The sequence below is a fragment of the Ruegeria sp. CDSC025 genome (assembly GCF_059610805.1).
In genome coordinates this window covers 1-56,570 of sequence record NZ_JBXWOJ010000015.1, presented here as the reverse complement: position 1 = coordinate 56,570, position 56,570 = coordinate 1, and the positions used below count along the sequence as shown (strand labels likewise).

Annotated in this window: 57 protein-coding genes, 1 tRNA gene and 1 riboswitch (1 of these 59 running past the window's edge); of the genes, 33 read left to right on the top strand and 25 right to left on the bottom strand. The window is 56.8% G+C overall.

Translation table 11 applies throughout. The annotated features are described in order from the left end of the window. Together AC2FH8_RS17675 and AC2FH8_RS17670 are read left to right on the top strand one after the other, a co-directional pair. Positions 1–390: the final stretch of an NAD(P)/FAD-dependent oxidoreductase gene (locus tag AC2FH8_RS17675; RefSeq protein ID WP_496690372.1), read on the top strand. The gene continues 915 nt to the left of window position 1, outside the view; the window shows 390 of its 1,305 coding nt (coding positions 916–1,305); its start codon lies off the left edge, out of view; the stop codon is at positions 388–390. Positions 391–445: 55 nt separating this feature from the next. Then, complete coding sequence (locus AC2FH8_RS17670) at positions 446–1,168, top strand: hypothetical protein (protein ID WP_142639393.1); 723 nt, start codon at positions 446–448, stop codon at positions 1,166–1,168. A 20-nt stretch (positions 1,169–1,188) separates the two neighbouring features. Here the strand turns inward: AC2FH8_RS17670 and AC2FH8_RS17665 are convergent, their stop codons facing one another. Continuing rightward, on the bottom strand, positions 1,189–1,578 hold the full coding sequence (locus AC2FH8_RS17665; RefSeq protein ID WP_416383939.1) for a DUF3307 domain-containing protein: 390 nt from the start codon (positions 1,576–1,578) through the stop codon (positions 1,189–1,191). 214 nt (positions 1,579–1,792) lie between these two features. On the opposite strand from AC2FH8_RS17665, the gene AC2FH8_RS17660 reads away from it, so the two are divergent. Further along, positions 1,793–4,789: an ABC transporter transmembrane domain-containing protein gene (locus AC2FH8_RS17660; RefSeq protein WP_496690394.1), complete on the top strand. Its 2,997-nt coding sequence runs from the start codon at positions 1,793–1,795 to the stop codon at positions 4,787–4,789. On the opposite strand, the gene AC2FH8_RS17655 is transcribed toward AC2FH8_RS17660, so the two are convergent. From AC2FH8_RS17655 to AC2FH8_RS17615, 9 genes are all read right to left on the bottom strand, one after another. Continuing rightward, positions 4,786–5,079: an ArsR/SmtB family transcription factor gene (locus AC2FH8_RS17655; protein WP_142639497.1), complete on the bottom strand. Its 294-nt coding sequence runs from the start codon at positions 5,077–5,079 to the stop codon at positions 4,786–4,788. The genes AC2FH8_RS17660 and AC2FH8_RS17655 overlap by 4 nt on opposite strands. 109 nt (positions 5,080–5,188) lie before the next feature. Beyond that, positions 5,189–6,421, bottom strand: coding sequence for a mandelate racemase/muconate lactonizing enzyme family protein (locus tag AC2FH8_RS17650; protein ID WP_496690371.1), 1,233 nt, complete (start codon positions 6,419–6,421; stop codon positions 5,189–5,191). Positions 6,422–6,445: 24 nt separating this feature from the next. Next, positions 6,446–7,540 carry a zinc-binding dehydrogenase gene (locus tag AC2FH8_RS17645; RefSeq protein ID WP_496690393.1) on the bottom strand — a complete coding sequence of 365 codons (1,095 nt, stop codon included), beginning with the start codon at positions 7,538–7,540 and terminating at the stop codon, positions 6,446–6,448. 82 nt (positions 7,541–7,622) lie between these two features. Beyond that, positions 7,623–8,822 (bottom strand): TCR/Tet family MFS transporter, encoded by a 1,200-nt coding sequence (locus AC2FH8_RS17640; RefSeq protein WP_496690370.1) that lies wholly within the window; start codon positions 8,820–8,822, stop codon positions 7,623–7,625. Between the two features lie 73 nt (positions 8,823–8,895). Continuing rightward, the gene (locus AC2FH8_RS17635; RefSeq protein WP_496690369.1) at positions 8,896–9,621 is read right to left on the bottom strand and encodes an alpha/beta fold hydrolase; all 726 of its coding nucleotides are present in this window, start codon (positions 9,619–9,621) and stop codon (positions 8,896–8,898) included. Between the two features lie 12 nt (positions 9,622–9,633). Next, positions 9,634–10,422: a 3-oxoadipate enol-lactonase gene (gene pcaD / locus AC2FH8_RS17630; RefSeq protein WP_281973454.1), complete on the bottom strand. Its 789-nt coding sequence runs from the start codon at positions 10,420–10,422 to the stop codon at positions 9,634–9,636. Positions 10,423–10,479: 57 nt separating this feature from the next. Beyond that, positions 10,480–11,454, bottom strand: a complete 975-nt coding sequence (locus AC2FH8_RS17625) for a threonine ammonia-lyase (protein ID WP_281995901.1) — start codon at positions 11,452–11,454, stop codon at positions 10,480–10,482. Continuing rightward, positions 11,451–12,278, bottom strand: coding sequence for an alpha/beta fold hydrolase (locus AC2FH8_RS17620; protein WP_496690368.1), 828 nt, complete (start codon positions 12,276–12,278; stop codon positions 11,451–11,453). Before AC2FH8_RS17620 ends, AC2FH8_RS17625 begins: the two co-directional genes overlap by 4 nt. Next, complete coding sequence (locus AC2FH8_RS17615; protein WP_496690367.1) at positions 12,278–12,964, bottom strand: haloacid dehalogenase type II; 687 nt, start codon at positions 12,962–12,964, stop codon at positions 12,278–12,280. Before AC2FH8_RS17615 ends, AC2FH8_RS17620 begins: the two co-directional genes overlap by 1 nt. Before the next feature lie 109 nt (positions 12,965–13,073). On the opposite strand from AC2FH8_RS17615, the gene AC2FH8_RS17610 reads away from it, so the two are divergent. Beyond that, entirely contained in the window at positions 13,074–13,502 is a 429-nt protein-coding gene (locus tag AC2FH8_RS17610) for an FKBP-type peptidyl-prolyl cis-trans isomerase (protein WP_142639411.1), read from the top strand. 15 nt (positions 13,503–13,517) lie between these two features. Here the strand turns inward: AC2FH8_RS17610 and AC2FH8_RS17605 are convergent, their stop codons facing one another. Genes AC2FH8_RS17605 through fabA form a run of 4 tightly spaced genes read right to left on the bottom strand, consistent with a single transcriptional unit; the run spans position 13,518 to position 16,330 of the window. Next, positions 13,518–13,703, bottom strand: coding sequence for a hypothetical protein (locus AC2FH8_RS17605; protein ID WP_142639413.1), 186 nt, complete (start codon positions 13,701–13,703; stop codon positions 13,518–13,520). 59 nt (positions 13,704–13,762) lie between these two features. Next, on the bottom strand, positions 13,763–14,554 hold the full coding sequence (locus AC2FH8_RS17600) for an enoyl-ACP reductase FabI (RefSeq protein WP_271951566.1): 792 nt from the start codon (positions 14,552–14,554) through the stop codon (positions 13,763–13,765). A 5-nt stretch (positions 14,555–14,559) separates the two neighbouring features. After that, positions 14,560–15,789 carry a beta-ketoacyl-ACP synthase I gene (fabB, locus tag AC2FH8_RS17595; protein WP_281973459.1) on the bottom strand — a complete coding sequence of 410 codons (1,230 nt, stop codon included), beginning with the start codon at positions 15,787–15,789 and terminating at the stop codon, positions 14,560–14,562. 31 nt (positions 15,790–15,820) lie between these two features. After that, positions 15,821–16,330 carry a bifunctional 3-hydroxydecanoyl-ACP dehydratase/trans-2-decenoyl-ACP isomerase gene (fabA, locus tag AC2FH8_RS17590; RefSeq protein ID WP_142639419.1) on the bottom strand — a complete coding sequence of 170 codons (510 nt, stop codon included), beginning with the start codon at positions 16,328–16,330 and terminating at the stop codon, positions 15,821–15,823. Between the two features lie 187 nt (positions 16,331–16,517). Here fabA and irrA point away from each other — a divergent pair, with 187 nt between their 5' ends. After that, the gene (gene irrA / locus AC2FH8_RS17585; protein ID WP_142639421.1) at positions 16,518–16,934 is read left to right on the top strand and encodes an iron response transcriptional regulator IrrA; all 417 of its coding nucleotides are present in this window, start codon (positions 16,518–16,520) and stop codon (positions 16,932–16,934) included. Between the two features lie 2 nt (positions 16,935–16,936). On the opposite strand, the gene AC2FH8_RS17580 is transcribed toward irrA, so the two are convergent. Then, positions 16,937–17,827, bottom strand: coding sequence for a LysR family transcriptional regulator (locus tag AC2FH8_RS17580; protein ID WP_281995897.1), 891 nt, complete (start codon positions 17,825–17,827; stop codon positions 16,937–16,939). Positions 17,828–17,913: 86 nt separating this feature from the next. Here AC2FH8_RS17580 and AC2FH8_RS17575 point away from each other — a divergent pair, with 86 nt between their 5' ends. Beyond that, positions 17,914–18,711: a phytanoyl-CoA dioxygenase family protein gene (locus AC2FH8_RS17575; RefSeq protein WP_271951572.1), complete on the top strand. Its 798-nt coding sequence runs from the start codon at positions 17,914–17,916 to the stop codon at positions 18,709–18,711. 5 nt (positions 18,712–18,716) lie between these two features. Here AC2FH8_RS17575 and AC2FH8_RS17570 read toward each other — a convergent pair whose 3' ends face one another. Continuing rightward, positions 18,717–19,580, bottom strand: coding sequence for a glycosyltransferase family protein (locus tag AC2FH8_RS17570; RefSeq protein ID WP_271951621.1), 864 nt, complete (start codon positions 19,578–19,580; stop codon positions 18,717–18,719). A gap of 121 nt (positions 19,581–19,701) precedes the next feature. On the opposite strand from AC2FH8_RS17570, the gene miaB reads away from it, so the two are divergent. The 19 genes from miaB (at position 19,702) to AC2FH8_RS17475 (ending at position 39,679) form a co-directional block, all read left to right on the top strand. Beyond that, a complete protein-coding gene (gene miaB, locus AC2FH8_RS17565; RefSeq protein ID WP_496690366.1) occupies positions 19,702–21,021 on the top strand; it encodes a tRNA (N6-isopentenyl adenosine(37)-C2)-methylthiotransferase MiaB in 1,320 nt (439 codons plus the stop codon). A gap of 182 nt (positions 21,022–21,203) precedes the next feature. Further along, entirely contained in the window at positions 21,204–21,968 is a 765-nt protein-coding gene (locus tag AC2FH8_RS17560; protein ID WP_496690365.1) for an outer membrane protein, read from the top strand. 142 nt (positions 21,969–22,110) lie between these two features. Further along, on the top strand, positions 22,111–23,133 hold the full coding sequence (locus AC2FH8_RS17555) for a PhoH family protein (protein ID WP_142639428.1): 1,023 nt from the start codon (positions 22,111–22,113) through the stop codon (positions 23,131–23,133). A 39-nt stretch (positions 23,134–23,172) separates the two neighbouring features. After that, positions 23,173–23,667, top strand: a complete 495-nt coding sequence (ybeY, locus tag AC2FH8_RS17550) for an rRNA maturation RNase YbeY (RefSeq protein WP_281973463.1) — start codon at positions 23,173–23,175, stop codon at positions 23,665–23,667. 36 nt (positions 23,668–23,703) lie between these two features. Then, a complete protein-coding gene (locus tag AC2FH8_RS17545) occupies positions 23,704–24,591 on the top strand; it encodes a hemolysin family protein (protein ID WP_142639432.1) in 888 nt (295 codons plus the stop codon). Next, a complete protein-coding gene (lnt, locus tag AC2FH8_RS17540; RefSeq protein ID WP_496690364.1) occupies positions 24,588–26,084 on the top strand; it encodes an apolipoprotein N-acyltransferase in 1,497 nt (498 codons plus the stop codon). Before AC2FH8_RS17545 ends, lnt begins: the two co-directional genes overlap by 4 nt. Positions 26,085–26,126: 42 nt before the next feature. After that, positions 26,127–26,175, top strand: a riboswitch (SAM-SAH riboswitch). 5 nt (positions 26,176–26,180) lie between these two features. Further along, on the top strand, positions 26,181–27,362 hold the full coding sequence (gene metK, locus AC2FH8_RS17535; protein ID WP_142639436.1) for a methionine adenosyltransferase: 1,182 nt from the start codon (positions 26,181–26,183) through the stop codon (positions 27,360–27,362). A gap of 129 nt (positions 27,363–27,491) precedes the next feature. Further along, on the top strand, positions 27,492–28,202 hold the full coding sequence (gene trmB, locus AC2FH8_RS17530; protein ID WP_496690363.1) for a tRNA (guanine(46)-N(7))-methyltransferase TrmB: 711 nt from the start codon (positions 27,492–27,494) through the stop codon (positions 28,200–28,202). A 69-nt stretch (positions 28,203–28,271) separates the two neighbouring features. After that, on the top strand, positions 28,272–29,624 hold the full coding sequence (gene aroA / locus AC2FH8_RS17525) for a 3-phosphoshikimate 1-carboxyvinyltransferase (protein WP_496690362.1): 1,353 nt from the start codon (positions 28,272–28,274) through the stop codon (positions 29,622–29,624). Positions 29,625–29,629: 5 nt separating this feature from the next. Then, positions 29,630–30,247: a (d)CMP kinase gene (locus AC2FH8_RS17520; protein WP_142639443.1), complete on the top strand. Its 618-nt coding sequence runs from the start codon at positions 29,630–29,632 to the stop codon at positions 30,245–30,247. A 101-nt stretch (positions 30,248–30,348) separates the two neighbouring features. Beyond that, positions 30,349–30,864 carry a hypothetical protein gene (locus AC2FH8_RS17515; protein WP_271951586.1) on the top strand — a complete coding sequence of 172 codons (516 nt, stop codon included), beginning with the start codon at positions 30,349–30,351 and terminating at the stop codon, positions 30,862–30,864. Between the two features lie 254 nt (positions 30,865–31,118). After that, positions 31,119–32,804, top strand: a complete 1,686-nt coding sequence (locus AC2FH8_RS17510) for a tryptophan halogenase family protein (protein WP_142639447.1) — start codon at positions 31,119–31,121, stop codon at positions 32,802–32,804. A 299-nt stretch (positions 32,805–33,103) separates the two neighbouring features. Further along, a complete protein-coding gene (rpsA, locus tag AC2FH8_RS17505; protein ID WP_142639449.1) occupies positions 33,104–34,780 on the top strand; it encodes a 30S ribosomal protein S1 in 1,677 nt (558 codons plus the stop codon). A gap of 270 nt (positions 34,781–35,050) precedes the next feature. Next, on the top strand, positions 35,051–35,335 hold the full coding sequence (ihfB, locus tag AC2FH8_RS17500) for an integration host factor subunit beta (protein ID WP_271951590.1): 285 nt from the start codon (positions 35,051–35,053) through the stop codon (positions 35,333–35,335). Between the two features lie 6 nt (positions 35,336–35,341). Next, positions 35,342–35,692: a lipopolysaccharide assembly protein LapA domain-containing protein gene (locus AC2FH8_RS17495; RefSeq protein ID WP_496690392.1), complete on the top strand. Its 351-nt coding sequence runs from the start codon at positions 35,342–35,344 to the stop codon at positions 35,690–35,692. Positions 35,693–35,700: 8 nt separating this feature from the next. Continuing rightward, on the top strand, positions 35,701–36,351 hold the full coding sequence (locus tag AC2FH8_RS17490) for a phosphoribosylanthranilate isomerase (protein WP_496690361.1): 651 nt from the start codon (positions 35,701–35,703) through the stop codon (positions 36,349–36,351). A 92-nt stretch (positions 36,352–36,443) separates the two neighbouring features. Further along, entirely contained in the window at positions 36,444–37,691 is a 1,248-nt protein-coding gene (gene trpB / locus AC2FH8_RS17485; RefSeq protein WP_281973469.1) for a tryptophan synthase subunit beta, read from the top strand. 366 nt (positions 37,692–38,057) lie between these two features. Beyond that, positions 38,058–38,132 (top strand) — tRNA-Asn (locus AC2FH8_RS17480). A gap of 401 nt (positions 38,133–38,533) precedes the next feature. Further along, entirely contained in the window at positions 38,534–39,679 is a 1,146-nt protein-coding gene (locus AC2FH8_RS17475) for a slipin family protein (RefSeq protein WP_496690360.1), read from the top strand. 42 nt (positions 39,680–39,721) lie between these two features. On the opposite strand, the gene AC2FH8_RS17470 is transcribed toward AC2FH8_RS17475, so the two are convergent. The 7 genes from AC2FH8_RS17470 to AC2FH8_RS17440 all read right to left on the bottom strand — a co-directional run bounded on the left by AC2FH8_RS17470 (position 39,722) and on the right by AC2FH8_RS17440 (position 45,741). Then, a complete protein-coding gene (locus tag AC2FH8_RS17470; protein WP_142639459.1) occupies positions 39,722–40,096 on the bottom strand; it encodes a DUF2237 family protein in 375 nt (124 codons plus the stop codon). Positions 40,097–40,105: 9 nt separating this feature from the next. After that, a complete protein-coding gene (locus AC2FH8_RS17465; protein WP_142639460.1) occupies positions 40,106–41,269 on the bottom strand; it encodes a serine hydrolase domain-containing protein in 1,164 nt (387 codons plus the stop codon). An 82-nt stretch (positions 41,270–41,351) separates the two neighbouring features. After that, on the bottom strand, positions 41,352–42,032 hold the full coding sequence (gene pth, locus AC2FH8_RS17460; protein WP_271951624.1) for an aminoacyl-tRNA hydrolase: 681 nt from the start codon (positions 42,030–42,032) through the stop codon (positions 41,352–41,354). Positions 42,033–42,169: 137 nt separating this feature from the next. Then, on the bottom strand, positions 42,170–42,823 hold the full coding sequence (locus AC2FH8_RS17455) for a 50S ribosomal protein L25/general stress protein Ctc (protein WP_142639464.1): 654 nt from the start codon (positions 42,821–42,823) through the stop codon (positions 42,170–42,172). Between the two features lie 243 nt (positions 42,824–43,066). After that, entirely contained in the window at positions 43,067–44,233 is a 1,167-nt protein-coding gene (locus tag AC2FH8_RS17450; RefSeq protein WP_496690359.1) for an alpha-hydroxy acid oxidase, read from the bottom strand. Between the two features lie 152 nt (positions 44,234–44,385). Then, positions 44,386–45,177: a tryptophan synthase subunit alpha gene (gene trpA, locus AC2FH8_RS17445; protein ID WP_496678956.1), complete on the bottom strand. Its 792-nt coding sequence runs from the start codon at positions 45,175–45,177 to the stop codon at positions 44,386–44,388. 78 nt (positions 45,178–45,255) lie between these two features. Then, entirely contained in the window at positions 45,256–45,741 is a 486-nt protein-coding gene (locus tag AC2FH8_RS17440) for an acyloxyacyl hydrolase (protein ID WP_496690358.1), read from the bottom strand. A 194-nt stretch (positions 45,742–45,935) separates the two neighbouring features. Between AC2FH8_RS17440 and ychF the strand changes: the two genes are divergently transcribed. Both ychF and AC2FH8_RS17430 read left to right on the top strand, forming a co-directional pair. Continuing rightward, a complete protein-coding gene (gene ychF, locus AC2FH8_RS17435; RefSeq protein WP_281995894.1) occupies positions 45,936–47,033 on the top strand; it encodes a redox-regulated ATPase YchF in 1,098 nt (365 codons plus the stop codon). Positions 47,034–47,044: 11 nt separating this feature from the next. Then, complete coding sequence (locus tag AC2FH8_RS17430; protein WP_345742133.1) at positions 47,045–47,548, top strand: GNAT family N-acetyltransferase; 504 nt, start codon at positions 47,045–47,047, stop codon at positions 47,546–47,548. A gap of 62 nt (positions 47,549–47,610) precedes the next feature. On the opposite strand, the gene AC2FH8_RS17425 is transcribed toward AC2FH8_RS17430, so the two are convergent. Continuing rightward, entirely contained in the window at positions 47,611–49,236 is a 1,626-nt protein-coding gene (locus tag AC2FH8_RS17425; RefSeq protein ID WP_281995924.1) for a GMC family oxidoreductase, read from the bottom strand. Positions 49,237–49,339: 103 nt separating this feature from the next. On the opposite strand from AC2FH8_RS17425, the gene AC2FH8_RS17420 reads away from it, so the two are divergent. Further along, positions 49,340–50,218, top strand: coding sequence for a LysR family transcriptional regulator (locus AC2FH8_RS17420; protein WP_281995892.1), 879 nt, complete (start codon positions 49,340–49,342; stop codon positions 50,216–50,218). A gap of 4 nt (positions 50,219–50,222) precedes the next feature. Here AC2FH8_RS17420 and AC2FH8_RS17415 read toward each other — a convergent pair whose 3' ends face one another. Continuing rightward, positions 50,223–50,792 carry a helix-turn-helix domain-containing protein gene (locus AC2FH8_RS17415; RefSeq protein ID WP_185956736.1) on the bottom strand — a complete coding sequence of 190 codons (570 nt, stop codon included), beginning with the start codon at positions 50,790–50,792 and terminating at the stop codon, positions 50,223–50,225. Between the two features lie 180 nt (positions 50,793–50,972). On the opposite strand from AC2FH8_RS17415, the gene glyA reads away from it, so the two are divergent. The 5 genes from glyA (at position 50,973) to AC2FH8_RS17390 (ending at position 56,477) form a co-directional block, all read left to right on the top strand. After that, positions 50,973–52,226, top strand: coding sequence for a serine hydroxymethyltransferase (glyA, locus tag AC2FH8_RS17410; RefSeq protein ID WP_271951608.1), 1,254 nt, complete (start codon positions 50,973–50,975; stop codon positions 52,224–52,226). Positions 52,227–52,235: 9 nt separating this feature from the next. After that, positions 52,236–53,618 carry a dihydrolipoyl dehydrogenase gene (gene lpdA, locus AC2FH8_RS17405; protein ID WP_496690357.1) on the top strand — a complete coding sequence of 461 codons (1,383 nt, stop codon included), beginning with the start codon at positions 52,236–52,238 and terminating at the stop codon, positions 53,616–53,618. A 14-nt stretch (positions 53,619–53,632) separates the two neighbouring features. Further along, positions 53,633–54,577 carry a lipoyl synthase gene (gene lipA / locus AC2FH8_RS17400; RefSeq protein ID WP_496690356.1) on the top strand — a complete coding sequence of 315 codons (945 nt, stop codon included), beginning with the start codon at positions 53,633–53,635 and terminating at the stop codon, positions 54,575–54,577. 25 nt (positions 54,578–54,602) lie between these two features. Next, positions 54,603–55,976, top strand: coding sequence for an alanine/glycine:cation symporter family protein (locus tag AC2FH8_RS17395; RefSeq protein ID WP_496690355.1), 1,374 nt, complete (start codon positions 54,603–54,605; stop codon positions 55,974–55,976). Between the two features lie 78 nt (positions 55,977–56,054). Next, positions 56,055–56,477: a universal stress protein gene (locus AC2FH8_RS17390; protein WP_142639489.1), complete on the top strand. Its 423-nt coding sequence runs from the start codon at positions 56,055–56,057 to the stop codon at positions 56,475–56,477. The last annotated feature ends 93 nt before the right edge of the window (positions 56,478–56,570 follow it).

The window sequence follows — 56,570 nt, the reverse complement described above, 5'->3', positions numbered from 1 at the left end:
GATGACGTAACCTATAATCGTGACTTTACCGACCAGTGGACGACGCAAGCGATGCGCTATGCCCAGAGAGTGCCCAGTCTTGGCATTCCTTCCAAGACCCGCGGTGTGGTGGACCTGTATGATGCGTCTACGGATTGGATTCCGATCTATGACAAATCCAGCCTTCCCGGTTTTTATATGGCCTGCGGATCCAGTGGAAATCAGTACAAGAACGCGCCGATTGCAGGCAAGATGATGACGGCGCTGATCGGGTATTGCGAAGACGGCGCGGATCATGACAGTGCGCCGCTACAATTTGAACTGCCCTATATTGGACGCACAATCGATGTCGGTTTCTATTCCCGCAAGCGCCCGATCAACAAAGAAAGCAGTTTTTCCGTTTTGGGCTAGCCGACGCGTCCTGATGCACTAGCATTCACGGGATCGAGTTGAGCCCGGACGCATAATGACCAAATCGAAGAACAAGGTTCTGATCCTCGGCAGCGCCCCCACCGCGCTGCGTGCGCGGGACTGGGCGCGTACGCCGTTCACGCATATCGTCGCTATCAACAATGCCTGGCGGGTCCGCGCAGACTGGGATTTTCTGATCCACCCCGAGGATTTCCCGACCAAGAACATGCCCACATCTGTCAGTGACATCCAGCGTATAGTCACTGCAAATGAATACGTTCCGATACAGAATGGTTTCGGTGGGTTTGTCTATGCCGGGGGAACGATGGCCTTTACCGCCGGATACTGGGCTTTGTCTGCATTACAGCCCTCGGTTCTGGCTTATTGCGGTTGCGATATGATCTATTCCGGACAGGGTCGGACGCATTTCTACGGCAACGGAGCCGCAGATCCGTTGCGATCCGATGTGACCTTGCGACTGCTTGAGGCGAAGTCGGCGCGACTAGGATTGTTTGCTGCGGCGCAGGGCTGTCGCACAGTGCGATTGTTCGAAGGGCCAAGCCGACTGGTTTACCCCTCGGTCGACAGCGAAGATTTGTCTTCGGTCGAGATGCCTTCTACATCGGGGATGGCTGAGATCATACGGTCGGAGTCGGATCTTGGATATTTCGTGGAGTCTGGCCGGTACTGGGAAGTTGAGACCGAGTTCGACCCGCAGAAGATCGATGCCATAGACCAGAGGTGGCTATCGCTCTATCCATCGGCCACTCAGCTCTGAATTGCTGTGGTAATTCTGGTTCAGGCCGCGAATGTCGCCCAGGCCCAGACCATTGCCACATAGGTCAGATTATGCATGCACTGATCCAGCCCGGCTGCCCGCCAAAAGGCTGCCTGGGTTGGCATAAGCTGTTTTTTGTCGGAATAGCTGGCTTTGGCAAAGTCGATGTTGAAATGAACGATCCACTCTAGCCCGGCAATGATTACGATAAACGGCAGCGGGGTGCCGAATACCAAGAAAACCAACACCGACCCAATAACATGTACAGCGGCATGTTGGGCGCGTCCCCAGTGAAAATATTCGCCTCGGCCGGACAGCATCTTAGGCGTCTGGAGGTAAAAATCTGCAAACATATGTTTGATCTGCAATAAGCAGAGCATCAATAACACAGTGCCTAGAGTGGCAGGCAAATGAATCCTCCCGATATCGTCCTGAAGCAAACAGTAGGGGCTAATGTGAGGTTGCGCAAATGAACTTGTTCACATTCGGCAAATATCTGTTCAATTCGGAAACTATTTGCGTCTGCAGGCTTGATTGCGGTAAATTCAGACTGTTGAATTTACGAGAATTTCGTAAAGACCGGGTCAGTGATCCGCAGCAGGGGCAGGTTCCATAGAACGCACGATTTTCCGTTTTATCTGGAAATATTCAAAGCGCGACCAGCTGATTTTGCTGGCCGTAACCACGTCTTTGTTTCCGCTGCTATACCTGACGCTGGAACTGCCCAAGCGCATCATCAATGACGCGATCGGGGCTGCGACCCCTGTTGTTGATGTGCTGGGCTACAGCCTGTCGCAAACGAATTTTCTGATCATATTATGCATTGGGTTTCTGCTCGCCGTTCTGGCGCATGGTTTGATGAAAATGCGCATCAACACCATGAAAGGCATCCTGAGCGAACGGATGCTGCGCCGATTCCGGTATCAGATGATCAGCCGCGCCTTGAGATTTCCGCAACCCTATTTCGAACGGGTCAGCCAAGGCGAAATGGTGTCGATGATCACCGCTGAAAGCGAGCCGATGGGTGGGCTGATGGGCGATGCGATCAGCCAGCCGGTATTGCAGGCGGGACAGATGATCACGATACTGTCCTTCCTGTTCCTACAGAGCTTTTGGTTCGGGCTTGCTGCCGTTTCCCTGATCCCGTTACAGGCCTGGTTGATCCCAAAGCTGCAGCGCCAGATCAATCTGTTGAACAAAAGCCGCATCCAGGAAGTGCGCGTGCTGGCTGCACAGATTGGTGAAAACGCAGCAGGTGCGTCAACGCTGCGGGCAAATGGCGGCTGGCGGTATCGCCGGGCCATGATCTCGGATCAGCTGGGCCGGTTGTTTGAAATCCGCTTCGATATCTACCAGAAAAAGTTCTTTATGAAGTTCATCAACAACTTCATTTCGCAGCTTACCCCATTCCTGTTCTATCTGGTTGGCGGCATTCTGGTCTTGCAGGGCTCGGTCTCGTTGGGGGCGTTGGTTGCGGCTTTGGCGGCTTACAAGGACCTCAGTTCGCCTTGGAAAGAGTTGCTCACATATTACAACCAGACACAGGATATGTCCCTGCGCTGGGATGTTGTGATCGAACGCTTTGCACCCTCTGGAATGCAGGACGAAAGCCTGTTCGAAGGCGAGCCCGACAAACATCCCAGGCTGGACGGGGATATTGTTCTGAAACATGCATCTGTTCGTGACATGGACGGGAATCTGGTTCTGGACGACCTCGATCTGACATTCCCAGGCGGTAAAACCATCGGAATCGCTGCGCCCAGCGAAGAAGACCGGCGTGCGGTTTCGGAATTGCTGACCCGAGAGATCCTGCCCAGTTCCGGCAGGGTAACGGTCGGGCAGGAAGATTTGTCAAAGCTGCATCAGGGGGTCATTGCTGCGCGGATCGGTTTTGCCTCATCGCGACCGGTTATGTTTCAGGGAACTTTGGGCGACAATGTGATGATGCCGATGCGTCTTCGTCCTCTGTCGACAGAATCAGACGACCCCGGCTTTGCTGAAACAAGACGAGCGGGCAACAGTACCGACCCGTTTAGAGTTGATTGGCTGGACCCGTCGCTGGCTGGTTTGAACACCGTGGAAGACCTGCGCGACTGGTGGTTACAACTGATCGACGGTCTAGGTTCGGGCGCTGCCCTGTTTCAGCGCGGTGCTGAACAGACATTCGAAGCCAACGAGCACCCCGAGTTGGTCAGAAAACTGGTTGAACTACGGCCCAAAGTTCAGGAGGCGGTAGTCAAGGCTGGGCTGCAACAGCAGGCTCTGATCTTTGACCGCAATGCATATAATGCGGCCTTGCCGGTCGCGGAAAACCTGCTTTTCGCGACGCCCTGCGTTCCGGTCACTCAGGAAATACTGACCCGTCAGGGCGTGTTTTTGGGGCAGCTGCGCGAGCTGGGCTTGGACGAAACCCTGGTCAGCCTGACGCGCGATGTCATTGATATGTTGCGCCAGATATTTGGGTTGGACGGCACGGACCACCCGTTGTTCCGCAAGCTTGGCCTGCAGGCCGAAGTCTACGAAGCTGCAGTCGAACTGGTAGAGCGCACCCGAAACGAAGGTGTCAGCGGTCTGGATGATGGGCAACTGGCCAACCTTCTGGCGGTTCCGTTTGTCATCTCGGCAGAACAGATTGGCCCCGCGTTTACGGATGAATTGAAAAACCGCATACTTGAATTGCGGCAAAGCCACTCCGAAAAACTGCTGCAACATCTGAATGATGTCTTCGTGCCGCTGAAGGAAACCGAGTTTGCCCCCGGTCTGACCGTGATGGAGAACGCTTTGTTCGGTAAGGTCAGCCAGATCGGCGGCGCGCGATCAGATGAGGTCCGTAAGCTGATCGTTGATGTCCTTTCTGAAAACGGAGCCCGACCTTTGGTGGTCGAGCTGATTTACGATGTACCGGTCTCGCTGGGCGGGCAGAACCTGCCTGCGGTTTTCGCCGAACCTTTGGCCTTTACGCGGGCTACGATCAAGAAACCCGACATTCTGATCCTGGATAATGCTTTGGCAAGCTATGACATGGAAACTCAGATTGCGGTCTATAAAAACCTGCGCGCCCTGTTGCCAAATGCGACGGTGATTTATCTGAACGATCAGTACGAAAACCCTGACGTATTCGACATGTTCATAGAAATAAGGCAAGGTCGTGTGGTTTCAGACGAAGGACCCGCCGACGTGGAAGAAGATAGCGCAGCATCAGCCGATTTGGCGCGCAAGCTTCGTGCGCTGGAACAGACGCCGCTGTTTTCCGGTCTTGACCGCAGGCAGCTGCGCCTTCTGGCATTTGGTGCGCGCTGGTTCCAGGCTCAACCGGGAGAGGTGGTGTTCCTGAAAGACGACCAGCCCACCGATGGGGCCTATGTCGTTTTGGAAGGCGAGGCAGGCCTGTATTTGCCGCAACCAGAAGGTCCCGATCAACTGATCGCAACGGTTGGCTCCGGCGCATTGGTCGGAGAGTTGGGGTTGATCCGAAAGGAACCCCGCGCCCTGAGCATGATTGCGGAAACCGACCTGTCTTGTCTGCGTATCGGTGAGGAAGAATTCCTGGCCGTGGTCGAAAACGATGCCGCAACCGCTTTCAAGCTGATGCAGGTGATCGCCGGCTATGTTTCGAACTAGGGGTTGGCTTCAGGTTTGCAGAACAGGTCGTATAGCAGCTGGATGACTTTCGCTGTATTTCCGTCCTGCAGGGAATAGTAGATGGTTTTGCCATCGCGCCGTGTCGACACCAGCTGTTCTTCTCGTAGGCGTGCCAACATCTGACTGACTGCGGCCTGCCGGATTTGCAGCAGTTTTTCCAGCTCACCAACCGATTTCTCGCCATCACCCAGATGGCACAAAATCATCAGGCGGCCTTCATGCGCCAGCGTCTTAAGGTACGCGGCGGCACGTGCTGCACTTTCCTGCATGCCGGGCGGAGTTTCGTCCGAATTCAGTGTTTCGTGGTCTTGAACTGTCACGTGCGTATTGGTTCCAAACTTGGCTTTGGCGCAATATGACTCAGAATTTCAGTACTTGTCACCCCTTTGCAGCAGGGGCACCGCCCTGAAAGGCGTTGCCGTTGGCATAGTCGCAAGGTTCTTCCTGCATCTGAAGGTGCAACCCATCGCCGGTATAGGGGTGTGAGCGGGCCAGATCTTCGTCCACTTCGATCCCCAACCCTGGCGCATTCGGTGCCACGACAAAGCCATTTTCAACGCGCAGTGAACCTTTGATCAAAGCGTCGTGATACGGCGTATCAATGGATTCCAGCAGCAGCAGATTTGGGATTGAGGCTGCCAGATGGATGTTGGCGGCCCATTCAACTGGACCAGCATAGAGATGCGGAGCCATTTGGGCGTTGAATATCTCGGCCATGGCTGCGACTTTCTTCATCTCCCATATCCCACCTGCACGCCCAAGGGCGGGTTGCAGGATTTCTGCTGCACCTGCGCGCAAAACTGCACCGAATTCGGCTTTGGTGGTCATGCGTTCCCCGGTTGCCACGGGTATTCGCACGTTGCGAGCGACGCGGGCCATGTCTTCGATCATGTCAGGTGGGGTAGGTTCTTCGAACCAAAGCGGTGAATAGGGTTCCAGCGCCTGACCCAGCCGGATTGCGCCTGCGGTGTTGAACTGACCGTGGGTGCCAAACAACAGGTCGGCCCTGTCGCCGACCGCTTCACGGATCGCTTTGCAAAAGGCAACTGACATCGAGATGTCGGACATAGCAGGCATATGCCCGCCACGGATCGTGTAGGGACCAGCGGGATCAAATTTTACTGCCGTGAAGCCGCGGCTCACCATTTCAGCTGCACATTCCGCGGCCTGGTCGGGCGAAGTCCAAAAGTCGGCCAGGTCATGCCGGGGCAGGGGGTAAAGGTAGGTGTAGGCCCGGATGCGTTGATTAACCAGCCCACCCAAAAGCGCATAAACCGGACGGTCGCGATCTTTACCCAGAATGTCCCAACACGCGATTTCTAGCCCTGAAAACGCACCCATTACGGTCAGGTCGGGGCGCTGGGTAAAACCGCTGGAATAGACGCGGCGGAACATAAGCTCGATGTTCTCGGGGTTCTCGCCGAGCATATGCCGTTCAAAGACATCCCGGATTACATGACACATAGCTTCAGGTCCAATGGATGAAGCATAGCATTCGCCCCAACCGGTGACGCCTGTGTCGGTGGTAACCTTTACCAGTATCCAGTACCGGCCACCCCAACCCGGAGCAGGGGGGGCCGTGACAATGATATCGAGATCCTGCAGTTTCATAGGATATACTCCAGCCGGGGCTGCTTAGGCCCTGTCAAACATGATGACGTTTCGTTTGGCCGATCCGGTTTTGGTATCCGCAATCGCCTCGTTGATTTGCGACAAGGACCAGCGGCCCGAGATCAGTTCATCCAGCCTCAGCCGCCCCTGTTCATACAGGTCGATCATCCAGGGAATATCACGTTGGATCACCACATCCCCCATCTTTGACCCGATCAGCCCCTGACCAAGTGCGGCCAGGACAACAGGTTCATAGCTTGCCATGTCGCCGGAATGGGGCATCCCGATCATGATGGCCTTACCGCCTCGGCCAAGATAGCGAACGGCCTGGTCATAGGCCGGGATTGCACCGACTGTGATCAGCACGGCATCGGCCCCTCGACCGCCAAGTGCGCGGTAAGCTGCCTTCCATGGTGCGTCCAAAGTGGCCAGAACGCCGTGGGTTGCACCAAATTCCTTTGCAATGGCCAGTTTGTCCTCGGTCATGTCGACCGCAACGATACGCCGGGCACCCGCAATCCGTGCGCCTTGTATGGCGTTCAGGCCAACGCCTCCGGCCCCGATCACGACGACATCCTGACCCGGGCGCAGACCGGCGGCATTCACGGCAGCGCCCACACCGGTGATTACCCCGCAAGACAGCAGACTGGCCACATCCTTTGGCAGGGCCTCGGGAATTCTCACGATCTGCCGGTGGCTGACCACGACTTTTTCGGCAAAAGCCCCGCACGCCATTGCTTGCTCCAGCGGGCCCCCGTCAGCGGTGCGCAACGGACCTTTTACAGTGTCGTGGGGTGTTTCACATAAGGTTGGCTTGCCACCCGCGCAGGAGGGGCAGGAACCGCATGCACGGATAAGCGTCACCACGACGGAATCGCCAACCTCGAACCCTTCGGTCATGCCGCCCGTTGCGGTGATCACACCCGCTGCCTCATGGCCATAAACAGCGGGCAGGAATCCACTCCAGGCGCCGCTGGCGAAAGAAATGTCGGAATGGCAGATCGCAACTGCATCCAGGGTGACCTCGACTTCGCCGGCGGCGGGCGGGGCGATCAGCACGTCTTCTATGACCAGGGGTTTGTCGAATGCCCGACATACGGCCGCCTTGATGGATTGCATGTTGTCCTCGTATTCGGTTTGAATCACGGTGGCGCGGTTCGGAATGTCCTGCAAGGCCGAAACCGTCATCGTCATGTCGTTGTTATGCAGAAATGGGGCGAGATCTGTAAAAGAGGATAAGGCCGACAATCATAAGGCACATGGCCAGAAGAAACGGCGCGCCGGGAAAATAGATGGCGGTGCCGGGCTTTGCGAACCAGGCAAATACGCTGCTCATGACCAGAGGGGAAATCACCATGGAAAGCGCGTGCAGTGAAGTAAGCACGCCCTGAAGCTCTCCTTGTTGCGAATCTGGTGTTGCGCGCGAGGCCAGAGCCTGGATTGCCGGGGTTGCGACTGCGCCGATAGCCGTGATCGGGATCAGCATCAGCGCGATTATTCCATTAGTCAGAAAAGCCAGAAGCAGAAAGCTGACAATCTCGAACACCATCCCGAGAAGGATTGTTACGCGTTCGCCGAGATAACGTGTGGCGGGGCGTATCAATCCGCCTTGAACCGCGGCCATTCCAATTCCGTAAAGACCCAGCGACACACCAATCATCTGGGGTGACCATCCAAAACGCTCGGCGGTGAAATAGGCCCAAATGGCTGGATAGACATAGATTGAGACTGAATAGAGGAAATAGACCCACAACATCGGACGGATCCCCGGCAGCGCCGCGATGGCACGCAATGAATTCACGGGGTTAGCGCGGCGCAGGCTGAACGGGCGCCGGTTCTTATCGGTCACCGTTTCAGGCATCACCATCAAACCGACGCCGAATGTTATGGCCGAAAGCGCTGCGGCAGCCCAGAAGGGCGCACGGGTTCCATATTCGCTCAGCAATCCGCCGATGACCGGACCCAGGACAAAGCCAACCCCGAATGCCGCCCCTAACAGGCCGAAATTCGCAGCTTTTTCGTGGGGTTTCGACACATCCGCCATGAACGCCGCGGCGGTGGAATGAGTTGCGGCTGTGATCCCGCCGACGATCCGGCCGGCAAGTAATAGCCAGATACTGCCAGCAAGCGCCATGACCACATAGTCCAGCGACATGACAAACAGCGATACCAACAATACACCCCTGCGCCCGAAAGCGTCAGACAGGTTGCCTAGGATCGGTCCGAAGATAAATTGCATCGCTGCAAAAGCGGTGCTTAGGACGCCGCCCCAGATCGCCGCGCTGGCCAGCGTACCACCCTGAACATCAATAATGAGCTCGGGCATAATGGGCAGCACAAGGCCAATCCCCATTGCATCAATCATGACAGTGGCAAGAACAAACAGGAAAGGTAAGCGCATGGGTACCGACAAAGAAAGTTTCGGGCACCCTATCGGGGGTCAGGTTCAGAGGAAAGCCGCAAGATTTCGCAGATCAGTCAAGAGTATCAAAGCCCTGCGCGATGTCGTCCAATAGATCGGCCAGTTTTTCAGGGTGCGAAAAGAATGGCGAATGAGAGCTTTGGATGGAATGGCGCATTCCCTCGGGCATGCTGAGGCTCATGATGTGCTGGTATTCAGGCGGGATGGTATAGTCGTCGAGTGTTCGGATATATGCTTTGGGCATATCCTGAAAATGTGCTGTCAGGGTAAGCCGTGCCTCCTGAGGTGCAATGGCCTGCGGGCAAAGCCGAGCCAGCGCATAAAGCAGGACCTCTTCCGGGCAGTCGTGGTAAAACAAGGCCTTCACGCTATCGGGTTTGACCGTATAGGACAGCCCGTCAGTCGATTTTTCGACGGCATCAACTATTGTTTGCCGCGGTGATTTCCGGCGCATCTCGACCATCGACAATCCGTTCTCGGGGACGTAGGCGGACAGGAAAACAAGTCCGCGCATCGCATCCGGTCTCAATTCGGCGGCGGCACTAATGGGGTATCCCCCCCAAGAATGGCCGACGATGATCGTATCCGATCTGCTCGCAGCCAGAACGGCGTTCCGGCAACTGTCCAGGGTCACCTGGTCGATCGACGTCGGGTCAGATCCGTGGCTGGGCATATCAATTGCGCGGACCGAATGGCCGCGTGTTTCAAGTGCTGGGATCAAGTCTCTCCAACACCAGGCACCATGGCATGAGCCATGGACCAACAGAAAATCCGCCAAAGCAATGCTCCTTCAGATATGACCGATGCCAGTCAAAAAGTCTTTTAGTAGGGCCGCGTATTCAATGGGTTGTTCGACGCAGGGCAGATGGCCCGCTTTGCGTATCAATTCGAAACGGGCACCGGGAATAAGATCAATGGTTTCTTTTACTAGATCCGGCGGGGTAGAGCCATCCTCACTGCCCGCAATGCCCAAAGTCGGCAAACGCAGGCCACTTGTTGGCGTGTAAAAATCGGTTCCGGAAATGGCGGCGCAACATCCCAGATAGCCTTCAACAGGTTGCCGCACCATCATGTTGCGCCATAGCAGGTGCTGGGGCGACGCGTGGAATGCCCGCGAGAACCAGCGCTCCATAGTTGCGTCGGCTAGCATTTCGATGCCGCCGATCCGGACGGCTTCCATACGGTCCGCCCAAATCGCCGGGGTGGCTATTTTGGCCGCTGTATTTGATAGAACCAGCCCGCGAATCAAATCCAGGCGTTTGACGGCCAGACCCTGCGCGATCATCCCGCCGATGGACAGACCGACAAAAACGCAATCTCGGACCTTTAGGTGATCCAGAAGGCCTTCGGCATCGCGGATCAGCGCCCCCATCGAATAGGGCGCCTGAGGCGCCGAGGACAGGCCATGCCCGCGTTTGTCGTATCGAATGACTCGCAGCCCATCAGGCAGGTATGGCAGCATCGCATCCCACAGGCGCAGATCGGTGCCCAGCGAGTTCGCGAATACGATCGGCGCGCCTTGTGGGGCGCCGTCGATCCGGTAATGAAGCTGTACATCCCCAAGGTCAGCTATCTGCATAAAAATCCTTTGTCTTTGCATGCTGAACTGACACGCTGCCGGAACCGACGGCGGTTGTCAGGTCAGGAACTCCATAGCTTTGGCAAAGACGTCCGGGTCCGCATTGCCACCCGATGCGACAATGATAACGGCGTCTCCTTGAATTTCGGACCTGCGAAACAACGCTGCGGCCAGGGAAACCGCACCGCCCGGTTCCAGCACGATCTTCAGGCGCAGAAAGGCCAAAGCCATGGCGCGCATCGACTCTTCTTCGGTCACAGACAGGCCGGGACCGCACAGCCGTTGCAGGATCGGAAAGGTGATGTCGCCGGGTTGCGGGGTCAGAATGGCGTCGCAGATATTGCCAGATGTGGCCGCGTTGTTCTTTATTCGTCCCAGTGCCAACGAGCGTTTGACGTCGTCAAACCCTTCGGGCTCGCAGGGGCGGGCGCGCAGACCGGGTGCGTGCCCCTCGAGCGCAAGCGCAATACCCGAGGTCAACCCCCCGCCGCCGCAACAGACCAGCACATCAGCCTGTTCGACGCCCAGCACAGCCGCCTGGCGCGCGATTTCCAACCCGGTTGTGCCTTGCCCGGCTATCACAAGCGGTTCATCATAGGGGCGGATCAGGGTCAGGCCACGCTTGGCCGCCACGGCCTCCCCGATTTCTTCGCGGCTTTCATTGGAGCGGTCGTACAGAACCACCTCGGCCCCCAGAGCGCGCGTGTTGTCGATTTTGAGCTTTGGGGCATCCGAGGGCATGATGATAACAGCCGAAATACCATGCCGTGCGGCGGCATAAGCCACGCCCTGAGCATGATTGCCCGAGGAATAGGCGATCACACCTTTCTTTCGGTCTGCTTCACTGAGGCCCGAAATGGCCGACCACGCCCCGCGAAACTTGAAACTGCCGGTGTGCTGCAGGCATTCCGGTTTTACCAACACGCGGCGACCCGCGATTTCATCCAAAAACGGAGAGGTCAGGATTGGTGTTTCTCTGACGTGCCCTTGCAGACGCAGGGCTGCGGCTTCGATCATTTCAAGTGTGCTCATGCCGCGTCCAGTACTTCGCGAATAACGCCCAATGATTGAGGTTCGTCCAGAAACGGCACGTGTCCGCGATCGGGCACGGTAGCCGAGATCAACCCCGGATGCCGGTTCTGCATCTCGGCCAATGTCTGCGCGCTCAGAAGATCGGAATTTTCACCGCGAATGACACCCGTTGGGATGTCGTGCAGGGCCTCGAAGAATATCCACATATCCGGGATTGCCCCGGCTGCGGCCTGTTCCAGCAGCGCTGTGCGCAGGGCCGGATCATAGCGCAGGGTCAAACCCTCTGTCGTTTCCTGATTTTGAAATTCAGCCATCTGCCGCCATCTTTCCAGCGAAATCCCTGGAAACTGCGGGCCCATCATGTGCTGAAGCGCGTGCGCGGCCTCGTCATAGGTTTTCGAGACCGGTTGTTTGCCGACATATTCCATTATTTTGGCGATGCCCGATGGGTTAAAGACCGGACCAACATCATTGAGCACAACAGCCGCCAGCCGCTTTGGGTGGGTGGTGGCCAAGGTCATCGCGATCAGGCCTCCACGTGAGGTCCCAATCACGGTCACCTGATCCAGGTCAAGATGATCCAGCAGATCGATCACGTCTTGAGATTCGCGTAACAGGCTATAGTTCCCGTGATCCGAGTCATGCTCGGATTGCCCGCGCCCGCGATAATCCATCGCGATCATCCGCCAATCGGTCATGTGCGGGGCAAGAAATGAGAAATCCCGGCTGTTTCGGGTAAGGCCAGCCAAACACAGGACCGGCCTGCCGCTGCCGGTGTCTTCGAAATAGAGGCGTTTGCCGTCGTTGGTCGAAAAAAAGGGCATCAGAATCCTGCAAGTTCCGGAATGGATGTCAGGTCGGACAGTACATGCGTTGGCTGCCATGGCAACCGATCCATTGGTTCGTTCGCACGGTTGACCCAGGCAGTGACGAAACCATAGCCACTGGCCCCCGCCGCGTCCCAGCCATTTGAGCTGACGAACAAGACTTCGTCGCGCTCGCAGCCGAACCTCTGTGCGACCAGATCATAAACCTTGGCATGCGGTTTGAAGACGCCGACGCTTTCGACCGACAGAACATCATCGAGAACGCCGCTTATCCCTGCGGATTGAACCGCACCATCCAGCATCGGCGGTGATCCGTTCGACAAGATCGCAGTCTGCATCCCGCCGGCCTTAAGGGTGGCCAGCATTTCGGGAACCTCGGGATATGCCTGCAATTCCCAGTAGAGATCAAGCAGGCGCTGGCGTAGGGCCGGGTGCTGGTCCAGCCCCGTTGCCTCTAGTGCCCAATCCAGACCGTCTTGGGTGACGTCCCAGAAATCTGCATGTGCATCGGTCACCGCACGCAGCCAGGTGTATTGCAACTGTTTCAGGCGCCAGTGATTGGCCAGATCCGGCCATTTCTGCTGTAACGCCTCAAAGCCGGGTTCTGATGCAGCTTGCCTTGCGGCTGCGGCCACATCGAACAACGTGCCGTATGCATCAAAAATGCAGGTTGTGATCGGCATCAATTCCCCTCCGTTCATTCGGTGCAGGTTTGCAAAAGTGCTAAGGGTTTACAATGTTGCTTCATTGCCTAGGTTTGACCGCTCAATTTTTTATCGGCCGGAGGCCAAAATGACAGCGATAAAACAGGGCGACACAGTTCGCATCCACTATACCGGTACGTTGCAGGACGGGAATGTCTTTGACAGTTCACAAGGGCGCGATCCACTGGAATTCGAGGTGGGGTCCGGGCAGATTATTCCCGGATTGGACAGTGCAATGCCTGGTCTGGTGGCCGGGGACAAAAAACGTGTCGAGATCGCCTGCGTTGATGCTTATGGGCCGATCAATCCCGAAATGCGTCAGAGCATACCACGCGAAGGTATTCCGGACGACATCCCGCTTGAACCCGGCACCCAGTTGCAGATGCAAACGCCCGAAGGGCACGCATTGCCGGTAACTGTTGTCGAGGCTGACGAGGTGACCGTCACGCTGGACGCGAACCATCCTCTGGCCGGAAGGGACCTGATTTTCGAAATCGAAGTGGTTTCGGTGAATTGAGTTTCGTGATCTTGATCAGCCTGAAAACAGGCTGGTCCATGATGCAAAGATCTCGCGTACATGCGGCTGAGTGAAGAATACAAACAGCATCAGCAGCATTGTTAGGGTCATCAAGGCGACGCGGCCTCTAAACCCCAGAAAACCCGGTTTTCGGCGGGAAACCCGCTTGCTGCTGGCGATGATTTGCTCTGCTTTGTTCATGCAACTATCCCTGCCTGCGAAAGATGGTCAAATCTTGGCACTGACAGGGAAAGAAATGGTCACATATGGTCCGGTTGAGGCATTCCCAGAACGTGGAAGCCACCATCAACACGAATAACTTCGCCCGAGGTGCAAGCCCCCGCATCCGAAGCCAGATAAACCGCGGTGCCGCCGACAGCCTCAAGCGTGGCATTGCTGCGCATCGGAGCGTTCTGGTCGCAGAACTTGAAGGTCTTGCGGGCCCCGCCGATGGCCGCCCCGGCCAGTGTTTTCATCGGACCCGGAGAGATTGCGTTCACCCGGATTCCGTCAGGTCCAAGATCGTTGGCCAGATAACGGGTCGCTGATTCCAGCGCAGCTTTGGCCACACCCATTACGTTGTAGTTGGGCACAACCCGGTTAGACCCCTGATAGGTCAGCGTCAGGATCGTGCCGCCGTTTTCTTTCATCATCGGATAGGCGCGGCGGGCCACTTCGATCAGCGAATAGGCCGAAATATCCATCGAATTCTTGAAATTCGCCCGGCTGGTGTCCAGGAACCGGCCGGTTAGTTCGGACTTATCGGAATAGGCGATGGCGTGGACCACAAAATCAATGGTCGGCCAGCGCTGGGCCAACTCGTCAAAGGCACGATCCAGCGACTCGTCATCAGTGACGTCCGCATCGACCATGAAATCGCTGCCAAGGCTCTGCGCCAGCGGTTCCAGCCGCTTTCCGAATGCCTCGCCCTGATAGGTGAATGCCAATTCGGCGCCCGCTTCGTGCATGGCCTTTGCGATGCCCCATGCGATCGAACGGTCATTCGCCACGCCCATAACGAGGCCGCGTTTGCCTTTCATTAGATCTGACATTCCATTCACCCGTTATACTTTGAAAGAACCATGGACCCGTTCGTCCCACCAAAGCCGAAGCTGTTGGTCATGACGCTGTCCAAACCTGCATTTTCAACTAGCTGAGTTGCAATTTCTCCGGGCTGGATGCCCTCGGCAAGCGTGTCGACGTTGATCGACGGCGTTATAAAATCATGTTCCAGCATCAAAAGGCAGAAAATAGCCTCCAGCGCGCCAGCCGCACCTTGTGCGTGACCTGTCATCGACTTGGTCGAGGAAATCGGCGGCACGCTTCCCTCGCCAAAAATACGGCGCACAGCTTCGACTTCGCCGACATCTCCGACCGGGGTCGAGGTGCCATGGGCATTGATGTAGTCGACCTTGCGGCCTTCGGGCAGGGTGTCCAGCGCCAGACGCATGGCGCGTTCGCCACCTTCGCCAGAGGGGGCTACCATGTCGTGACCGTCGGAGGTTGCTGCAAAACCCGTAACTTCAGCATAGATTTTGGCGCCGCGTGCCAATGCGTGTTCCAGATCTTCCAGCACGACAATACCGCCTCCGCCGGATATCACGAACCCGTCGCGGTCTTGGTCGAATGCACGAGAAGCTTTTTCGGGCGTATCGTTGTATTTCGACGACATGGCACCCATTGCATCGAACAGACAGGACAAGGTCCAGTCCAGCTCTTCCCCGCCGCCCGCGAACATTATATCTTGTTTGCCCATCATGATCTGCTCTGCGGCATTGCCGATGCAATGCAACGAGGTCGAACAGGCCGAAGTGATCGAGTAATTGATGCCCTTGATCTTGAAGGCGGTCGCAAGGTTGGCCGAAATGGTTGAGCACATGCATTTAGGAACTGCAAACGGGCCGATCCGCTTGGTCGCGCCGTTTTTCAGAACGGTCTGATGCGCAGTCAGCATGGCGCTGGTCGACGGTCCGCCCGATCCGGCGACAAGGCCGGTACGTGGGTTGGCAACCTGGTCTTCGGTCAATCCTGAATCGGCAATCGCCTGGCTCATCGCGATATGCGCATAGGCCGCTCCGGGACCCATAAAGCGCAGGGTGCGCTTGTCCACATGTTCGCTAACGTCGATTTTGAGCGACCCGGCGATCTGGCTGCGAAAGCCATGTTCGACCATCTGGTCATTGGCCACGATGCCGGACTTGCCGGCCTTGAGTGAGGTCAGAACCTCTTCGGCATTGTTCCCGATGGAAGAGACAACTCCCAAGCCGGTGACAACTACTCGACGCATGTGCGTGCTCCTTATTTGGGGCCGGTCAGGCTCAGGCTTCGGACAGAACTACTTTCATGTCCTTGACATCGTAAATCATCTCACCGTCGGCTTCGACGATACCATCTGCGACACCCATAGTCAGGCGGCGGGTCTGGATTGCTTTCTTGAAGTCGATTTTATAGGTCAGCATCTTGCGGTCCGGGCGTACCATACCTGTCAGCTTGACCTCGCCCACTCCAACGGCCATGCCGCGCCCTTGCCAGCCGCGCCAGCCCAGGTTGAATCCGGTCAGCTGCCACAAACCGTCCAGGCCCAAGCAGCCGGGCATGATCGGGTTGCCGGGGAAATGGCAATCAAAGAACCAAAGGTCGGGCGTAATGTCGAATTCAGCGAGAATATGACCTTTGCCATGGGCGCCACCATCGGCCGAAATCTCGGTGATCCGATCCATCATCAACATCGGCGGGGCGGGCAACTGTGCGTTCCCGGGGCCGAATAGTTCGCCGCGGGCGCATTTCAGCAGATCGTCCTTGTCAAAGCTGCTTGGGAATTGGGCCATTCTGCGCCTCTCCTGCCAGGGGTCTTTCCATCTAATTTGGTCTCGTCTAGCACCCGTATGCAAGGTCCTGCAAGAGCAGTGGCCTACATCATGTTGTGTTTACATTATTCTCTGCGAATGAAATTCATTTGAAATTACCTGACTACAGCACTTATATATACCTCAGCAACAAATTGGTATTGGACTGATGACAGCAGATTGCCAGAGCATAGCCACAGGTTGGTTGGTTCACGCCGGATTGCGTCCGACGCGTCAGCGCGTAGCTTTGGCAGAGCTGCTGGTCGGTGATGGCCGCCATCGCCACGTCACCGCCGAAAGCCTGTTTGAATCGGCCAAACAGAACGGAGATGCTGTTTCTCTGGCGACGGTTTACAACACGTTGCGCGCCTTTTGCGATGCCGGGGTTCTGCAAGAAATTACCGTTGACGGATCGAAAAGCTATTTCGACACCAACACGCATGATCATCCGCATTTCTATTGGGAAGATGAGGGCCGGCTCAGCGATGCTCCGTCCGAACAGCTGGTCATCCAGCGACTGCCCGACGCGCCTGAAGGGGTTGAGATCGCGTCAGTCGACGTTGTGATCCGTCTGCGTAAAAAGTAAACTTACGTCATCAGTCCGGTCAGGATGTGCTGTGCCTTTTCGCTATGCGGATCCAAAGGGCCTGTTCCATGCCGTGCCACAACAACGGGTTCTGCTGCGATTTCATCTGACACAGGTATGCTGACCAACGGCATCCCGTCATAGCTGGTCTTGGCAGGAATGTTGGCATAGCTGATGGCAACGCCTTCGCCATGCGCCGCGAGGCTGCGTTGGATCTCGGGCGACGCGGCCCGATGTGCGACATTGGGGTTCTGCCCAAGTTGACGGAAGAGACTCAGGAAATGCTGCGCAGATAGTCCCTCGTTCGATAGGATCAGGGGGTAGGCCACTACATCCTGCAATGATACCTGCGCCCGATTGGCCAAGGGGTGGCCTTTTGTCATAACCGCGATTGGTCGATTGGTGAACAAGGTGGTCGTGGAAAAGGCCGCATCCAGTGTCAGGCCATAAGTCAAGGCAAGGTCGATCTCACCATTGACGAGGCCGGAAATCAGGCCCTGAAATTCGTCTACGCGATATGTGATATCAACTTCGGGCATGTTCTGTCGCAGGCTATGCAAAGCCTTTGCCAGCAGGAAAGGCGCGAGGTCGTCGAAACAGCCCAGACGCAGGCGCGTGGTTGCGGTCCCGTCTGTTCCAGAATTTTCCAAACGTGCGGCACGTGTCAGCAGGGCCTCGGCGTTTTCAATAAAGCTGCGTCCCTGCGGTGTCAGCGCCATAGCCGCTCCGCGCTTTCGGATAAACAGCGGATAGCCCAACTGGTCTTCGACCCGGGTTAGCGCATTCGACAGGGCTGGCTGCGAAACATTTAGATGCAACGCTGCAGCAGACAGGCTGCCATGCCGTCCGATGGCGCAGACATATTCATATTGGCGTAGGGTAACGTATAACATAAGGTTAACTATACATTTCAAAGATATTATTTGAATAGATGAAAATTTCATGAGCAAATTCAGGTTAAATTCGAACGGAGGCGCAGATGGCACACCCCCTGGTTACGCAAGAGATGATTGACACATACCAACAGGACGGCGTGGTTCTGATCAAAGGTTTGTTCGCCGACTACGTGGATACGCTGCGTGACGGCATCGCGGCCAATATGGCTGAACCCGGACCATATGCGTCTGACAACCAAAAACAGGGCGAAACCGGTCTGTTCTTTGATGATTACTGCAACTGGTCGCGTATCGAACAGTTCCAGAACGTGATCCACAATTCACCGGCAGCCGAGGTCGCAGCGGATCTGATGCAGTCGCAAACCGTACAAATGTTCCATGACCATGTTCTGGTGAAAGAACCAGGCACGTCGATGGCAACGCCGTGGCACCAGGATGGGCCATACTATTTCGTCGAGGGCAGTCAGACGATCAGTTTCTGGTCGCCATTGGACCCGGTGACACAGGCCACCCTTCGTTGTGTGGCAGGTTCACATAGATGGGAGAAAGAGGTTCTGCCCACGCGTTGGGTCTCGGAAGAAGGGTTTTTCGCGGATGAAGGCCAGTACATCCCCATTCCCGACCCCGATGCCGAAGGTATGAGGGTGGTTGAATTCGAGATGGAACCCGGTGACGCGGTTGCCTTCAACTACCGTACGCTGCATGGCGCGCGTGGAAACCAGTCTGACAGCCGCCGCCGTGCTTTTTCCTTGCGGTTGGTTGGGGAGGATGCGCGATATGTGGAACGTCCGGGGCGCACTTCGCCTCCGTTTCCGGGCCACGACATGCAGCCCGGGCAGCGTTTGCGGGAAGATTGGTTCCCGGTTCTGCTGCGACGCTGAGCTGCCTAGAACCACTGCCCCGATTCGATGAGCCCCAGTTCCAACAGCTGCTGAGATGACCACTGGAACCGAGCCGAGTTGCGCCAGCGGAAACTGGGGATGTCGAAGGTCGACCCCGCGTTGCTTTTAAGCGCCTTGGCTGCGCGGAAGGAGCAGATCGCCGCCGTCAGATTGTGGTGCCAGGGGCAGGAATAGGTGTTGTACTCGGGCTCATTGAACGTGTGGTCGGGCAGTAACAACAGATCATTTCGCGATTTGAACAACCCGATTCTGTCGATGCGGCGGCGTTCATAGGGGATGTGATCTTCGAACCGCCAGCGCAATCCGCCGGATATGTCCAGCTGTCTTTCCAGCGGGTGTCCTTCAGCGTTGTGTCGGGCATGTGCGTAATACCCGGTGCTGTCCAGCATGGCTTGGTCAGGGGCAACCCCGTTTGGAAAGGCGCCCAAGTCATCAGCATACAGGTCGATCACATGGGTTAGCATGGCGTTTCGGCGTTCTTCGGTGTGAAAGGCCAGCAACTCGCCAATCGTGCGCGTTTCGCAGAAGGGGAAGAACAGGTATTCAGCGTTATAGCAGTAATACATCCAAAGGTCAGGAGCGGCCTGGATGACCTGATTAACCGTGTCAAAGACGACGGTTCTTGGTGCGCAGGTCAGTGTCACTCTGTGGATACGCTCGGTCAGTTCAGGATCCAGCGTAAAGGCTTCGGGCATGAACACGATCAGTGACTTGAAGCCAAGGTTCAGATGGTGCCGGATGGTACCGTCGATCTCGACATCGTCTTCGGCGAAGATCATCGCAACCGGACCTTTGGCCAACGCGGCCTTGCCGGATTGAAGGAAAGAAGTGAGACTGTCGTACTGCATTGCCTGTCCGGCCCCGTCCATCTGGAGTTTTCGGCCAAAATCGGGTAATCGCGCTGGCATTGCAAGCGGCGTTCGTTGGGTATAGATGACGCCGATCCCGCGAACGCAAAGGCCCAACCCCATGTCAGAACCCAAAAAGCTGTACATCAAGACCTATGGTTGCCAGATGAACGTCTATGACAGCGAGCGTATGGCCGAGACCCTGGGGGGGCAGGGCTATGTCGAAACCCAGAGCCCGGATGACGCGGATATGATTCTGCTGAACACCTGTCACATCCGGGAAAAAGCAGCCGAAAAGGTCTATTCCGAGCTGGGGCGTTTCAAAGGGTTGAAAGCCGAAAAACCCGATCTCAAGATCGGGGTCGCAGGCTGCGTCGCGCAGGCCGAGGGCGAAGAAATCATGCGCCGTCAGCCCCTGGTCGATCTGGTGGTTGGCCCGCAAAGCTATCACCGTCTGCCTGAGATGGAAGCCAAGACGCGCGAAGGCGCCAAGGCACTGGACACGGATTTCCCCGAAGAAGACAAGTTCGAAAAACTCAAGAATCGTCCCAAAGCCAAACGTGGCCCCACCGCTTTTCTGACGGTTCAGGAAGGCTGCGATAAATTCTGCGCCTTCTGCGTGGTGCCCTATACCCGTGGCGCCGAGGTTAGCCGTCCGGTGGACCGTATCGTCCGCGAGGCACAGGATCTGGTCGAACGTGGCGTGCGCGAGATCACTCTGCTGGGTCAGAACGTCAACGCCTATCACGGTGCTGGACCGAACGGCGACATGACGCTGGCGGGACTGATCTGGGAGTTGAACAAGGTCGACGGGCTAGAGCGCATCCGCTTTACCACGTCGCACCCGAATGACATGGCCGACGACCTGATCGAGGCGCACGGCACCTGCGAAAAACTGATGCCCTATCTTCATTTACCGGTCCAGTCGGGTTCGGATCGCATTCTGAAGCGGATGAACCGCAGTCACACAGCCGAAAGCTATTTGCGTCTGATCGAGCGTATCCGCGCTGCGCGTCCGGATATTGTCATGTCTGGTGATTTCATCGTTGGGTTCCCTGAAGAAACCGACGAAGATTTTCAGGCCACCATGGATTTGGTCGAGCAAGTCAAATACGGCTATGCCTATTCGTTCAAGTATTCGACGCGCCCGGGAACGCCCGCAGCCGAGCGGTCTCAGGTTGATCCTGGGGTGGCGGATGACCGCCTACAGCGGCTGCAGGGATTGATCACGCGTCATCAGCGCGAAATTCAGGATGCCATGGTTGGACGCAAAGTCCGCGTTCTGTTCGAAAAAACCGGCCGGTTGCCGGGACAGATGGTGGGAAAATCTGAATATCTTCATTCGGTTCACGTCTCTGATGCGGATGTGGAAATCGGCGCGTTGCGGGACGTTTTGATCATCGGATCAGGTGCGAATTCTCTGGCGGGGCAGTTGCTCTGACCCGTCCTTTATCTGTGATGCGGATACCATCGCTGGTATTTGTTTCCAAGATTTACCCTTGATTTATCACTTGGAATTATGTTCCGAGAAAAGTCAGGTTTTTTCGGGGCCTAGGCTAACGCCTCCTGAAACGGCATATCAGTGCTGATCCTGGTGTCGGATCGGGATGACGGAGGGTGCGAGTGAAACTTTTGAGATTTAGTGCAGGGTCTAATATCAGGGTTGCCCTTCCCGCAATGGCCGCGTTGTTTCTGGTACTCAATTCCGCTGCCGCAGGGAATCTGGATCCGGATTTATCTGAACCGCCGGTAATATCGTCAGCACGTTATGGCAGCGATGTTAGCGCCTTCTATCTGGGCTTGACAGCCGGCTATTCGACCAGCGGCTCGGACCGCTTTGGCCTGACGACGCCTACAGATACGTTTGCTGTCGGCGAATTGGACCTCACCGGCAGTTACGGTGGTATTCGGGGCGGTTGGCGCGGTCTTCTGCCCGCAAAAGGCGGGCGTGACTACGTCTATGGGGTCGAGTTGGGCTATGATTTCGGATCTCTGGACGATGAAGTGTCGACGCAGATCGGAACCTCAGTCGTCAATGGCGGTTCAGAGATTTCGGATGTCATCTCAATTCGCTTCCGGAACGGTCTGACAAACCCAAGTGGCAGAGTGTTATACTTTATTTCCGTTGGTTACGTGCATGGCGATATAACCACGACCAGTTCGATTACATCCGGGGCAACAACCCAGTCCTTTCAGGATAAAGACAGTCGAAAAGGGTTCTCGGCCAGCATTGGCGCCGAGCACAAATTGAATGAGAACTGGTCGATCACTGGGGAATATGAATACGTCCGGTTCGATTCTGAAACCGTCGAATTTGACAACGGGTTTACGACCAAATCGACGCCCCGTTACCGTGGTTTGCGGTTTGGCCTGAACTATCAGTTCTAGGTTTGCCTGTATGGAACGTTCGCGGTGCCTCCAACTTGATCGGCGGTTTTACCATTCTGTACGGAAAATTTGAATCTCTGGCTTGCGCCCACCAAGAAATGTTGTCTACGCTTGGGGTGAAACGCCCAGACAGGAGAGCGGATTGGCCATTGGTGCCCTGAACCCACCGCAAAATGAAACGCCCCAGCGGGAAGCGTTTGTTGAATTTCCAGACAATCGGTTATTGATAGATCTTTGCGGCGAATATGACCGCAACCTGACCGAAATCGAACAGAAGCTGACCGTGCAGATCGTGCGCCGTGGCAACCAACTGGTTGTCATGGGTGACGACGAATCCCAAAAACAGGCGATCGAAGTTCTGCAAGCGCTGTATACCCGCCTGGAAGGTGGTCGTGACGTAGAAGCAGCGGATGTAGACCGCGAACTTCGCATGGGCGGGTCGGAGACAGGAACCGGCAGCCGAGATGGCGATCAGCTTGAGATGTTCAAGGGTGGTTCGGTTGAGATCAAAACTCGCAAAAAGCTGGTCGAGCCGCGTACTGACGCCCAGAAGGTCTATGTTCAGTCCTTGTTCAACAATGAGCTGGCCTTTGGCATAGGTCCGGCGGGCACAGGTAAGACCTATCTGGCCGTGGCCGTTGGCGTATCGATGTTTATCGGCGGGCATGTCGACCGCATCATCCTCAGTCGTCCCGCCGTCGAAGCGGGCGAAAAGCTAGGATATCTACCTGGCGACATGAAGGACAAGGTCGATCCCTATATGCAGCCGCTCTATGATGCGCTGAATGATTTTTTGCCCGGGAAACAACTGGCCAAGCTGATCGAGGAAAAGCGCATCGAGATTGCACCTCTGGCGTTCATGCGTGGTCGTACGCTCGCGAACGCCTTCGTTGTGCTGGATGAGGCGCAGAACGCCACGACCATGCAGATGAAAATGTTCCTGACCCGTTTGGGCGAAGGCAGCCGCATGGTCATAACAGGCGACCGGTCACAGGTTGACCTGCCGCGCGGGGTTCAGTCGGGATTGGCGGATGCAGAACGGCTGTTGAGCACGATACCAAATATCAGCTTCAACTATTTCACCTCCAAGGATGTTGTTCGGCACCCACTTGTCGCCGCGATCATCGAGGCGTATGAGGCCGATACGGGCCGTGAAACGGGTTGATCTTCTGGGTCCCGGTATCGGGATTTTGGACATGGTGGCATGAACCTGGAACTATCGGTTGAAGACCCGCGCTGGGACGGGCTCGAATTTTTGGCAGAGCGCGCCGCAAGGGTGGTTTTGGATCATTGCGATCTTGATGCGGACTTGTGTGAGGTTAGCCTGCTGGGATGCGACGATGCACGGATCGCCCAGTTGAACACGGAATTCCGCGAAAAGGCGTCACCGACCAATGTGCTTAGCTGGCCAGCCGAAGATTTGGCTGCGGACTCCGCCGGGCAGACTCCGATACTCCCTGAACCCGATTTCTCAGGGGAAATTGCTCTGGGCGATATTGCGATTTCTTATGATACTTGTGCTCGCGAGGCGGCAGAGGCAGGGAAAAACATGGATGATCATGTCACACATCTGATCGTTCACGGCCTGTTGCATTTGCTGGGTTATGATCACATTCGTGATCTCGACGCCACGCTGATGGAGGGTGTTGAGGTGGAGATACTTGGCAAACTGGGTATTGATGACCCATATAATGCTTAGAGCGAGCCTTTCGGCTTATCATTTGGAAATGGGAAAATGGGCGAAACAGACGGCAGTTCTATGGCGGCGCAGGGCGCGCAACCGAAGGACGGCAACGAAAATGTCACTGAGAGACCAGGACTTTTCTCTCGAATAGTGGATGCGTTCTCAACGCAGAGTGAAGACTCGGCTTCTGAGGTCAATGGGCAAGAGGTCGATCCGGCTCAACCTCGCGGCATGATTAACCTGCGCCGGATGCGGGTCGAGGATGTGGCGATTCCCACGGTCGAGATCGTGTCAGTACCATCGACGATATCCAAAGATGAGCTGGCCCAGGTTTTCCGGGAAAGCGGTCTGTCTAGGATACCTGTATATGAAGGAACGCTGGATACGCCTTTGGGCTTTATCCACCTGAAAGATTTCGCTTTGACGCACGGGTTCAACGGCGGCTCGACTGAGTTTGATCTGGTGTCGATGTTGCGGACATTGCTGTTCGTGCCGCCATCGATGCCGATCGGTGTGCTGATGACCAAAATGCAAACCGAGCGCCGCCACATGGCATTGGTGATCGACGAATATGGTGGTGTCGACGGGTTGCTGACGATCGAAGACCTGATCGAACAGGTTGTTGGTGAGATCGCGGACGAACATGACGCGGATGAAAGCCAACTTTGGGTTCAGGAAAAACCTGGATGTTATGTGGTGCAGGCGCGGATACCCCTTGAAGATTTCGAAGCCGAGATCGGGCGATCCCTAACCAGCCACGAGGATGTCGATGAGGAAGAGATCGACACGCTTGGCGGGTTGGTCTTCATGTTGTCCGGACGGGTTCCAGCACGAGGAGAGGTTGTTCTGCATCCGGAAGGGCCTGAATTTGAAGTGATTGATGCGGATCCGCGGCGCATCAAACGGCTGCGTGTCATGCTGCCGGATATCGTTGCATGAACCTGATACGGGCTTGGCCCATTTGGCTTAGATTTGTCCTTTCTGGTTTGTTGGGAGGGCTGGCTGCATTTGGTCTGGCTCCCTTTGGGTATTGGGTGGCTTCTGTATTGGCGTTGGTGTTGGTCGCACCGATATTTCAGAGCACCGAGACACGTGCGCGTGCGGCGTGGATCGGTTGGGCGTTTGGGACCGGGTATTTCGCCCATGCACTCAGCTGGATTGTCGAGCCGTTTCTGGTGGACGCCGATCGTCACGCTTGGATGGCTCCGTTTGCTTTGGTCTTCATGGCTGGTGGTTTGGCGCTGTTCTGGGCGCTGGCATTCTGGGTTGCTCGCAGGCCCGGCGCGCGCGGGGTTTCACAAGCGTTGTTTCTCGCCGTGGCAATTTCGTTGGCGGAATGTGCCCGCGGTTATGTTCTGACCGGGTTCCCCTGGGCCGGGCTGGCGCAGGTCTGGGTCGAGACCCCTGTTGCGCAGCTACTGTCACTTTTTGGGCCTTACGGGCTTGGGGCGCTGACCTTGGTGGCGACACTGCCACTAGGGGCGGCTTTGGCGCTGCGTTCCGGAGTATTCGTGCCCTTGGGCATCAGTGTGGCATCGGTCGCATTGGCTTTGGGCTATGCAGGGACGCGGCCCGCTGTGGACGAAACGGGACATATCGTTCGCTTGGTTCAGCCCAATGCGTTGCAACATCAGAAATGGGATCCAGAGTTTGCACCTCTGTTCTTCGCACGTCAGATCGAGTTTACTGCCGCCGAACCACAGCCTGACCTGATTGTTTGGCCTGAAACCTCGGTTCCCGCCTGGCTGGGCAGCGCGCAGCCGTATCTGGATGCCATCGCCGAGGCGGCGCAAGGCACGCCGGTTGTTCTGGGAATTCAACGAGGCGACGGGCCGCGAATCTACAACTCGATGATCTACCTTGATGTGGATGGGGCTCAGCAGGGGCTGTACGACAAACATCATCTGGCGCCTTTTGGCGAATATGTTCCGTTTGGCGACGTGATGGCGCGGTTCGGGATCTATGGCATGGCTGCAACCACCGGACATGGGTTCAGCGCCGGGTCGGGGGCGGCGCTGCTGGATGCAGGCCCATTGGGTAAAGCGCTGCCGTTGATCTGCTACGAAGCTGTGTTTACCCAGGATGTCCTATCCGCGCCGGGGCGCGCTGATTTCCTTCTGCAAATCACCAATGATGCGTGGTTCGGAACGCGCTCGGGACCGTATCAGCACCTGGCTCAGGCACAGATGCGTGCCATCGAGCAGGGGCTGCCCATGATGCGTTCGGCCAATACCGGCGTCTCCGCCATGATTGACCCGCTGGGCCGGATCACCGAGGCCCTGCCACTTGGACAGGCGGGCTATATTGATGCCGGACTTCCGGCGCCTCATTCTCCGACGGCTTATTCCCGAATGGGGGATAATCCTGTCTTTGCCGTGTTATTGGTGCTGTTTGGCCTGTTATGGTATGGACTGCGGCGGCGAAACCTATGATTTCGCATTGACCCTCAGTTTCGGGGGGCTTATCCCCTCTTGTGCCCATCACAACGGCTTCCTGGCGTGACGGGGTAATTTCAATGGAGCACTTGCATGTCCCGACAGAACTATACCTTTACTTCGGAATCCGTTTCCGAAGGGCATCCGGATAAGGTTTGTGACCGTATTTCCGACGCCGTACTAGACGCATTTCTGAACGAAGAACCCGAGGCACGCGTTGCGTGCGAGACCTTTGCGACAACGGATCGCGTGGTGATCGGCGGCGAAGTGGGGCTGTCTGATCAGGACAAGCTGCATGACTATATGGGCCGCATCGACGAGATCGCCCGCGCCTGTATCAAGGATATCGGCTATGAGCAGGATAAGTTCCACCACGAGACGGTAGAAGTTACGAACCTGCTGCATGAGCAATCTGCACATATTGCGCAGGGCGTAGATGCGTCGGGTGACAAGGACGAAGGTGCTGGTGATCAGGGCATCATGTTCGGCTATGCTACCACCGAGACACCCGCGCTTATGCCTGCGCCGATCCAGTATTCCCACGCAATCCTGCGCCGTCTGGCCGAGGTGCGCAAGAACGGGACCGAGCCTGCGCTGGGCCCGGATGCGAAATCGCAGCTGTCAGTGATCTACCAGGATGGCAAGCCGGTTGGCGTCAGCTCGATCGTTCTGTCGACCCAGCATCTGGATGAGACGCTGAGCTCGGCCGATATTCGTGCCATTGTTGAGCCGTATATCACCGAAACTCTGCCCGAGGGTTGGCTGACCGATCAGACCGATTGGCACGTCAACCCAACCGGCAAGTTCGTCATTGGCGGTCCGGACGGAGATGCGGGTCTGACCGGTCGTAAGATCATCGTGGACACTTATGGTGGTGCAGCGCCACATGGTGGCGGAGCGTTTTCGGGTAAAGACCCGACCAAGGTGGACCGTTCGGCGGCTTATGCCGCGCGCTATCTGGCCAAGAATGTCGTAGCCGCGGGAATGGCCGAGCGTTGCACGATCCAGCTGAGCTATGCCATTGGCGTTTCCCGGCCTCTGTCGATCTATGCGGATACGCATGGCACGGGGCAGATCGCGGATGATCGGATTGAAAAAGCCGTCGGCCAGGTGATGGACCTGACCCCACGCGGCATCCGTCAGCATCTGGAGCTGAACAAGCCGATCTATCAGCGCACAGCAGCCTATGGCCATTTTGGCCGCCAGCCGGAAGCGGATGGAGGTTTCAGCTGGGAGCGCACAGATCTAGCAGACGCGTTGAAAGCGGCGGTTTGATCTGACTGTTATCAATTGGTGCGCCCTTGCGGGCGCGCCTATTTCTTGGGAAATGGATGAGAGGCGGCGGCTATTCTGCTCTGCCGCCGCCCCTTGCCTCTGAGCCGTCCCCGCAGTATGGGCACCGCCATGAGCACCCAGACCCCCCAACGCCCCCGCAGAAACTTTTATGGCCGCTTCAAAGGCAAGACCCTGAAGCAAAGCCAAAAGACGTATCTAAGCGAAGACCTCGATGCGCTGTCTCCGGGTGCTGTGGACTGGGAAAGCAATCCTGAACGCAGTCCGCTGGATCTGAATGCCCTGTTCGGTGGCAAGGATGTCTGGCTTGAGATCGGCTTTGGCGGCGGCGAGCATCTGGTGCATCAGGCGGCTAGCAATCCCGATATCGGTATCATTGGGGCAGAACCCTATATCAACGGTGTCGCCATGCTGTTGGGCAAGATTCGCAAGGCTGGGGTCGAGAATCTGGCGGTGCATCCCGGCGATGCGCGCGATCTTTTTGATGTCTTGCCCGAAGCCAGCATATCACGCGCCTTTCTTCTGTACCCCGATCCCTGGCCCAAAACCCGGCATCACCGCCGTCGGTTCGTGACCCCAGAGCATCTGGAGCCGTTGGCGCGGTCGTTGAAACCGGGCGCGATCTTTCGCGTTGCAACAGATATTCCCGACTATGTCCGCCAAACGTTGGAAGAGGTGCCGGGCGCTGGTTTCGAATGGTTGGCGGAACGCCCCACCGATTGGCGTGAGCCTTGGGAAGACTGGATTTCCACGCGCTATGAGCAGAAGGCCCTGCGCGAAGGGCGGACACCGCATTACCTGACCTTCCGCCGCAACGACTGATTGCGGCTGGACCAAGCGCCCCCAATTCGCTAATCGGCTTGGGAACTGATAGCGAAAACAGGAGCCCCCATGTCCGGACACGGCACGCCCATCCCGATGACCTCGCACCCTTGCGGTCCGCTGACCGGAGCGGCCGAGGTGCCTGGTGACAAGTCGATCTCGCACCGATCGCTGATCCTGGGCGCGATGGCCGTAGGTGAAACCCGGATCACCGGTCTGTTGGAGGGTGAGGACGTTCTGGACACCGCAAAGGCGATGCGTGCCTTTGGGGCTGAGGTGACAGATCACGGGGGTGGCGAATGGTCAGTCCATGGTGTGGGCGTCGGTGGCTTTGCCGAACCCGATCAGGTTATTGACTGCGGCAACTCGGGCACCGGCGTTCGGTTGATCATGGGTGCGATGGCGACCTCTGCGATTTCCGCGACATTCACGGGGGATGCCAGCCTCAACAAACGCCCTATGGCGCGGGTAACCGATCCTCTGGCGTTGTTTGGTGCGCAAGCTGTGGGACGCACCGGGGGGCGCCTACCTATGACGATTGTGGGTGCAGCAGACCCTGTCCCAGTAAAGTACGAGGTTCCTGTTCCCTCCGCACAGGTGAAATCTGCCGTTTTGTTGGCAGGTCTGAACGCACCGGGCAAGACCGTGGTGATTGAGGCCGAAGCGACCCGGGACCATTCCGAGCGGATGCTGGCCGGATTCGGGGCTGAAATCACGGTCGAGGATACCGATGAGGGGCGGGTGATCACCCTGACCGGTCGCCCTGAGTTGAAACCGCAGATCATCGTTGTGCCCCGTGATCCCTCCAGCGCGGCCTTTCCGGTCTGTGCTGCGCTGATCACGCCCGGATCTGATGTTCTGGTTCCGGGCATCGGCCTGAACCCGACCCGCGCGGGTCTGTTTACCACTCTGCGTGAGATGGGTGCTGACTTGACCTATGAAAATGAGCGCGAAGAGGGTGGTGAACCGGTCGCGGATCTACGTGCCCGGTATTCCCCCGATATGAAAGGAATCTCGGTTCCTCCGGAACGAGCGGCCTCGATGATTGACGAATACCCGGTTCTATCTGTGGTCGCGGCAAATGCCACAGGCACCACAATGATGGGTGGCGTAAAAGAACTGCGCGTCAAGGAAAGCGACCGTATTGATGCGATGGCCCGCGGCCTGCGCGTTAATGGCGTCACCGTCGATGAGGGCGATGATTGGTGGTCTGTGGATGGTTTGGGAATTGGCAATGTTCCCGGCGGCGGCACCTGTGAGAGCTTTCTGGATCACCGGATCGCGATGTCCTTTATGGTTATGGGTATGGGGGCGAAAAATCCGGTCGGAGTCGACGATGGCGGCCCGATCGCAACGTCTTTCCCGATCTTCGAACCGTTGATGGCTGGCCTTGGTGCGCGGCTGCAGCGAAACAACCGGTAAATGCGATGGCAGTTGCCAGTTTCACCATAGCAATCGATGGCCCGGCAGCAGCGGGGAAGGGCACGATTTCCAATGCCGTTGCCGCCCATTTCGGGTTTGCGCACCTCGATACCGGCCTGCTTTACCGTGCGGTTGGCCGCAGAACGCTGGAAGGTGCCGACCCGGTTAGTGCCGCGCAAACGCTGACTGCCGAGGACCTGGATCAGGGTGATCTGCGCACGGCTGAAATCGCGCAAGCGGCCTCGAAAGTTGCAGTTATCCCCGAGGTGCGGGCTGCATTGGTCGATTTTCAGCGCGCCTTTGCGCGCCGCGCGGGCGGTGCAGTGTTGGACGGTCGTGACATCGGAACCGTTATTTGCCCGCGGGCCGAGGTTAAACTGTTTGTCACCGCCAGCGCCGAAGTGCGCGCTGAGAGACGGTTTCTGGAACTGGACGCCAAGGGCCATGAGGTTACACGCTCACAGGTGTTGGCCGATGTGCGTGAGCGGGACGCTCGGGATGCCGAACGCAGCACGGCACCTATGAAGCCAGCTGAGGATGCGGTCATACTGGATACCTCGGACCTGAGCATTGACGCAGCTCTCGCCCGCGCGATTGAGGTCATCGAACCAGTTCTGCCCTAGGGCCGTTTGCCAGAGCAAACACAACTTTGTTCACTAAGCTTTGTTTGGCCAGCGCCCGAGGCGTCGATTACCTTTGTATCGACATCTGCCGGAGGTAATCGATGTTCCGCCTGATTTTGATTTTTACCTTTCTCGCCAGTGCGCTTTCAGCGCAAGAGGCAGAACCGCCAATGACCTACGAGCGTTTGGGCAAGATATTGTTTGCGCTTGACCCCGAGACAGAGCCTCTTGGGCCGGGCTTTCAGCTTACCATCGCGGAGGTTCCCGTTCTGGTGATTACCGACGTCAATGCGGACCGGATGCGGGCCATGGTGTCGATCCAAAGTGTCGAAGATCTGAGTGCTCAGGACATGCAACGGATGATGCAGGCGAATTTCGACAGTACCCTGGATGCGCGATATGCGATTGCCAATGGCACCTTGTGGGCTGCGTTCATCCACCCCTTGTCGCGGCTAGAAAGGGATCAGTTGATCTCGGGGCTGGCCCAGACGGTGAACATCGCCAACACCTACGGCACCTTGTATTCCAGCGGAGTTGCGGAATTTGGCGGCGGCGATAGCAATGATCTTCAGCGCGCTCTGATCGAAGAGCTTCTGAAAAAAGGCGAGGATATCTGACGCAGGGCCGGTACTTGCGCATTTCCTTTCTCGCAGCATCCACCATCCTAAAGAAAGTCGCGCAGTGGCGAGCGGTCTGTGTTGCCGGGTCTGATGACCCGGCATGTATGCAGGTTCGGCCGTCATAGTGCCTAGCTGGATGCAGGAAAGCTGTTATAGTTTCTCTCAGGCAAAAAGGGAAAGCTGCTTTACAAGCCCCAAAATCAAAAAGGGCAGGCGGCTAAAAAACCCCAAAACCAACAGGGACAGAAAATATGAATAATCGTTTGCGCAAGATCACCATTGTGGGTGGCGGCACGGCAGGTTGGATGACCGCGCTGATCCTGGAAATGGTGTTTTCACGCACGTCAGCACCCAAGGATCGCCCGCGTATCTGCCTGATCGAAAGCCCCAATATCTCGACTGTGGGCGTCGGCGAGGCCACGGTTCCACGGATGCCGGTCACGCTGCGCCAGGCCGGCATTTCAGAGCGGGATTTCTTCCGTGAGACCAACGCCTCGTTCAAGCTGGGCGTGAAGTTTTGTAATTGGAACAAGGACGCCAAGGGCAATCGCATTGATTACGTGAACCCTTTTGCGCATGGCCAGTTGTTAGAGGGGTTAGAGCCCGCAGAATACTTCCTGCGCTTTGGCAATGGCGATAGGGATTTCACGCAGTCCATCTCGCCCCATGATGATCTGGCGCGCCTGTGCAAAGGTGGGCGGCCACTGGGTCAGCCAGAGTTTGAGCAGCGGTTCGGCTATGCCTATCATCTGGATGCTGTGAAGTTTGCAGGCATGTTGACCAGGGTTTGCACCAAGCGCGGCGTTGAGCACATCCAGGACGAGGTGAAATCGGTCGAGCTGGATGAGCAGGGCAATGTCAGTCATCTGATGCTGGAAAAGAAAGGCCGCCATGACATTGAGATGGTCGTGGATTGCACCGGGTTTCGCGGCTTGATTATCAACAAGGCGCTGGGCGAGCCATTCATGGATTATTCTGACTATCTGCCCAACGACCGCGCCATGGCGTTGCAGATCGAGCACCCGGATCCAGAAAAAATTGAAAGCGTCACACGGTCCACCGCACTTGGTGCGGGGTGGACCTGGCGGGTGCCGCTCTTTAACCGTGTGGGCACGGGCTATGTCTACTCATCCGCGCATCGCACGGATGAACAGGCGGCGGATGAATACCTCGAATGGCTGGGCGATAGCGGCAAAGGTGCGACGCCGCGTGTGATCCCGATGCGTATCGGACGAGTGCGCAATGCCTGGGTCAAGAATTGCGTGGCGATCGGACTGGCCGGAGGGTTCATCGAACCGCTGGAAAGTACAGCGATCCACATGATTGATCATGCGGTGCGCTGGTTCGCCGAGCATCTGCCCACGCGGGACATCGAACCGTCGCTGCGGGCGAGATATAACAAGCAAATGGACAAGCTCTATGACGAGGTTCTGGATTTCATTTGTCTGCACTACCGCTTGGGCAACCGCACGGATGATCAATATTGGATCGACGCGCGGACCGAAATGAAGATACCGGATCGGCTGGCCGAGAACCTTGAGCTGTGGCAGCACCGCCTGCCTTTGGAACGAGATATCGAGTTTGCAACGCTTTTCGATTTCCGCGTCTATCAAACGGTTCTTTTGGGTAAGCAGGTCTATGATACGGGCTATGGTGCCGGCATCCGCGATCGCTTGCGGCCGTTGAAGAAACCGATCTGGTTCCAGTGGTGGAAAGGCGCGAAAGTGGATCTTGCGCAGATACTCAGATCAATGCCTGATCACAAAACCCTGCTGCGCGATATCCGGGGCGAGCTAGAGCGCCCAGCCTTTGGAAAGGCCGCAGCAGCGAAGCCAACAGTCGCGATGCCGGGCGCGGCCCCGGTACCTTTGGCGGTCCAGAACATGCCGAATTTTGCCGAAATCCAAAGCGGCTCAAAAGATCTGCAACTGTTTTAGGCGCTCTGTCCTTTCGGAGCTGAAGAAGAATACAAATCGACCCGACCTCAGCCATGCAAGGCTGGGGTTTGCGTGTTATTTTGTGATACGCACGGTAAAACTTGCAGCGCCTGTGCGAACCCGTTATAGAGCGCGCGTCGACAAGGCGATTTGAGCCATAAAACAATGAGACGAGCAGGGTCGGACCAACCGGCCCTCTTTGTTTTGCGGTATATGTCAGGTCGTCTGACCAATCCACGAAGACCGGCGGAGACAACCGCTCGGCCAGCAAAAACGTATGTAAAGGAAAACACTGCCAGATGGCTGATACAACCATGGAGGAATTCGAAGCCCTCCTGAATGAAAGCTTCGAAATGGACACGCCCGAAGAGGGTTCTGTTGTCAAAGGTAAGGTTCTGGCGATCGAAGCCGGCCAAGCCATCATCGACGTCGGCTACAAAATGGAAGGCCGCGTTGATCTGAAAGAATTCGCAAATCCTGGCGAAGCCCCTGAAATCACTGTTGGTGACGAGGTTGAAGTTTACCTGCGCGCCGCAGAAAACGCCCGTGGCGAAGCTGTCATCTCACGTGAGATGGCCCGCCGTGAAGAGGCATGGGACCGTCTGGAAAAAGCATATGCCGACGACCAGCGCGTCGAAGGTGCAATCTTTGGTCGCGTCAAAGGTGGCTTCACCGTCGATCTGGGTGGTGCAGTTGCGTTCCTGCCCGGCTCGCAGGTTGACGTGCGCCCCGTACGCGACGCTGGCCCTCTGATGGGTCTGAAGCAGCCGTTCCAGATTCTGAAAATGGACCGTCGCCGTGGCAACATCGTTGTTTCGCGCCGCGCAATCCTGGAAGAATCGCGTGCCGAACAGCGCGCAGAGGTTATCGGCAACCTGACCGAAGGTCAGACCGTCGAAGGCGTCGTCAAGAACATCACCGAATACGGTGCGTTTGTTGACCTGGGCGGCGTTGACGGCCTGCTGCACGTCACCGACATGGCATGGCGCCGTGTGAACCACCCGTCCGAGATCCTGACGATCGGCGAGACCATCAACGTTCAGGTCATCAAGATCAACAAAGAGACCCACCGCATCAGCCTGGGCATGAAGCAGCTGCAGGAAGATCCGTGGGATCTGGTTGCAGCCAAGTATCCGCTGAGCTCGGTTCATCAGGGTCGCGTCACCAACATCACCGACTACGGCGCGTTCGTCGAGCTGGAAGCCGGTGTCGAAGGTCTGGTGCACGTGTCCGAGATGTCCTGGACCAAGAAAAACGTCCACCCCGGCAAGATCGTTTCGACCAGCCAGGAAGTCGACGTCATGGTTCTGGAAATCGATGGCGCCAAGCGTCGCGTGTCTCTGGGCCTGAAGCAGACTCAGCGCAACCCGTGGGAAGTGTTTGCAGAAACACACCCCGAGGGCACCGAAGTCGAAGGCGAAGTCAAGAACATCACCGAATTCGGTCTGTTCATTGGCCTCGAAGGCGACATCGACGGCATGGTTCACCTCAGCGATCTGTCCTGGGACGAGCGTGGCGAGGATGCCATCCAGAACTACCACAAGAACGACGTGGTACAGGCCGTTGTGTCTGAAGTGGATGTCGAGAAAGAGCGTATCTCGCTGTCGATCAAAGCCCTAGGCGGTGACAAGTTCGCCGAAGCCGTGGGCGGCGTGAAGCGTGGCTCGATCATCACCGTTGAGGTCACCGCGATCGAAGATGGCGGCATCGAGGTCGAGTACGAAGGTATGAAGTCGTTCATCCGTCGTTCCGACCTGAGCCGTGACCGTGCCGAACAGCGCCCAGAGCGTTTCTCGGTCGGTAACAAGGTCGACGTCCGCGTCACCAATGTCGACAGCAAGACCCGTCGTCTGGGTCTGTCGATCAAGGCACGTGAGATCGCCGAAGAGAAAGAGGCCGTGGAACAGTACGGTTCTTCCGACTCGGGCGCATCGCTGGGCGATATCCTGGGTGCAGCGCTGAAGTCGGGCGACTAAGTCCGAGCCTCAGTCAAGCCGAATTTACGGCCCCGTGTGAAAGCGCGGGGCCGTTTTTGTTGCGAATCAACATGTTCGCATTTTCAGGCTAATTGGGTCTTAGGTTCATACATTTGTCAGGCAAATTACATGAACTGGCAAAAAATCGCGTTACTTAACTGTAATTTTCAACCTTTGCCCGCAGAGTTTACGTTCCCCCGAACCCAGTTTTTTCCTATACTGTTCAGAATAATAGGCATGGTTAACCGGTCGCCTGGGAGGGTAACGCACATGATCCGTTCAGAACTGATTCAGAAAATCGCCGACGAGAACCCGCATCTTTATCAGCGTGACGTCGAGCGAATCGTGAATACCGTGTTCGAAGAAGTAACGAATGCGATGGCGCGAGGGGATCGGGTTGAACTGAGAGGCTTTGGGGCGTTTTCAGTGAAACAGCGCGATGCCCGTGTGGGTCGTAACCCGCGTACTGGCGAAACTGTGCAGGTCGAAGAAAAATGTGTTCCGTTTTTCAAAACTGGCAAGTTGCTAAGAGACCGGTTGAACGGTAAAGCCTAGGCCATGATGCGCTACCTTCGATTTGCTTTTCTCGCGGTCCTCGGGATCGTCTTGATTTCAGTCTCTCTGGCCAACCGCGAAGCGGTTGAGCTGACGCTTATTCCCTCGGCTATAGCCGATTTGCTTGGCTTCAATTTCAGCGCCTCGTTGCCGCTGTTCGTGGTGGTTCTGGGTGGCATCGTCGCTGGCCTGGTCATTGGCTTTCTTTGGGAATGGCTGCGCGAGCACAAGCACCGCCGCGATGCTACCGCCAGCAAAGGTGAAGTGCGCAAGCTTGAGCGTGAGGTCAAGAAGCTCAAGAAAGCGCAGAACGAAGGACAGGACGAAGTTCTCGCCCTGTTGGATGAGGCCAGCTGAGGCCCGGAATGTCGGATGTAGCGGTTAAAATCTGCGGCCTGACTGCACAAGATCACGTGCGCGCAGCAGCTGATGCGGGTGCACGGTATCTTGGTTTCAACTTCTTTCCGAAATCGCCTCGATATGTTTCGCCTCAACAGGCAGCAGCTTTGTTCGAGCATGTCCCCGTTGGGGTTGCAAAGGTCGCCTTGGTTGTGAACGCCACGGATGAGTTGTTGGACAGTATCACCGCAGTCGCCCCTTTTGACATGTTGCAGCTGCATGGCTCAGAATCTGTCGAGCGGGTGCAGGAAATCAAGGCGCGCTATGGGTTGCCTGTTATCAAGGTGGTTGGTGTTGCAGATGCCGAAGACCTGGCCGCCATTGATACTTATTGCGATGTTGCCGATCAGTTGCTGATAGATGCCAAGGCGCCAAGGAGCTCGGTTCTGCCGGGTGGAAACGGGCTGGCGTTTGACTGGCGTTTACTGGCTGGGCGCAAATACTGGCGCAAGCCCTGGATGCTGGCCGGTGGGTTGAACCCCGGAAATGTGGCCGAGGCCATCCGTATGACGGGCGCGCGTCAGGTCGATGTCGCCTCAGGCGTGGAAAGTGCACCGGGCATCAAGGATGCCGCGATGGTTCGTGCGTTTGTAGACGCTGCAATTCGGGCCGGCTGAGGTATCACATCTAAGGATTCCCATGTGCGTTTTGCCATGGCAAATCCCGCCGCTACCTCCTATGAACAACGGGTACGACGATGGAGACACCCATGGCCAACGATCTTTTCAATTCCTTCATGTCCGGCCCAGACGAGCAGGGCCGTTTCGGCATTTTCGGCGGGCGTTTTGTCAGCGAAACGCTGATGCCGCTGATCCTGGCGCTGGAAGAGGAATATGAAAAGGCCAAGGACGATGCCACATTTTGGGCCGAGATGGACGATCTGTGGGCCAACTATGTGGGACGCCCCTCGCCATTATATTATGCCGAGCGCCTGACCGAGCATCTGGGTGGCGCCAAAATCTATCTGAAGCGCGATGAGCTGAACCACACCGGCGCGCACAAGATCAATAACGTATTGGGCCAGATCATTCTGGCGCGGCGCATGGGCAAGACCCGGATCATTGCCGAGACCGGCGCCGGACAGCATGGCGTGGCCACAGCCACCGTTTGCGCCAAGTTCGGTTTGAAATGCGTGGTCTATATGGGCGCGCATGATGTGCAGCGACAGGCCCCGAACGTGTTCCGCATGCGCCTGCTAGGGGCCGAAGTGATCCCTGTGACGTCAGGTCGTGGCACATTGAAAGACGCGATGAACGATGCGTTACGTGACTGGGTGACCAACGTGCGCGATACGTTTTATTGCATCGGTACAGTTGCTGGCCCGCACCCGTATCCGGCGATGGTGCGCGACTTTCAGTCGATTATCGGCAAGGAAGCAAAGGAACAGATGCACAAGGCTGAGGGCCGTTTACCCGACACGCTCATCGCCGCCATCGGTGGTGGATCGAACGCAATGGGTCTGTTCTATCCGTTCCTGGATGATAAATCCGTCAACATCATCGGAGTCGAAGCCGGTGGTAAGGGCGTGAACGACAAGATGGAACATTGCGCCTCGCTGACCGGCGGCCGCCCCGGTGTTCTGCATGGCAACCGCACCTATCTGCTGCAGGATGATGACGGGCAAATCCTCGAAGGATACTCGATCTCGGCTGGTCTGGATTACCCGGGCATTGGCCCTGAACATTCATGGCTGAATGATATCGGCCGCGCGCAATATGTGTCGATCACCGACAAAGAGGCGCTTGAGGCGTTCCAGCTTTGCTGTGCAACCGAAGGCATCATCCCGGCGCTTGAACCTAGCCATGCGCTGGCTCATGTGATGAAGATCGCGCCGGATCTGCCCAAGGATCACCTGATCTGCATGAATATGTGTGGGCGTGGTGACAAGGATGTTCAGACTGTGGCGAAATATCTGAACTTCGACATGTCGGATACCGAAGGCCGCAGCGCCGATTGACCAGGCGGTAAAATTTGAAATTTCTGACAAAAGCTGTGTGCCTTTGAACGGTGTGCAGCTTTGGTTTCCAGCCTGCGGCTTTTCGAATGTTGCGCAGCTGGGTAATTTTGTTGCGCACCCGCCACAGGTGCATTTCCACCTCTCAGAATATCATTGAGCGAATCCTGCCCCTTCGCCTAAACCCGCCGTTACCGGTCAAAACGGGCCGGACCCTAGCGAGCAGAGGTGATCACTCTCTCGGTGCGGACGGCGCTGCCGAAACCGTATGCCAGGGCCGAAACCGGGGATTGGTACATGCTTTGTAGCTCAGGTGGAAGAGCGGCAGATGGCAAGTCTGTGAGCGAAGGTTCGACACCTTCCAAAGCTCCAGATGTAGCTCATTCTGGTTAGAGCAATCGACTGTTAATCGATGTGTAGCGGGTTCGAGTCCCGCCATTTGAACAAACGCTGTTAGGTCAGCACCGGCCTTCAACGCCGGTCCGTGAAAACGGTCCAAATCATTAAGGTCCGGGTGTTCCCCAGCAGGGGTGGAACCGCGCTACGTCAGGCTTCGGCCGGGCGGGGCAGGGGTCTTCGCTGCTCTGGTCTTGGGCCGGAGGGCAGATGACGGTGTCGCCGGATTGGCGCCCCGCTTGATCCCTTGGGAACAGGCGGCGCATTGGTCCCGCGCCCCTCTCTCTGACCCTCTCGCAAAAGGGCACGGCGCGGGGGATGCCCGGTCTTTCACAGCCTTTATCCGAAGGCTTCACACCTGTCACCCAATCGGGGTGCAACCCACTGAAAACATGAAAAGGAGTTCGCTTTTGCGACGACGATAGAGCGAGACGAAAAGGAGAAATGAAATGACACTATTCCAAGATCTGATCGACCGGCTGACCGGTCATCAACGGCTGACCCTGACCGAGACCCAGCGGATGCTGGTTTTGCGCAAGGGGGTAATTGACACCATCCTCGGCCCCGGGAAACACCGGCTGCCACGCAGGGATGTGCTGACCGAGCTGCACGATCTGGAGGCTCTCTTTTTCGTGTCGCCCTATGAGCGGGCGCTGCTGCAGAACCGGCCCGAACTGACCGAGGCGCACCTGACCGAGTTTCGGGCAGGGCCCGACGAGGTTCTGGTTCTGCTTCGGGATGGTGTGCCCGCTCGAGTGCTGATCCCCGAAGTACGGGCGCTGGTTTGGAAGGTTGCCGGCCCTTGGGCCGTTGAGCAACACGCGCTGACCGAGTCCATGGTTGTGCCCAAAGCGGTCGCGCAGCGGCTGGTTCGGGTGGGGCTGCAGATGCACCTGACGCGGGTCGAGATTGCCGAAGGGCATGTCGGTTTGCTGACCGTGGATGGCGTGCTGGTGGATCGGCTGAACCCCGGCGCCCATGCCTTCTGGAAGGTGGGCCGGAACGTCGAGGTCAAGCAGATCGACCTGCGGCAACGAACCCATGAGGTAACGGGTCAAGAGATCCTGACCAAGGACCGGGTGACCATCCGGGTCAACCTCAGCGCCGATTACCGGGTCGTCGATCCGGTCAAGGCGATGGGGGCGGTGAAGGATTTTGATCAGGCCCTGCACCGGGCCCTGCAACTGGCGTTCCGGAAGACCCTTGGGTCGATGACGCTTGACCGGCTACTTGCCGAGAAGGTGGGCGTTGACACCGAGGCTGCGGATCGGGTGCGGACACAAATGGCCGGGATCGGCATCGAAGTGGGTGAGATCGCGTTGAAAGACGTCATCCTGCCCGGCGAGATGCGCGAAATCCTGACCGCCGTGGTCGCTGCCGAGAAACAGGCCGAGGCCAACGTCATCCGGCGGAGGGAAGAAACCAACGCCACGCGGTCTTTGCTGAACACCGCGAAAGTGATGGCGGAAAACCCGGTGATGCTGCGACTGAAAGAGCTGGAAGCGCTGGAAACCATCGCCGGCAAGGTCGAGCGGCTGACGGTTCATAACGGAACCGAGGGTCTGATGTCTGACCTTGTGAAATTGCGGGATTGATCCCGAATAAGGGCTGGTCCGGGTGATCCCGGGCCGGTCTGCCTAGTCCTGAACCGCGTGTTGGTTGAGAATGCGCAGAGGCACGATGTCCAGCGCCCGTTGATGTGTCGCCTCAAGATGAACCTTGGGCGCGCACCCTTCGTCATGGGCTTGCAGGAAGCGACCCGCACATAGACACCAGCTGTCACCGGCACGCAGCCCGGGAAAATTAAACTCGGGGCGCGGCGTGCTGAGGTCATTGCCGACATATTTCGAATAGGCCAGAAACTCGACCGTCATTACCGCGCAAACCGTGTGGCTGCCCTGATCCTCGGGGCAGGTATTGCAGGCGCCATCGCGAAAGAACCCGGTCAGCGGATCGCGGGAGCAAGGGGCGAGCACGCCCCCCAGAACATTTATGCTTTCCTGTTTCTGCATAAGAGCATCTTACAGGCTTTGCGCAATCTTGCGGAACATTTCTATGTTGATCTCATTCACGCCAGGGTCTCGAAACTTGCGATCGGCTCCGGTGGACACGATCAGCACCCCGCGCGGCTGGTCGAAATAGATATACTGACCATAGACGCCGCGGGCCATGAACTCGCCCTCATGCGCGCCCACGGGAATCCACCACTGATATCCATAGCCGATCTTGCCCGATGCGGTCGGGGCACTGGGCAGGACCGAAGCGGCGATCCATTCAGCCGGTACCAGTTGCTGCCCATCATGAACCCCGTTTTGCAGGATCATCTGACCGAAACGCGCATAATCGCGGGTGGTGAAATTCAAGCCCCCCAGAACAAAGGCAACTCCGGCCCCGTCGGTCACGTAATAGCCATCCCGCTCCAGCCCAAGTGGCTGTACAATGCGCTCTGTAAGCAGTTCGGCCACGCTGCGACCGGTTGCTCCTCGGACCACCATACCGATAACATGGGTGTCGATTGACACGTATTTCCAGATTTCTCCGGGTGTTGCGAAACTGTCCTGCAGCGAGGCGGCAAAATCGTCCAGTTCTCGGCCTAAGGCGACCACTCGACCCATCCGGTTGATGTCAGAATTGTAATCCAGATAATCCTCGTTGAAGGTCACACCGCTGGCCATGTTCAGCACGTTGCGGATCGTCGTACCATCATAGGCCGTGCCTTGCAGTTTGGGTACGTATTGCACGACAGGATCGTCCAATGAGGCGATTGCGCCTTCGTCCAGCAATATGCCGAACAATGCAGAAAGATAGCTTTTGGCAACCGACCACGAAATGCGTCGATCGTCTGGTGTGGTGCCCAGATAGTATTCCTCAAACCGGATCTGCCCGCCCTGCATCACAAGCAGGGATGTGACCGACCGGTCTTCGATCCATTGATCCGTGCCTGCTGGCAGGTCAAACCCGGGCCCGTAAGGCAATTCCCATGTGGCCCCATCCCCGCGCGGCAAGTTGACGGTTTTGAAAGCTGCATCCATATGCGAGAAATTGTGAACGATCTTTTCGGGGGAAAACAATGAGTTCACCGCCATCAAGCGTTGTATTTCCTCGCGTTTCCAGAACCCGACAACGGCGGCTGCCAGCACAAGCATCAGCGCGATACGCAGCACCCATTTAAACAAAGCTCTCATTTGTCGCCTCCCATGATTGCCGGTATTGGAGCCTGCCCGGGAAAATTCCGCAATCCGGACGTAGGGGCAACGGCAAAGGGCGCTATCTGAACTTGTCCATCAGCTTCTGCATGGCTGACCTGCTGTCCCCGGCGGGTTCGGTAATGGTCTGAGCCGTTGGTTTTGGGTGCTCGGACGGTGACTTGGACGAACGCGGCGGTGCCGTTCGCAGGGCAACGGCGTTCATGAACTTACCGCCATCGCCATTGGCCAGGTGCCTTGCGCCATCTGCAACGCCGCGCAGGACATCTTCCAACCAGTCGCTGTCAGCCTTTGCGAAATCGCCCAAGACATATGGCGAAACCAATTCTTTCCGCCCGGGATGACCGATCCCAAGGCGCACCCGATCATAGGCTGGGCTGATATGTTCGTGGATCGACCGAAGCCCGTTGTGACCGGCATGGCCTCCGCCTGCCTTGACGCGGACCTTACCCGGCGCCAGATCCAATTCATCATGTAGGACAGTGACGTCGGTCGAATCCAACTTGTAAAACCGCATGGCCTCGCCCACCGATTGACCGGACCGGTTCATGAAGGTCTGAGGCTTGATAAGCAAAACCTTTTCTTGACCAAGCCGCCCTTCGGCGATTTCGGCCTGAAATTTGGATTTCCAAGGACCAAAGCCGCAATCCTCGGCGATCCGGTCAACGGCCATAAAGCCAATATTGTGCCGGTTTCGAGCATATTTTGATCCGGGATTTCCCAGGCCGACAAACAGCTTCATCGTCATGTCCTTGTCTCAAGCGCGATATCGCAACTGGTTGATGGCACGGATCGGGGCCGATTTTCCAGCCCAACGGGCAAAAGAAAACGGGACCCCAATGGGGCCCCGTCACAAAAACCGAAACTTTGGGTCCGGCCTTATTCTTCTTCGCTTCCGACGACTTCGACTTCATCGGGTGCGACATCACCCTCTTCGCCCTCTTCGTCATCGCTTGTGGCCAGGCCGGTTGGGGCCGAGATGTTGGCGATCACAAAGTCACGGTCGATGGTCGGCTTGGTGCCAGCAGGCAGATCGACCGACGAAATGGTGACAACGTCGTTGATGTTCAGACCGGTCAGATCAACGGTGATCTTCTCAGGAATCTCACCAGCGGTACACATCAGCTCGACCTCAGGACGGACAACGGTCAGAACGCCGCCTTTCTTGATGCCGGGGGCCTCTTCCTCGTTGATGAAATCAACCGGAATAAACAGTGCGATCTTGGTGGTCCGACGCAGGCGCATCAGGTCCAGGTGGGTCGGCAGGTCTTTGACAACGTCACGCTGAACGTCGCGGCAGATGACGCGAACGTCTTCCTGGCCTTCAACCTTCAGGTTCCACAATGTCGACTTGAACCGGCCCGCTTTCAGGCGCTTGAACAGTTCGTTGAACGGGATCTGGATCGGCAGCGGCTCTTTGTCGCCACCAAAAACAATGCCCGGAACCATGCCGTCGCGGCGTGCCTGACGAGCGGCGCCCTTGCCTGTCCCCGTCCGTTCCAGAGCTACGAGATCAGGAATCTCTCCAGCCATGATATTTCTCCAATGTTAGGGCGGGTATCCTCCAAGGCTGTATACCCGCGTGAAGCCGCGTCCTTAGCTTGATTCATTGAGTTTGGAAAGGGGTTTTTGCAGCTCGTCTATTTTGCGAGGCTCTGTCCCGCGCTCCGAGGTATTTTCGGCCAGATGAAGCAGGGAATCCTTTCTTCAACTGGCTCTAAGTATCTCGGGGGAGGCGGCCAATCGGCGACAAGGACAGAGCCCCCATGCGCGCGATCAATCTGTCCAGCTCCCTCCGAAGTCTTTCGGGACAAGCAAATTGTGCCGGCCTAGATCGCTCACATTGCGTTCACCGCAAAGCGCCATGGTCGTATCAAGTTCTTTCTGAATGATCTCAAGTGCCGTGGTCACGCCTTTCTGGCCCATTGCGCCAAGACCGTAAACAAAGGCGCGCCCGATAAAGGTGCCCTTCGCGCCAAGTGCCAGTGCTTTCAGAACGTCCTGGCCAGATCGGATGCCACTGTCCAGATGCACTTCGATGTCGTTTCCGACAGCGTCCATAATCTCGGGCAGGACACGAATGGAGCTGAGCGCCCCGTCCAACTGGCGTCCGCCGTGGTTTGAAACCACGATGGCATCGGCGCCCAGCTTGGCGGCCATCTTGGCATCCTCGGAATCCAGGATACCCTTGAGGATCACCTTGCCGCCCCATTGGTCCATCAGCTTTTCAACCTTGCCCCAATCCAGGCTGGGGTCGAATTGTTCCGCCGTCCATGTGCCCAGCGATCTTGTATCAGTGATATTATCAACATGGCCAACAATATTGCCGAAGTTCCGCCGTTTGGCGCCTAACATTTCAATGCCCCAGGCCCATTTTGTCATCAGATTGGCGATGGTCCTAGGCGTCAGCTTTGGCGGCGCGGACAGACCATTCTTTAGGTCTTTGTGGCGCTGCCCGAGTATTTGCAAGTCCAGGGTGATCACAAGGGCCGAACATTTTGCATCCTTGGCGCGTTGGATCAGTCGAGAGACATAGTCCTGGTCCTTCATGGTGTAGAGTTGGAACCAGAAGGGCGCAGTGGTGTTCTCGGCCACCTCCTCGATAGAATTGATTGACATCGTGGACAGGGTAAAGGGGACGCCAAAAGCCTCGGCTGCTTTGGCGGCTTTGATCTCACCATCCGCGTGCTGCATGCCGGTCAGACCAACGGGGGCAAGGGCAACAGGCATGGTAACATCCTGTCCGATCATCTGCGACGCCGTCGTGCGCCCGGTCATATCAACCGCTACTCGCTGGCGCAGGCGGATATCTTCGAAATCCGAGCTGTTATCGCGAAAGGTCTGCTCGGTCCAGCTGCCGCTTTCGGTATAGTCAAAGAACATGCGCGGGACGCGTCGTTCATAGATGTGTTTGAGGTCTTGGATATTGGTGATGACGGGCATGAGATGCGGCTTTCGAAAGATTGGTCCTTTTTCTTTACCAATTTTTCGAAAGCCTCGCAACGCCACGTTTCTGTGCGCAACGTTAGGTGCAATAGAAAAACCGCAGCCGGGTTGCGCCGACTGCGGTCAAGATTGCGAAACCGGTCGTTGGATCAGGACGAATGTGCCCCATCTGCCAGCGATTTGACAAAATCCAGAACTTCACCAACCGACTTCCCGGCGGCGATCTGGCTGACAATGGCCGAGCCGACCACAGCGCCATCGGCAACAGTTGCGATTGCCCGCGATTTTTCCGGGGTATTGATTCCAAAGCCCACGATCACTGGCAAATCCGTGGCGGATTTGATCCGAGAGACCTCGGGGCCTACATTCGTGGCCTGGGCTTCGGCTGCGCCTGTGATCCCCGTGATCGAGACGTAATACACAAATCCCGAAGTGTTCTGAAGAACGCGCGGAAGCCGTTTGTCATCCGTTGTCGGCGTGGCGAGGCGGATAAAATTCAATCCAGCCGCCTGTGCAGGCAGACAAAGTTCGTCATCTTCTTCGGGAGGCAGGTCAACGACGATCAGGCCGTCGATGCCAGCCTCTGTAGCGTCCGCCAGAAACCTTTCCACGCCGCGGCTGTAGATAGGATTGTAATACCCCATTAGCACAATAGGCGTTGTATCATCCGTTTCCCGAAAAGCACGTGCAAGATCCAGTGTGCGTTGCAGGGTCATCCCGCCCTCTAGGGCGCGTTGTCCTGCTGCCTGGATGGTCGGACCATCCGCCATCGGGTCGGTGAACGGCAGCCCAAGTTCGATCACGTCGACACCGGCACCGGGCAAGCCCCTGACGATCTCAAGCGAGGTGTCGAAATCGGGGTCACCGGCCATGATGTAGGATACGAAGGCCTTTTTGCCCTCGGCCTTGAGGGCGGCGAACTTGGCGTCGATACGGGTCATCTGCGGTCCTTGCATACGGATTTGAACCTGATGTGCAGAAACTTTGCCCGGAAATCAATCCCGCTGGGCCAGATTGCTTCAGAACCCGTAGTGATAACGCATGAACACTGAGTTGACGCCGGGATTGAAACTGTCCGTGCTCGCGTTCGAATTATGGGTGATGGCCAGCGAGAGCTTGTTTCCGTTTTCCAGGGCATATCCAATTCCGAAAAGGGTGCGGATCTGGAAATTTCCGCCGAGATCATTGTCATCGTTTGAGGCGTTGTAGTAGCCAGGCATCACGCTGGCCTCTGCGAACCACCGGTCAGAGATCGTATAGAGACCGACCAAACCGGCGCCAATATGCGTGTCGGCATCTGCATCCACCGTCAGAGCCACACCCCAGCCAGCACTGAGGCGCGTGGCTTCGTGAAACGGGCTGTGCTGGTATTCCAGTGACACGACCGCCTGATCATTGCTGCTGGTGTGGGTGAAATCCGCATATCCTGCTCCCAATACGATGGACTGCCCGTGTGCCATGGTCGTGGTGGCCAGCAAAGTGCTCATTAAGAAAAGTGTTTTCATCTCGGTACTTCTTGGTTTTCTCAACTCCCTGTCAGTTGGTGACGTGGCAGTGGCAGAATCAAGTATTCGAAGTACACGTTTGATTAACAGATAAGTGATGTTGCAACTGGGACTCGACCTGTTAACGCCGTCCGGGTTGCGCATTTGCCCGGACGTGAATAGAAGACGCCGTCGTATCGCTTCAGGAGGCCGAGATGGGCTTTAAAATGGGAATCGTGGGTTTGCCGAATGTGGGCAAGTCGACTCTCTTCAATGCGCTGACCAAGACAGCGGCTGCTCAGGCGGCGAATTTCCCGTTCTGCACCATTGAACCCAATGTGGGTGATGTGGCGGTGCCCGATGACCGGCTGGACAAGCTGGCGGCGATTGCAAGTTCAAAGCAGATCATCCCGACGCGAATGACGTTTGTGGATATCGCGGGCCTGGTAAAGGGCGCGTCAAAGGGCGAGGGGTTGGGCAACCAGTTTCTGGCCAACATCCGTGAGACTGACGCCATCGCTCATGTGTTGCGCTGCTTCGAAGATGGTGATGTGACCCATGTCGATGGCCGCGTCGATCCCGTGGCGGATGCCGATACGATTGAGACCGAACTGATGCTGGCCGATCTGGAAAGCATCGAAAAGCGCCGTGCCAATCTGGTGCGCAAGCTGAAGGGCAACGACAAAGAGGCACAGCAACAGGAACGTTTGCTTGCCGAAGCGCAGGCCATGCTGGAAGATGGCAAACCCGCGCGTCTGGTCGAAGTTAGCGACGAAGACGACAAGGCGTGGAAAATGCTGCAACTGCTGACCACCAAACCGGTTCTCTATGTCTGTAACGTCTCGGAAGAAGAGGCTGCCGAGGGCAATGAATATTCAGCCCGTGTGGCTGAAATGGCCGCAGCGCAAGGCAACTCGCACGTCATTATCAGTGCCAAGATCGAAGAAGAGATTAGCCTGCTGGAAGAGGACGAAGCGCAGATGTTCCTCGAGGAAATGGGGCTGGAAGAGCCAGGTCTCGACCGTCTGATCCGCGCAGGCTACGACCTGCTGAAGCTGGAAACCTATTTCACCGTCGGCCCGAAAGAGGCCCGCGCCTGGACCATCCGCACCGGCACCGCCGCGCCGCAGGCTGCTGGCGTCATCCATGGCGATTTCGAAAAGGGTTTCATCCGTGCTGAAACGATCGCCTATGACGACTATGTTTCGGCAAACGGAGAGCAAGGCGCCAAAGAGGCAGGCAAGATGCGCGCCGAAGGCAAGGGCTATGTCGTCAAGGATGGCGATGTGATGCACTTCTTGTTTAATACCTAAGCGCCTTGGCATTGCGAACTGCAGAAAAGTCAGATGCGTCCAGTATCGCTGCCATCTCGATTGAAGTATGGATCGGAACCTACCTCAAACATGGTGTCAGTGGGATTTTTGCAGATTTCGCCTTGTCGGAATTCACAACAAGCAAAGTATTAGAACAGATTCAAAACCCGGATGAATTCATTCTGGTGTCCGACAATAATCAGGGGATTGACGGGTTCATCCGTGTTTCCCCTGCACGCATCGCCCCTGTTTCCGGGTGGTGGGGCATGGAGATATCGACATTCTACGTCCAGCCGCGCCATCACGGAAAAGGTATCGGAAGGCGTCTTTTGGCAGCTGCGCTGGAACATTGCCGGGATCAGGGGGCAGATTTGGTCTGGCTGATGACCAATGCTGAGAACACCTCGGCCATCAAGTTCTATCTGGCCAAGGGTTTTGAGTTCATTGGAGAGACCCACTTTCAGATCGACGATCAGAAGTATTTGAACAACGTCTATGCGTTGCACTTTTCCTGATCAGGGAATGAGGCCCCTTTCCAGACCAAATATTCTGTAAGACGGTCTTCTTTCCCACTGCTTCAAGCGTTCATGCGCTTTGTGGCATCTTCCAGAATGAGGTCCGCGCCGCGCGCGGCCAGCATCATCACAGGCGCATTTGTGTTGCCTGAGGTGATGCTTGGAAACGAGGACGCGTCGACCACCCTAAGGCCTGCCACCCCATGCACCCGCAGTCGAGAATCCAGAACTGAATCCTGTTCCGATGTCCCCATGCGACATGTACAGCTTGGATGAAATATAGTTCCGGCGTTGGCGCGGAAATTCTCTAACATCTGGTCGTCATTCATCCGCGTAACATCTGGTTCTATCCGGGTCCGCGTAACACTGCGGATCGCCTCAGTCTGCGCCAGCTTCTGTAACACCCGACCCGCTTTGATAGCCATGTCGCAGTCATGGTTTGTGGAGAGAGAATTCGGTTGGATGGCGGGTGCATCCATGGGATCTGCCGAACGGATGTTGATCTCCCCTCTGCTTGTCGGCCTGCAGGGCTGGGCGCACAGAAGAAAGCCTGCTTCGGTATCAACGCCCGGCTGTCCTTTGGTGTCGGTCTTATAGGACATCGGATTGCAATAGATTTGCATATCAGCAAATTCGGCGGTTTCGTCCGAACGCACAAAGCCGCTGACCTGGTTGACGGGGACGCTGAGTGGCCCGCTGCGGGTCAGCAGATAACGAATACCGGACAACATCTGTCCCAACCGATTGCCAAGCGTATTATTCAATGTCGGCTCGGTCGCATGAAAGAAATGGGATATGCCAAGATGATCCTGCAATCCCTGTCCAACCTGCGACAGGTTATGGCGCACTTTGATGCCGTGCCTTTTCAACAGGTTCGCAGGCCCGATCCCCGAAAGCTGCAAGAGCTGTGGCGAGTTTACGGCTCCCGCAGACAGGATGACTTCACGGATCGCGAAGGACGTAACCACCTGACCTCCAACGTGATAGCGGACACCGGTGGCTTTGCCCTGATCCAGAATGACGTTCTGCACCAGAGCATTGGATACCACCCGCAGATTGCTGCGTTTCAGCGCAGGGCGCAGGAACGCGGCTGCTGATGACCAGCGGCGGCCGTTTTTGACGGTGCTGCGCAGGTTCATCATCCCTTCGGCGTCCTGACCGTTCAGATTGTCCGAAACATGCCAGCCCATCTGCCGTGAGGCCTCCAGAAAGTGGCGCGAAAACGGGTGCATGCCCTCACTGACATCACTGACCACAAGGGGTCCGTCCGTTGACGAAGGTGTTTGGCCTCTTTCGACATGGGTCTCGATCGCCTCATATGTCTGGCGAACCGTTTCCCAGTTCCAACCCTCTGCGCCTGCCTTGGCCCAGTCATCAAAATCATGCGAGAGGCCTCGCAAATATGCCATGGCGTTGATCGAGCTTGATCCGCCAATAACCCGCCCGCGCGGCCAATAGGCCTGACGGTTGTTCAACCCGGGATCAGCCTGGGCAGAGTAACACCAGTTCACCTTGGGATCGTTGAAGGTTTTGCCGTATCCCAGCGGTACATTGATCCAGAAACGGCGATCGGTTCCACCGGCTTCTATCAGCAACACTTTATGGCTGCCACACGCGCTCAGCTTGTTTGCCAGCACGCAGCCGGCAGATCCGGCGCCCACGATGATATAGTCGAAGGTCTGCGTCATCTCGAACCGTTTTGGGTAATAGGCCCCATGATTTGCACGCAAAGATTGTCAATTCAAACAATGTATATTACCCATTAGGCATAATTTTCATTGAAGGTAAGAAATGGCGAAACTGCCCCATGTCACCTGGTTGCGGGCTTTTGAAGTTGCCGCGCGTCACAACAGTTTCTCTGCGGCAGCAGAAGAGCTGGGGCTGACATCAGCCGCCGTCAGTCAGCAGATACGGTTGTTAGAGAAGCACCTAAACGTATCCCTGTTCGAACGCTTGCCGCGCGGGGTTGCCCTGACCGAAATCGGGCGGGCCTATGCGATGCCGGTTCAAAAGACGTTTTCCGAGTTAAGAGACGCAACCAGCGGCCTTTTCACCAATTCCCGCAGGCGGGTGGTCAAAATACGGGCCTCCATCTCATGTGCGGGGCTGGTAATCGCACCAAGACTGTTTGAGTTTGAAAACCTGCACTCCGACATCAAAGTGGACCTCTCCACCTTCGTCTGGGCGAACCGGTTTGGAGAGGAAGAAAGCGATATTGATATCCGGTTCGGCTATGGTGACTGGGATGACGGGATCGTCTCGCATCTGGGCCATGAATGTGCGGTGCCGGTCTGCCATCCCGATTATGCGGCATCTTTTGGCGCAGATCTGAGCATTCAAAATCTGGCCCAGGGCCGGGTCGTCGCAATCAAAGGGTCCGAGAATGACTGGATGAGATTGTCCGATCAATACACGCTCAATTTGGGGGCGCCCTCCAGAACGCTTCGAATGGATTCGTCATTTTTGGCCTTGCAGGCCGTCACGGCGGGGCAGGGCGCGGCCATGGTATTAGAAAGCTTTGCCCATGAGTACATTAAGCAGGGTTTGCTGGTGGCACCTTTTGATTACCGCCTGCCCATTCAACCTTCGCACTATCTGGTTAAGCGCAAAGGCGCTGAAGACCGCATCGAGGTACAGGTTTTCGCAAGTTGGGTGACGTCACTCTATTAGTGGGCTATTCCAGCGATACCCAAAGCACACGGGCATCTTCGGTACTGGTTGAAATACAGCCGTGCCCCATTCCACTGTCATAATAGAGCGAGTCCCCGGCTTTCATCGGCAGCGGTCGGTAGTGTTCCGACACAAAAGTCAGCTCTCCGCTGAGGACAAACATGAACTCTTCTCCAGAATGGCGAATCCAGTTTTCAAATTCGGAAATGTCGCGCGCCTTGATTGTCGCGATATAGGGCAGCATCCGTTTGCTGGTCAGCTCTGAACACAGCAATTCATGGATATATGTGGAGGTGTCCTTGATCTCACCGTCGCCCTTGGGCGTATAATCGCGACGGCCTGATATACCCGATTGACCGGACTGTAGAAACAGCTGCGGTGTGCTGAGGTCAAGCGCCTGTGTGAGCCGCCGAACAATATCAAAGCTGGGCTTTGTCTGGTTGTTTTCGATTTTTGACAGGGTTGATCGACCGATCCCGGCAGCACGACCGGCTTCTTCCAAAGTCCAGCCTTTTGCACGGCGCGCGTCGCGGATCGAGCGGCCCAGAGCCATACCCTCGTCCTGTTCGTCCATTCCGGAAACATCCGTTAAATTCTCTTCTGCCACGTGAAATCCCCCTGTTTTATCGATGCTTGCATAATTTCCAATCAAAATCAAATTCACCATTGTAAGAAAAATGTTGCCTTAAGGATGAAAATTCCACTATAGGAAACAAAGTTTCGCGAATTGGATTCGAAACCTTGGGAGGAGACCATGTTTAAAACGTCGCTGGCTGAGGCCGATCCGGTAATCTCTGCGTCGATTTCCCGTGAGGGTGCCCGTCAGGCGGATCAGATCGAACTGATCGCATCTGAAAACATCGTCTCGCAGGCGGTGATTGATGCGCAGGGGTCTGTGCTGACCAACAAATACGCCGAAGGGTATCCCGGTCGCCGGTATTACGGTGGCTGCGAATATGTCGACGAGGTCGAATCCGAAGCTATCGAGCGGTTGAAGAAACTGTTTGGGTGCGAATACGCAAACGTTCAACCTCATTCCGGCGCTCAGGCGAATGGAGCGGTCAAGCTGGCGCTGCTTAGCCCCGGTGACACGATATTGGGAATGTCGCTGGATGCTGGCGGGCACCTGACCCACGGCGCGAAACCCGCGCAATCGGGCAAATGGTTCCGTCCGGTGCAATACGGTCTGAACGATGCCGGGCTGATTGATTATGATCAGGTCGAGGCATTGGCAGAAGCTGAGAAGCCCAAGCTGATCATCGCGGGCGCATCGGCCTATTCGCAAAAAATCGACTTTGCGCGCTTTCGGGCAATCGCTGACAAGGTTGGGGCCTGGCTGCTGGCAGATATGGCGCATATCGCGGGGCTGGTGGCGACTGGGCTGCATCCGTCGCCTATTGGGCACGCTCATGTGGTGACGTCGACCACTCATAAGACCCTACGTGGACCACGCGGTGGGATCATCCTGACCAATGATGAAACACTCGCCAAAAAGATCAACTCGGCAGTGTTTCCGGGTCTGCAAGGTGGCCCGCTGATGCATGTGATCGCGGGCAAGGCTGTAGCCTTTGGTGAAGCTTTGAAGCCTGAGTTCAAAACCTACATGCAGCGCGTAGTCGACAGCGCGGCGGCTTTGGCGAATGTGATGATGGCGCGAGGCTGTGACATCGTTTCCGGCGGAACTGAGAACCATCTGATGTTGGTCGATCTGCGCCCCATCGGCGTGACTGGCAAAGATGCCGAGGCCGCGCTTGAGCGTGCAGGTTTTACTTGCAACAAAAACAGTGTTCCCGGCGATCCGCAAAAGCCAACGATTACCAGTGGTATTCGTCTGGGCACCGCTGCCGGATGCAGCCGTGGATTTGGCCCCGAAGAGTTTACAACGATCGGTCATCTGATTGGCAACGTGCTGGACGCTTTGGCTCAGTCGTCTGACGGGGATGCGACCGTCGAAAAAGAAACTCGTGAAAAAGTCCGCGCCCTTTGCGCGAGCCATCCGATCTACTGAGGTTAAATCATGAGCACCTATGACCTGATCGTTATTGGCGGTGGCCCCGGCGGATATGTAGCGGCCATTCGTGCCGCTCAGCTGGGCATGAATGTCGCTTGCGTCGAGGGGCGGGGTGCTCTTGGCGGGACCTGTCTGAATGTGGGGTGCATACCCTCCAAAGCGTTGCTGACCTCCTCGGCCAAATATGCCGAGATCAGCCATCTCTCCTCCCATGGCATAGAGGTCGAGGGGGCCAGCATCGACATCGGCGCGATGATGGGGCGCAAGGACAAGATCGTTGGTGACCTGACCAAAGGGATCGGATTCCTGTTCAAAAAGAACGGTATCGACCTGTTCGAAGGTTGGGCCAGCATTCCGGCTGCAGGGCAGGTTCAGGTCGGCGACACGATCCATGAGGCAAAGAATATCCTGATCGCCACCGGATCCGAGCCGACCTCGCTGCCGGGGATTGAGATTGACGAGCAAGATATCCTCAGCTCGACCGGGGCGATTGCGCTGGACACCGTGCCGGATCATCTGGTGGTGATCGGTGCCGGTGTCATCGGATTGGAACTGGGTCAGGTCTGGGCGCGTCTGGGTGCCAAAGTCACGGTGGTTGAATATCTCGACCGTGTTCTGCCCGGCATTGATGGAGAGATCGCCAAGCTGGCACAGCGCGCCCTGTCAAAGCGCGGGCTGAAATTCCAACTGGGCAGGGCGCTGAAATCGGTCGGGAAAACCGACGCGGGCCTGTCCCTGATCGTGGACCGGGTTGGCAAGGACAAGGAAGAAGTGATCGAGGCCGACAAGGTCCTGATCGCCGTAGGCCGTCGCCCTGTGACGCGCGGACTAGGGTTGGACGCGCTTGGCGTTGCCCTGAGCGCGCGCGGCTTCATCGAGGTTGATGGCACATTCCAAACCTCGGTCCCCGGCATCTATGCAATCGGTGACTGTGTGCCCGGACCAATGCTGGCGCATAAGGCCGAAGAAGACGGCGTCGCCTGTGTCGAAATCCTGGCCGGTCAGGCCGGGCATGTGGATTACAACACCGTTCCGGGCGTGGTTTACACCGACCCCGAGGTCGCCTCGGTCGGTTTGACCGAGGAGGCGCTGAAAGAGGCTGGCACTGACTACGCGGTCGGCAAGTTCGCCTTCATGGCAAATTCGCGCGCGCGCTCGACCGGCGAAACCGACGGTGCGGTCAAGGTGCTGGCCGATCCCAGCGGCAAGATCCTCGGCGCGCATATCTGCGGAGCGCATGGCGGCGACCTGATTGCCGAGTTGGTTCTGGCAATGACCAAATGCGCTACCGTTTCCGAAGTTGCCGCAACCTGTCATGCGCACCCTGCAATGGGCGAGGCGGTCAAAGAGGCCTGCCTTGACGCCCTGGGCCGTGCGATTCACGCTTAACGAGGATCAGCCAGATGACCATCCAGCTTCGCCCTCGCCACCCGGAAAAAGCCAAAAAGGCTGACAGTGTCATTCCGCGTAAACCGAAATGGATTCGGAAGAAACGGGTTGAAAGCGCAGAATTTTACGAAACCCGCCGCCTGATGCGTGACCATAATCTGGCGACCGTTTGCGAAGAGGCGGCTTGCCCAAATATCGGCGAATGCTGGTCCAAGCGCCACGCCACCATGATGATCATGGGCGAGGTCTGTACCCGCGGCTGTTCCTTCTGCAACGTTGCCACTGGCCGCCCCGACGCTCTGGACCAGTTCGAACCCGGCCGTGTGGCCGTTGCGGTGAAAAAGCTGGGCCTGCGTCATGTCGTGATCACCTCGGTTGACCGGGATGATCTGGCTGATGGCGGCGCTGAACATATTGCCCAAACCATCCGTGCTGTGCGCCACCAGAATCCCGGCACAACGGTAGAAGTTCTGACCCCCGACTTTCTGGGCAAAGGGGACGCGGCCGATCTGGTATTTGCGGCCGCCCCCGACGTATTCAATCACAATCTCGAAACGGTTCCGCATCTGTATCCCACGGTGCGTCCGGGCGCGCGGTATTACACTTCGCTGCGTCTGTTGGACGATGCCAAGCGCGCCAACCCCGAGATCTTTACCAAATCGGGCCTGATGGTCGGGCTGGGTGAAAGCCTTGGCGATGTGCGGCAGGTGATGGATGACCTGCGCGCCGCGAATGTCGATTTTCTGACAGTGGGGCAATACCTGCAGCCGACCGCAAAACATCACCTGATTGACCGGTTCTGGACACCGGAAGAATTCGCTCAGCTTGAGCAGATCGCACGCTCAAAGGGCTTTCTGCACGTGTCAGCCACGCCGCTGACCCGTTCGTCGTTCCACGCGGACGAAGACTTTGCCGCCCTCAAGCAAGCTCGCCAACGGGCGATTGCTGCCGGGGCATAATCCAAACGCGCTAGGGAGGAATACCATGGAAGCGTTAAATTCAATCGTAGGGGCCATCAATGGCGTCGTGTGGGGGCCGCTGATGCTGGTCCTCATTCTTGGCGTTGGCTTCTTCCTGCAGGTGGGGCTGAAATTCATGCCGATCCTGCGTATCGGCACGGGCTTTAAGCTGCTGTTTGCCGGTCGTGAAAGTCAGGGCGATGGGCAGATCAGCCCGTTCAACGCACTGATGACGTCGCTGTCGGCGACCATCGGTACGGGTAACATCGCCGGTGTGGCTACTGCTGTCTTCCTGGGCGGTCCGGGCGCTTTGTTCTGGATGTGGATGACCGCCCTGGTGGGCATGGCCACCAAATATGCCGAGGCTGTTCTGGCGGTGAAATACCGTGAGAAGGACGAGCTGGGCAACTTTGTCGGTGGTCCGATGTACTACATCAAGAACGGCCTGGGTGCGAAATGGGCCTGGCTGGGTGTTGCATTTGCCCTGTTCGGCGCAGTTGCAGCCTTTGGTATCGGCAACGGTGTGCAAGCCAATGGTGTTGCACAGGTTCTCGAAGCCAATTTCGGCCTGAATACCTCGGTCACCGGTGTGGTGCTGATGGTTCTGACCGCCGCTGTAATCCTGGGTGGTATCACGCGTATCGGTGCCGTTGCCGGTAAACTGGTTCCGTTCATGGCGATTGCCTATATCATCGCGGGTCTGCTGGTTCTGCTGATCAATATCGGTGAAATCGGCAATGCTGTGTCGTTGGTCTTCACCTACGCCTTCACACCCTCGGCCGCCGAAGGTGGTTTTGCGGGCGCAGCCGTTTGGGCCGCCATCCGCTTTGGTGTGGCGCGCGGTGTCTTCTCGAACGAAGCCGGTCTGGGTTCCGCCCCGATCGCGCACGCAGCAGCCGAAACCAAAGGTCCGGTAAACCAGGGCCTGATCGCGATGCTGGGAACGTTCATCGACACTATCATCGTCTGCTCGATCACCGGTTTGGCAATCATCGCCTCAGGTGCGTGGACCACGGGTGAATCCGGTGCCGCGTTGACTTCGGCCGCCTTCGAAATGTCGTTGCCGGGCATTGGTGGCTACTTGATCGCCATCGCGCTGTCGATCTTCGCCTTCACCACCATCCTCGGCTGGTCATTCTACGGAGAGAAATGCGTCGAATTCCTGCTGGGTGTCAAATCCCTGATGCCGTACCGCATTCTGTGGATTATCATGATCTACTTCGGCGCAACCGCGGATCTGGGCTTTATCTGGCTGCTTGCAGATACGCTGAACGCCATGATGGCTATCCCGAACCTAATCGCCTTGGCATTGCTGAGCCCAATCGTCTTCAAATTGACGAAAGAGTTCTTTGCCTCCGGTGGTAAGTCCGAAGAGCCGGGCGGCACGCCTGCCGAATAATCCGGGCACTGAAAACCTACGGGGGGCCATTCCGGCCCCCCGACTTGAAACAGAATTCCTATCTCGAGGAGAGGCGTGATGGCCACGAAAATCCTGCTGCCGATTGATCACTCTGACGACCGTTCCTGGAAACAGGCATTGCCGGTCGCATTGGAACAGGCGAAATTCTACGGTGCCGAACTGCATGCGGTCGCCGTCATCCCCGAGATCATCCAGCTGCCGAACCTGCCCGCCAATTATGGCGCCGGTGCCAAAGAGCATGTGCGCAACGCGGTTCAGGCCATCTTGGACAATGGTGACGCCGCGGGCGTTGCTGTCCATGTCCAAGAGGGCAGCGTCTACCGCGAAATTCTGAAGCTCGCTCACAAAGAGGGCTTCGACATGATCGTCATGGCGTCGACCAAGGGCGATTTCCCGAATTATGAAATTGGTCCGAACCTGGCACGCGTGGTGCGCAATGCGCATTGCACCGTCATGGTAGTTCGTGACCAGTCCCGCTGATCGAAAGGTACCTGAAATGACGGATATTAGGCGCACGCCTTTGCATGGTTTGCATGTTGAGTTGGGTGGGAAGTTGGTTGATTTTGCGGGCTG

Coding starts and splice junctions, on each gene's coding strand:
- AC2FH8_RS17670 (WP_142639393.1), top strand. CDS start 446: ATGACCAAATCGAAGAACAAGGTTCTGATCCTCGGCAGCGCCCCCACC.
- AC2FH8_RS17655 (WP_142639497.1), bottom strand. CDS start 5,079: ATGCAGGAAAGTGCAGCACGTGCCGCCGCGTACCTTAAGACGCTGGCG.
- AC2FH8_RS17650 (WP_496690371.1), bottom strand. CDS start 6,421: ATGAAACTGCAGGATCTCGATATCATTGTCACGGCCCCCCCTGCTCCG.
- AC2FH8_RS17645 (WP_496690393.1), bottom strand. CDS start 7,540: ATGCAATCCATCAAGGCGGCCGTATGTCGGGCATTCGACAAACCCCTG.
- AC2FH8_RS17640 (WP_496690370.1), bottom strand. CDS start 8,822: ATGCGCTTACCTTTCCTGTTTGTTCTTGCCACTGTCATGATTGATGCA.
- pcaD (WP_281973454.1), bottom strand. CDS start 10,422: ATGCAGATAGCTGACCTTGGGGATGTACAGCTTCATTACCGGATCGAC.
- AC2FH8_RS17625 (WP_281995901.1), bottom strand. CDS start 11,454: ATGAGCACACTTGAAATGATCGAAGCCGCAGCCCTGCGTCTGCAAGGG.
- AC2FH8_RS17620 (WP_496690368.1), bottom strand. CDS start 12,278: ATGCCCTTTTTTTCGACCAACGACGGCAAACGCCTCTATTTCGAAGAC.
- AC2FH8_RS17615 (WP_496690367.1), bottom strand. CDS start 12,964: ATGCCGATCACAACCTGCATTTTTGATGCATACGGCACGTTGTTCGAT.
- AC2FH8_RS17610 (WP_142639411.1), top strand. CDS start 13,074: ATGACAGCGATAAAACAGGGCGACACAGTTCGCATCCACTATACCGGT.
- AC2FH8_RS17605 (WP_142639413.1), bottom strand. CDS start 13,703: ATGAACAAAGCAGAGCAAATCATCGCCAGCAGCAAGCGGGTTTCCCGC.
- AC2FH8_RS17600 (WP_271951566.1), bottom strand. CDS start 14,554: ATGTCAGATCTAATGAAAGGCAAACGCGGCCTCGTTATGGGCGTGGCG.
- fabB (WP_281973459.1), bottom strand. CDS start 15,789: ATGCGTCGAGTAGTTGTCACCGGCTTGGGAGTTGTCTCTTCCATCGGG.
- fabA (WP_142639419.1), bottom strand. CDS start 16,330: ATGGCCCAATTCCCAAGCAGCTTTGACAAGGACGATCTGCTGAAATGC.
- irrA (WP_142639421.1), top strand. CDS start 16,518: ATGACAGCAGATTGCCAGAGCATAGCCACAGGTTGGTTGGTTCACGCC.
- AC2FH8_RS17580 (WP_281995897.1), bottom strand. CDS start 17,827: ATGTTATACGTTACCCTACGCCAATATGAATATGTCTGCGCCATCGGA.
- AC2FH8_RS17575 (WP_271951572.1), top strand. CDS start 17,914: ATGGCACACCCCCTGGTTACGCAAGAGATGATTGACACATACCAACAG.
- AC2FH8_RS17570 (WP_271951621.1), bottom strand. CDS start 19,580: ATGCAGTACGACAGTCTCACTTCTTTCCTTCAATCCGGCAAGGCCGCG.
- miaB (WP_496690366.1), top strand. CDS start 19,702: ATGTCAGAACCCAAAAAGCTGTACATCAAGACCTATGGTTGCCAGATG.
- ybeY (WP_281973463.1), top strand. CDS start 23,173: ATGAACCTGGAACTATCGGTTGAAGACCCGCGCTGGGACGGGCTCGAA.
- AC2FH8_RS17545 (WP_142639432.1), top strand. CDS start 23,704: ATGGGCGAAACAGACGGCAGTTCTATGGCGGCGCAGGGCGCGCAACCG.
- lnt (WP_496690364.1), top strand. CDS start 24,588: ATGAACCTGATACGGGCTTGGCCCATTTGGCTTAGATTTGTCCTTTCT.
- metK (WP_142639436.1), top strand. CDS start 26,181: ATGTCCCGACAGAACTATACCTTTACTTCGGAATCCGTTTCCGAAGGG.
- trmB (WP_496690363.1), top strand. CDS start 27,492: ATGAGCACCCAGACCCCCCAACGCCCCCGCAGAAACTTTTATGGCCGC.
- aroA (WP_496690362.1), top strand. CDS start 28,272: ATGTCCGGACACGGCACGCCCATCCCGATGACCTCGCACCCTTGCGGT.
- AC2FH8_RS17520 (WP_142639443.1), top strand. CDS start 29,630: ATGGCAGTTGCCAGTTTCACCATAGCAATCGATGGCCCGGCAGCAGCG.
- AC2FH8_RS17515 (WP_271951586.1), top strand. CDS start 30,349: ATGTTCCGCCTGATTTTGATTTTTACCTTTCTCGCCAGTGCGCTTTCA.
- AC2FH8_RS17510 (WP_142639447.1), top strand. CDS start 31,119: ATGAATAATCGTTTGCGCAAGATCACCATTGTGGGTGGCGGCACGGCA.
- rpsA (WP_142639449.1), top strand. CDS start 33,104: ATGGCTGATACAACCATGGAGGAATTCGAAGCCCTCCTGAATGAAAGC.
- ihfB (WP_271951590.1), top strand. CDS start 35,051: ATGATCCGTTCAGAACTGATTCAGAAAATCGCCGACGAGAACCCGCAT.
- AC2FH8_RS17495 (WP_496690392.1), top strand. CDS start 35,342: ATGCGCTACCTTCGATTTGCTTTTCTCGCGGTCCTCGGGATCGTCTTG.
- AC2FH8_RS17490 (WP_496690361.1), top strand. CDS start 35,701: ATGTCGGATGTAGCGGTTAAAATCTGCGGCCTGACTGCACAAGATCAC.
- trpB (WP_281973469.1), top strand. CDS start 36,444: ATGGCCAACGATCTTTTCAATTCCTTCATGTCCGGCCCAGACGAGCAG.
- AC2FH8_RS17475 (WP_496690360.1), top strand. CDS start 38,534: ATGACACTATTCCAAGATCTGATCGACCGGCTGACCGGTCATCAACGG.
- AC2FH8_RS17470 (WP_142639459.1), bottom strand. CDS start 40,096: ATGCAGAAACAGGAAAGCATAAATGTTCTGGGGGGCGTGCTCGCCCCT.
- AC2FH8_RS17465 (WP_142639460.1), bottom strand. CDS start 41,269: ATGAGAGCTTTGTTTAAATGGGTGCTGCGTATCGCGCTGATGCTTGTG.
- pth (WP_271951624.1), bottom strand. CDS start 42,032: ATGAAGCTGTTTGTCGGCCTGGGAAATCCCGGATCAAAATATGCTCGA.
- AC2FH8_RS17455 (WP_142639464.1), bottom strand. CDS start 42,823: ATGGCTGGAGAGATTCCTGATCTCGTAGCTCTGGAACGGACGGGGACA.
- AC2FH8_RS17450 (WP_496690359.1), bottom strand. CDS start 44,233: ATGCCCGTCATCACCAATATCCAAGACCTCAAACACATCTATGAACGA.
- trpA (WP_496678956.1), bottom strand. CDS start 45,177: ATGACCCGTATCGACGCCAAGTTCGCCGCCCTCAAGGCCGAGGGCAAA.
- AC2FH8_RS17440 (WP_496690358.1), bottom strand. CDS start 45,741: ATGAAAACACTTTTCTTAATGAGCACTTTGCTGGCCACCACGACCATG.
- ychF (WP_281995894.1), top strand. CDS start 45,936: ATGGGCTTTAAAATGGGAATCGTGGGTTTGCCGAATGTGGGCAAGTCG.
- AC2FH8_RS17425 (WP_281995924.1), bottom strand. CDS start 49,236: ATGACGCAGACCTTCGACTATATCATCGTGGGCGCCGGATCTGCCGGC.
- AC2FH8_RS17420 (WP_281995892.1), top strand. CDS start 49,340: ATGGCGAAACTGCCCCATGTCACCTGGTTGCGGGCTTTTGAAGTTGCC.
- AC2FH8_RS17415 (WP_185956736.1), bottom strand. CDS start 50,792: ATGGACGAACAGGACGAGGGTATGGCTCTGGGCCGCTCGATCCGCGAC.
- glyA (WP_271951608.1), top strand. CDS start 50,973: ATGTTTAAAACGTCGCTGGCTGAGGCCGATCCGGTAATCTCTGCGTCG.
- lpdA (WP_496690357.1), top strand. CDS start 52,236: ATGAGCACCTATGACCTGATCGTTATTGGCGGTGGCCCCGGCGGATAT.
- lipA (WP_496690356.1), top strand. CDS start 53,633: ATGACCATCCAGCTTCGCCCTCGCCACCCGGAAAAAGCCAAAAAGGCT.
- AC2FH8_RS17395 (WP_496690355.1), top strand. CDS start 54,603: ATGGAAGCGTTAAATTCAATCGTAGGGGCCATCAATGGCGTCGTGTGG.
- AC2FH8_RS17390 (WP_142639489.1), top strand. CDS start 56,055: ATGGCCACGAAAATCCTGCTGCCGATTGATCACTCTGACGACCGTTCC.